General features: G+C 63.1%; 57 protein-coding genes (2 of these 57 running past the window's edge). 21 read left to right on the plus strand and 36 right to left on the minus strand.

Translation table 11 applies throughout. The features are described from left to right. Positions 1–466, plus strand: partial view of an NAD-dependent glucose-6-phosphate dehydrogenase Azf gene (gene azf / locus DM826_RS12435; protein WP_120103740.1) — the 3' portion only. 329 nt of this gene lie to the left of the window's left edge; the window shows 466 of its 795 coding nt (coding positions 330–795); its start codon lies off the left edge, out of view; it ends in the stop codon at positions 464–466. A 649-nt stretch (positions 467–1115) separates the two neighbouring features. Here azf and DM826_RS12440 read toward each other — a convergent pair. The 3 genes from DM826_RS12440 to DM826_RS12450 form a co-directional block, all read right to left on the minus strand. Further along, a complete protein-coding gene (locus DM826_RS12440; RefSeq protein WP_120103741.1) occupies positions 1116–1823 on the minus strand; it encodes a V-type ATP synthase subunit D in 708 nt (235 codons plus the stop codon). An 86-nt stretch (positions 1824–1909) separates the two neighbouring features. Beyond that, positions 1910–2650 carry a bacteriorhodopsin gene (locus tag DM826_RS12445; protein ID WP_120103742.1) on the minus strand — a complete coding sequence of 247 codons (741 nt, stop codon included), beginning with the start codon at positions 2648–2650 and terminating at the stop codon, positions 1910–1912. 101 nt (positions 2651–2751) lie between these two features. After that, the gene (locus tag DM826_RS12450; RefSeq protein ID WP_120103743.1) at positions 2752–3558 is read right to left on the minus strand and encodes a glycerophosphodiester phosphodiesterase; all 807 of its coding nucleotides are present in this window, start codon (positions 3556–3558) and stop codon (positions 2752–2754) included. Positions 3559–3692: 134 nt separating this feature from the next. Here DM826_RS12450 and leuS point away from each other — a divergent pair, with 134 nt between their 5' ends. Beyond that, the gene (gene leuS, locus DM826_RS12455; protein WP_120103744.1) at positions 3693–6608 is read left to right on the plus strand and encodes a leucine--tRNA ligase; all 2916 of its coding nucleotides are present in this window, start codon (positions 3693–3695) and stop codon (positions 6606–6608) included. 12 nt (positions 6609–6620) lie between these two features. Here leuS and DM826_RS12460 read toward each other — a convergent pair whose 3' ends face one another. The 3 genes from DM826_RS12460 to thsB form a co-directional block, all read right to left on the minus strand. Beyond that, positions 6621–7646 carry an ornithine cyclodeaminase family protein gene (locus DM826_RS12460; protein WP_120103745.1) on the minus strand — a complete coding sequence of 342 codons (1026 nt, stop codon included), beginning with the start codon at positions 7644–7646 and terminating at the stop codon, positions 6621–6623. A gap of 177 nt (positions 7647–7823) precedes the next feature. Continuing rightward, on the minus strand, positions 7824–8426 hold the full coding sequence (locus DM826_RS12465; RefSeq protein ID WP_120103746.1) for a hypothetical protein: 603 nt from the start codon (positions 8424–8426) through the stop codon (positions 7824–7826). 259 nt (positions 8427–8685) lie between these two features. After that, complete coding sequence (gene thsB, locus DM826_RS12470; RefSeq protein WP_120103747.1) at positions 8686–10332, minus strand: thermosome subunit beta; 1647 nt, start codon at positions 10330–10332, stop codon at positions 8686–8688. A gap of 341 nt (positions 10333–10673) precedes the next feature. Between thsB and DM826_RS12475 the strand changes: the two genes are divergently transcribed. Continuing rightward, positions 10674–11024, plus strand: coding sequence for a hypothetical protein (locus DM826_RS12475; RefSeq protein WP_120103748.1), 351 nt, complete (start codon positions 10674–10676; stop codon positions 11022–11024). Between the two features lie 23 nt (positions 11025–11047). Here the strand turns inward: DM826_RS12475 and dhaM are convergent, their stop codons facing one another. The 6 genes from dhaM to DM826_RS12505 form a co-directional block, all read right to left on the minus strand. Beyond that, complete coding sequence (dhaM, locus tag DM826_RS12480; RefSeq protein ID WP_120103749.1) at positions 11048–11428, minus strand: dihydroxyacetone kinase phosphoryl donor subunit DhaM; 381 nt, start codon at positions 11426–11428, stop codon at positions 11048–11050. Then, on the minus strand, positions 11428–12129 hold the full coding sequence (gene dhaL, locus DM826_RS12485) for a dihydroxyacetone kinase subunit DhaL (RefSeq protein WP_120103750.1): 702 nt from the start codon (positions 12127–12129) through the stop codon (positions 11428–11430). The genes dhaM and dhaL overlap by 1 nt, the downstream gene beginning before the upstream one ends. Then, positions 12126–13121, minus strand: coding sequence for a dihydroxyacetone kinase subunit DhaK (dhaK, locus tag DM826_RS12490; protein ID WP_120103819.1), 996 nt, complete (start codon positions 13119–13121; stop codon positions 12126–12128). Before dhaK ends, dhaL begins: the two co-directional genes overlap by 4 nt. Positions 13122–13266: 145 nt before the next feature. After that, positions 13267–14454, minus strand: a complete 1188-nt coding sequence (locus DM826_RS12495; protein WP_120103751.1) for a DUF7118 family protein — start codon at positions 14452–14454, stop codon at positions 13267–13269. Between the two features lies 1 nt (position 14455). Further along, a complete protein-coding gene (hisI, locus tag DM826_RS12500; protein WP_120103752.1) occupies positions 14456–14824 on the minus strand; it encodes a phosphoribosyl-AMP cyclohydrolase in 369 nt (122 codons plus the stop codon). Between the two features lie 66 nt (positions 14825–14890). Next, positions 14891–15877, minus strand: a complete 987-nt coding sequence (locus DM826_RS12505; RefSeq protein WP_120103753.1) for a DMT family transporter — start codon at positions 15875–15877, stop codon at positions 14891–14893. A 233-nt stretch (positions 15878–16110) separates the two neighbouring features. Between DM826_RS12505 and DM826_RS12510 the strand changes: the two genes are divergently transcribed. After that, positions 16111–16908 (plus strand): helix-turn-helix transcriptional regulator, encoded by a 798-nt coding sequence (locus tag DM826_RS12510; protein ID WP_120103754.1) that lies wholly within the window; start codon positions 16111–16113, stop codon positions 16906–16908. Between the two features lie 49 nt (positions 16909–16957). Here DM826_RS12510 and DM826_RS12515 read toward each other — a convergent pair whose 3' ends face one another. Next, complete coding sequence (locus DM826_RS12515; protein ID WP_120103755.1) at positions 16958–17719, minus strand: topoisomerase DNA-binding C4 zinc finger domain-containing protein; 762 nt, start codon at positions 17717–17719, stop codon at positions 16958–16960. Positions 17720–17793: 74 nt separating this feature from the next. Between DM826_RS12515 and DM826_RS12520 the strand changes: the two genes are divergently transcribed. Further along, positions 17794–18468, plus strand: a complete 675-nt coding sequence (locus DM826_RS12520; protein ID WP_120103756.1) for an HAD family hydrolase — start codon at positions 17794–17796, stop codon at positions 18466–18468. Positions 18469–18487: 19 nt separating this feature from the next. Here DM826_RS12520 and DM826_RS12525 read toward each other — a convergent pair whose 3' ends face one another. Next, on the minus strand, positions 18488–20824 hold the full coding sequence (locus DM826_RS12525; protein ID WP_120103757.1) for a DEAD/DEAH box helicase: 2337 nt from the start codon (positions 20822–20824) through the stop codon (positions 18488–18490). A 125-nt stretch (positions 20825–20949) separates the two neighbouring features. After that, complete coding sequence (locus tag DM826_RS12530) at positions 20950–21543, minus strand: DUF7474 family protein (RefSeq protein WP_120103758.1); 594 nt, start codon at positions 21541–21543, stop codon at positions 20950–20952. A gap of 121 nt (positions 21544–21664) precedes the next feature. On the opposite strand from DM826_RS12530, the gene DM826_RS12535 reads away from it, so the two are divergent. Continuing rightward, positions 21665–22774 (plus strand): DNA primase large subunit PriL, encoded by a 1110-nt coding sequence (locus DM826_RS12535; protein ID WP_120103820.1) that lies wholly within the window; start codon positions 21665–21667, stop codon positions 22772–22774. Positions 22775–22787: 13 nt separating this feature from the next. Here DM826_RS12535 and DM826_RS12540 read toward each other — a convergent pair whose 3' ends face one another. From DM826_RS12540 to DM826_RS12565, 6 genes are all read right to left on the minus strand, one after another. Further along, a complete protein-coding gene (locus DM826_RS12540; protein ID WP_120103759.1) occupies positions 22788–22997 on the minus strand; it encodes a DUF7472 family protein in 210 nt (69 codons plus the stop codon). Between the two features lie 83 nt (positions 22998–23080). Further along, the gene (hjc, locus tag DM826_RS12545) at positions 23081–23503 is read right to left on the minus strand and encodes a Holliday junction resolvase Hjc (protein ID WP_120103760.1); all 423 of its coding nucleotides are present in this window, start codon (positions 23501–23503) and stop codon (positions 23081–23083) included. A gap of 109 nt (positions 23504–23612) precedes the next feature. Then, positions 23613–23840 (minus strand): hypothetical protein, encoded by a 228-nt coding sequence (locus DM826_RS12550; protein ID WP_120103761.1) that lies wholly within the window; start codon positions 23838–23840, stop codon positions 23613–23615. 74 nt (positions 23841–23914) lie between these two features. Continuing rightward, positions 23915–25204: an adenosylhomocysteinase gene (locus DM826_RS12555; RefSeq protein WP_120103762.1), complete on the minus strand. Its 1290-nt coding sequence runs from the start codon at positions 25202–25204 to the stop codon at positions 23915–23917. 61 nt (positions 25205–25265) lie between these two features. Further along, positions 25266–26573 carry an amidohydrolase gene (locus DM826_RS12560; RefSeq protein ID WP_120103763.1) on the minus strand — a complete coding sequence of 436 codons (1308 nt, stop codon included), beginning with the start codon at positions 26571–26573 and terminating at the stop codon, positions 25266–25268. 69 nt (positions 26574–26642) lie between these two features. After that, complete coding sequence (locus DM826_RS12565; RefSeq protein ID WP_120103764.1) at positions 26643–27320, minus strand: M48 family metalloprotease; 678 nt, start codon at positions 27318–27320, stop codon at positions 26643–26645. A 376-nt stretch (positions 27321–27696) separates the two neighbouring features. On the opposite strand from DM826_RS12565, the gene hisG reads away from it, so the two are divergent. Next, positions 27697–28542 (plus strand): ATP phosphoribosyltransferase, encoded by an 846-nt coding sequence (gene hisG, locus DM826_RS12570; RefSeq protein ID WP_120103765.1) that lies wholly within the window; start codon positions 27697–27699, stop codon positions 28540–28542. A 26-nt stretch (positions 28543–28568) separates the two neighbouring features. On the opposite strand, the gene DM826_RS12575 is transcribed toward hisG, so the two are convergent. Together DM826_RS12575 and DM826_RS12580 are read right to left on the minus strand one after the other, a co-directional pair. Then, positions 28569–28964 (minus strand): DUF7473 family protein, encoded by a 396-nt coding sequence (locus tag DM826_RS12575; RefSeq protein ID WP_120103766.1) that lies wholly within the window; start codon positions 28962–28964, stop codon positions 28569–28571. A 92-nt stretch (positions 28965–29056) separates the two neighbouring features. Beyond that, positions 29057–29395: a DUF5658 family protein gene (locus DM826_RS12580; RefSeq protein ID WP_120103767.1), complete on the minus strand. Its 339-nt coding sequence runs from the start codon at positions 29393–29395 to the stop codon at positions 29057–29059. Positions 29396–29495: 100 nt separating this feature from the next. On the opposite strand from DM826_RS12580, the gene DM826_RS12585 reads away from it, so the two are divergent. Beyond that, entirely contained in the window at positions 29496–30524 is a 1029-nt protein-coding gene (locus DM826_RS12585; RefSeq protein ID WP_120103768.1) for a methyltransferase domain-containing protein, read from the plus strand. Positions 30525–30538: 14 nt separating this feature from the next. On the opposite strand, the gene DM826_RS12590 is transcribed toward DM826_RS12585, so the two are convergent. Beyond that, entirely contained in the window at positions 30539–31543 is a 1005-nt protein-coding gene (locus tag DM826_RS12590; RefSeq protein WP_120103769.1) for an arsenic resistance protein, read from the minus strand. A 278-nt stretch (positions 31544–31821) separates the two neighbouring features. Between DM826_RS12590 and pyrE the strand changes: the two genes are divergently transcribed. Then, positions 31822–32343 (plus strand): orotate phosphoribosyltransferase, encoded by a 522-nt coding sequence (pyrE, locus tag DM826_RS12595; protein WP_120103770.1) that lies wholly within the window; start codon positions 31822–31824, stop codon positions 32341–32343. A gap of 44 nt (positions 32344–32387) precedes the next feature. Here the strand turns inward: pyrE and DM826_RS12600 are convergent, their stop codons facing one another. Then, a complete protein-coding gene (locus DM826_RS12600; protein WP_120103771.1) occupies positions 32388–33503 on the minus strand; it encodes a DUF373 family protein in 1116 nt (371 codons plus the stop codon). A 72-nt stretch (positions 33504–33575) separates the two neighbouring features. Beyond that, on the minus strand, positions 33576–34235 hold the full coding sequence (locus DM826_RS12605; RefSeq protein ID WP_120103772.1) for a DUF6517 family protein: 660 nt from the start codon (positions 34233–34235) through the stop codon (positions 33576–33578). Between the two features lie 144 nt (positions 34236–34379). On the opposite strand from DM826_RS12605, the gene DM826_RS12610 reads away from it, so the two are divergent. Further along, a complete protein-coding gene (locus DM826_RS12610) occupies positions 34380–35375 on the plus strand; it encodes a radical SAM protein (RefSeq protein ID WP_120103773.1) in 996 nt (331 codons plus the stop codon). Between the two features lie 23 nt (positions 35376–35398). Here DM826_RS12610 and DM826_RS12615 read toward each other — a convergent pair whose 3' ends face one another. Genes DM826_RS12615 through DM826_RS12625 form a run of 3 tightly spaced genes read right to left on the minus strand, consistent with a single transcriptional unit; the run spans position 35399 to position 37183 of the window. Then, positions 35399–36136, minus strand: coding sequence for an OapC/ArvC family zinc-ribbon domain-containing protein (locus tag DM826_RS12615; protein WP_120103774.1), 738 nt, complete (start codon positions 36134–36136; stop codon positions 35399–35401). 4 nt (positions 36137–36140) lie between these two features. Beyond that, positions 36141–36542, minus strand: coding sequence for a DUF2073 domain-containing protein (locus tag DM826_RS12620; RefSeq protein WP_120103775.1), 402 nt, complete (start codon positions 36540–36542; stop codon positions 36141–36143). Continuing rightward, on the minus strand, positions 36542–37183 hold the full coding sequence (locus DM826_RS12625) for an Era-like GTP-binding protein (protein ID WP_120103776.1): 642 nt from the start codon (positions 37181–37183) through the stop codon (positions 36542–36544). The genes DM826_RS12620 and DM826_RS12625 overlap by 1 nt, the downstream gene beginning before the upstream one ends. Before the next feature lie 909 nt (positions 37184–38092). Here DM826_RS12625 and DM826_RS12630 point away from each other — a divergent pair. From DM826_RS12630 to DM826_RS12640, 3 genes are all read left to right on the plus strand, one after another. Then, the gene (locus tag DM826_RS12630) at positions 38093–40006 is read left to right on the plus strand and encodes a Cdc6/Cdc18 family protein (protein ID WP_165853314.1); all 1914 of its coding nucleotides are present in this window, start codon (positions 38093–38095) and stop codon (positions 40004–40006) included. A gap of 177 nt (positions 40007–40183) precedes the next feature. Next, positions 40184–40471 carry a hypothetical protein gene (locus tag DM826_RS12635; protein WP_120103777.1) on the plus strand — a complete coding sequence of 96 codons (288 nt, stop codon included), beginning with the start codon at positions 40184–40186 and terminating at the stop codon, positions 40469–40471. A gap of 3 nt (positions 40472–40474) precedes the next feature. After that, on the plus strand, positions 40475–40996 hold the full coding sequence (locus DM826_RS12640; protein ID WP_120103778.1) for a winged helix-turn-helix transcriptional regulator: 522 nt from the start codon (positions 40475–40477) through the stop codon (positions 40994–40996). 46 nt (positions 40997–41042) lie between these two features. Here DM826_RS12640 and DM826_RS12645 read toward each other — a convergent pair whose 3' ends face one another. The 5 genes from DM826_RS12645 to DM826_RS12665 form a co-directional block, all read right to left on the minus strand. Then, entirely contained in the window at positions 41043–41585 is a 543-nt protein-coding gene (locus DM826_RS12645; protein WP_120103779.1) for a hypothetical protein, read from the minus strand. Then, the gene (locus DM826_RS12650) at positions 41585–41866 is read right to left on the minus strand and encodes a hypothetical protein (protein WP_120103822.1); all 282 of its coding nucleotides are present in this window, start codon (positions 41864–41866) and stop codon (positions 41585–41587) included. The genes DM826_RS12645 and DM826_RS12650 overlap by 1 nt, the downstream gene beginning before the upstream one ends. A 4-nt stretch (positions 41867–41870) precedes the next feature. Then, complete coding sequence (locus tag DM826_RS12655) at positions 41871–42788, minus strand: FAD:protein FMN transferase (protein ID WP_120103780.1); 918 nt, start codon at positions 42786–42788, stop codon at positions 41871–41873. Positions 42789–42790: 2 nt separating this feature from the next. Next, entirely contained in the window at positions 42791–43204 is a 414-nt protein-coding gene (locus DM826_RS12660; protein ID WP_205738836.1) for a hypothetical protein, read from the minus strand. A gap of 148 nt (positions 43205–43352) precedes the next feature. Then, positions 43353–44114: a S24/S26 family peptidase gene (locus DM826_RS12665; RefSeq protein WP_120103781.1), complete on the minus strand. Its 762-nt coding sequence runs from the start codon at positions 44112–44114 to the stop codon at positions 43353–43355. A 136-nt stretch (positions 44115–44250) separates the two neighbouring features. On the opposite strand from DM826_RS12665, the gene DM826_RS12670 reads away from it, so the two are divergent. Beyond that, complete coding sequence (locus DM826_RS12670; protein WP_394338552.1) at positions 44251–45945, plus strand: DNA-directed DNA polymerase II small subunit; 1695 nt, start codon at positions 44251–44253, stop codon at positions 45943–45945. Between the two features lie 24 nt (positions 45946–45969). Here the strand turns inward: DM826_RS12670 and DM826_RS12675 are convergent, their stop codons facing one another. After that, on the minus strand, positions 45970–46395 hold the full coding sequence (locus DM826_RS12675) for a hypothetical protein (RefSeq protein WP_120103782.1): 426 nt from the start codon (positions 46393–46395) through the stop codon (positions 45970–45972). 124 nt (positions 46396–46519) lie between these two features. Here DM826_RS12675 and DM826_RS12680 point away from each other — a divergent pair, with 124 nt between their 5' ends. The 7 genes from DM826_RS12680 (at position 46520) to DM826_RS12710 (ending at position 55860) form a co-directional block, all read left to right on the plus strand. Further along, positions 46520–47536: an A24 family peptidase gene (locus DM826_RS12680; protein WP_120103783.1), complete on the plus strand. Its 1017-nt coding sequence runs from the start codon at positions 46520–46522 to the stop codon at positions 47534–47536. 92 nt (positions 47537–47628) lie between these two features. Continuing rightward, positions 47629–48777, plus strand: a complete 1149-nt coding sequence (endA, locus tag DM826_RS12685) for a tRNA-intron lyase (protein WP_120103784.1) — start codon at positions 47629–47631, stop codon at positions 48775–48777. Continuing rightward, on the plus strand, positions 48774–50381 hold the full coding sequence (locus DM826_RS12690) for a tryptophan--tRNA ligase (protein WP_120103785.1): 1608 nt from the start codon (positions 48774–48776) through the stop codon (positions 50379–50381). Before endA ends, DM826_RS12690 begins: the two co-directional genes overlap by 4 nt. Before the next feature lie 79 nt (positions 50382–50460). Then, positions 50461–51981 (plus strand): phenylalanine--tRNA ligase subunit alpha, encoded by a 1521-nt coding sequence (gene pheS, locus DM826_RS12695; RefSeq protein WP_120103786.1) that lies wholly within the window; start codon positions 50461–50463, stop codon positions 51979–51981. After that, entirely contained in the window at positions 51981–53795 is a 1815-nt protein-coding gene (pheT, locus tag DM826_RS12700; protein ID WP_120103787.1) for a phenylalanine--tRNA ligase subunit beta, read from the plus strand. The genes pheS and pheT overlap by 1 nt, the downstream gene beginning before the upstream one ends. A gap of 1 nt (position 53796) precedes the next feature. Then, the gene (locus tag DM826_RS12705) at positions 53797–54873 is read left to right on the plus strand and encodes an AIR synthase family protein (RefSeq protein WP_120103788.1); all 1077 of its coding nucleotides are present in this window, start codon (positions 53797–53799) and stop codon (positions 54871–54873) included. A gap of 39 nt (positions 54874–54912) precedes the next feature. Next, on the plus strand, positions 54913–55860 hold the full coding sequence (locus tag DM826_RS12710) for an ABC transporter substrate-binding protein (RefSeq protein ID WP_120103789.1): 948 nt from the start codon (positions 54913–54915) through the stop codon (positions 55858–55860). A gap of 18 nt (positions 55861–55878) precedes the next feature. On the opposite strand, the gene DM826_RS12715 is transcribed toward DM826_RS12710, so the two are convergent. Next, on the minus strand, positions 55879–56163 hold the 3' portion of the coding sequence (locus DM826_RS12715) for a sensor histidine kinase (protein ID WP_120103790.1). It continues 1386 nt past the right edge of the window; 285 of the gene's 1671 nt are visible here — the last part of the coding sequence; the start codon falls outside the window, past its right edge; its stop codon occupies positions 55879–55881.

Here is a 56163-nt window from a genome sequence, read left to right on the forward strand (position 1 = left end):
CGCCTTCGCCTCCTCGAATCACGCGGTCGGCAACTACGAAACCGAAGCAAAGAAACCCGATCTCTACCGCACCCACGACGATTTCACGCTTGACGGAACCGAACTCCAGCGACCCAGCAACCTCTATGGCGTCTCAAAGGCTGCCGGCGAAACCCTGGGACAGTACTACCACGACGAACACGATCTTTCGGTGGTCTGTGTTCGGATCGGCAACCTCACCGAGGGCCATCCGCCGCGCAACTACGAGCGCGGCCAGGCGATGTGGCTGTCCTACCGAGATTGTGCCCACCTCTTCGAACGCAGTATCATCGCCGACTACGGCTTCGAGATCGTGTACGGCATCTCCGATAACGACCGCAAATACTATTCTATCGAGAACACCCGACGCGTGCTCGACTATGAGCCGACAGACAACTCCGCGGAGTACCACCTCGACGGCACGCCGAAAGAAGAATCCGAAGCCTAACCTACCACGTCGAGGGCAGACAGGCACAGGCGAACCCGCCACACCGAAGCAGGAGTGATGATGTAATCTAAAATCGGTAGCCAGCCGGCTGGAAACCAGCAGTACACCGACTAGCCACGCGAACTGTTCGTTGCCACACCTGTCGCTGGCACGTGCTGTGTCAGCGTTCGAATAATGGGTAGGGGGGTTAGGGGGGTCAGCGAATCAAGGCTGAGTGGTGCCTCGATTCTCAGTGTTGAACATGGTACCCGTCTGCAGTGATACCACCATTCACAGACGGTATCTGTACATAATCGGGAGATAGCTAATAAAAATACTGGCCTTAGAATCAACTCTGATAATTCAATCAGCCGATCCGGTCATCTCATCGAGGGTGAACGGCGCTTGCGGTTCGACACACGCCCACCTGTCCAAGCAGTCGGTCAGTATCGACACGGAACACCCAGAAGTGACTACTAGGGCGGTGACTGCCAGCGCAAATCAAAAAGCCCGGAAAGAAATCGGTCAGGTAGGGTGTGCAGGCAAGAGTAGCCGTCTGGTGTCAACAGTCAGGCGTACCATGTTCAACACTGAGAACCGAGACACCAGACGGTACCAGATAGTTGTGGGTTGGATGTAATAAAGATATCGGCTGAGGAGGTCGATCGCCCTACTCGTCGACGGCGACAGCGTCGGCGTCGGCGTCGGCTGCTTCTGCGGCGGCTTCCGCGGCCGCTGCTTCCTCGGCTTCGGCTTCTTCCTTCTTTTCTTTGATTTTCTTCATCCGGAAGATCTCCTCGCGCTCCTGTTCTTCGAGCTTCTGTTCGATGTACTCCTGGTTGGTGTAGAGATCCGGGAGGAGTTTGAACTCAAGGGCGTTGACGCGGCGTTTTGTCGTTTCGATCTCCGTCAGCATCTTTTTCATCGCCGTTTCGACCTCCGCGGCGAGGATAATCGTCTCCAGCAGTTCCTCGTAGGCGTCGGCGGCCTCGTCGATACGGGCCGAGGAGCCGAGCAGCCCGTAGCCGCGCTCATCGAGGGATTTCTTCACCTTCGAGGATTCGATCTGTGGAACGACGACCCCCATGATATTCTTCGATTGGATCGTGATCTCAGGGTGTTCCTTGAGTGCGGCCGCCGCGCCGCGAACCGCCACGTCGCCTTCCATCGCCCGCGCCATGTTGAGCTTCCGCTGGGCGGTCTCGTAATCCTCGTTGAGGTCGTTGCGTACGTCTTGGGCCTGATCGAGGATATCCATGAACTCCATGATCAGCCCGTCGCGCTTCTGTTCGAGCGTATCGTGGCCACGCTCGGAGAGCTCGATGCGATCTTCGATCGCCATCAGGTTCTTCCGTGTCGGTTTAACGTCCTCAGCCATCGCTTACCGGACTGTTGGCGGCCACGGTCTTAATCTTTTCAGTTCGGTCGAAAAAATGAGCCGCGGGTGGGTGTCGACAGTCCCGATCAGTCGGCAGGCTGAGCGCTTGCGCCGCCACCGACGGATTTCAGGATGTCGTGGTTCTGCAGGAGGTACGCGCCGTAGCCGACCTTCGCGGTGAGGTCAAGCACCATGAAGGCGGCCGTCTCGGTGTACAGCGGGATGAAGCCGAGCGTCCCTTCGGTGCCGAGGATCCAGACAACCGGGTAGGCCAACCACAGCACGATCAGGAGGTTCTTCAACGTGTTCGTCAGGCTGCGGGCCGCATCGGACTGGTTTGCCGCGGCGGCGCTGAGTGTGCCGACGAGCACGTACAGGAGGACGAGCAGGGCACCGGTGCTGATACCCCACCAGACGATCCGCCAGATCGCTTCCTGTGCGAAGGCGCCAATGAGACCGGTGGCGATCATGAACACGTCAAGGCCGATCAACGTGTAGATCGTCTCTCGGTCAGCATTGGCGAGCAACGCAAGGTCTAACAAGAGCAACGGTGTGGTAAACAGCCAGTCAGCGTACCGTGCCCAGTAGATGTCAAGCACGGTGCCGTCTACCAGTTCGACCTCGGTCAACCCGAAGCCGGTTGCCATCGCGAAGTACATGCTGAATGCGATGGTCGTAACGAAGATGTTGATCGCATAGAACTGTTTGAGCTTCGTGTCTTTCACGCCCCACCCCCGGCCAAGGAAGTACAGGAGTCCGAGGGCCATCCCTATTGTGCCGATCCACAGCCAAATCTGCTCGCTGCCTGGTGTTACTGGTGCTGCCATAATCCATACGTGGTTAGGGGCGGAAATGGTAAAAACTGCTTACCAGACTAGTTAGGGAACCTCGGATCACCGACCTCGAAACCGCCACCAGCAACCGGTGATCAGCTATCTCCCGAAACAACATGTGGTGACTCAGCGATGAGGCCGTCGACACCGGCCTGAGCGAGCGCGTGGGCCTCCTGTTGGGTCGTCACCGTCCAAGCGTTGATTCGACGGTCGGCAGTGTGCGCACGGTCGAGCAACTGGTCGCCAGCGGCGGTCGTCGTACCCGATTCGTCGAGGAGCGCATCCAGCGGCGGGTGGATCGCTGCGGCATCGTAGCGGTCAGCGAGATCGATCCCGCTCTCTACGTCGTCGGCGACGAGCGGCGCGACGGGAACCGCAGGATCGACTGCACGGGTCGCCGCCAGCGCGCCCTCGTAGAACGACGAGACGAGCAGGTCGTGGTCGGTGTCGGTCGCAACAGCAAGAGCGCGTGTAACGAACGGTCGCCAGCGGTCGCCAGCGGCACTGCGAGCGTCGTCGTCATCGACTTCGCCAAACTGGAGTCCCCCGCATCCGGGGTGTTTGAGTTCGAGGTTGACTCCCACCGAGTCGGGGATCGCTGCCAATATCTCGGTCAGTAAGGGGATCGGCTCGTCGCTGTCGCCGATGGTGTACCCGCTGATCTCGTCGTAGGAGAGCTCCCAAACCGGCGTGTCGCTGACGGCCGGCGGCGCGTCGGTCAACCGCGAAAGGTCGTCGTCATGGAAGACGATCACGCGGTCGTCGCTGGTCGCCCGGGCGTCGATCTCGATGGCGTCAGTGCGGTCATCACTGGCGGCTGCACGCATCGCGGCGACCGTGTTTTCGGCGTTGTCGGCGGCGTAGCCGCGGTGGGCGATGACGTGTGGGTGTGTGCGACCCATTGGGAGCAAGTTGGTGCGGGCCGTCCTAAGTTGGTGGGTGTCAGTCCGCGTGGGGGCTGGGGGTCGGCGGCGACAGCGGCGTCGCGTGCGCCCGGATAGATGCTATTTTACGCCACACCCACAGAGAGGGCCGTATGGACTACGACCCGCAGGAACTCGAAGCCGAGTGGCGGGATCGGTGGGCCGACGAGGCCCGATACGAGCCCGACCCCGGCGACGCGGCAGCCCCCGAAGACGAGGAGACGACGTTTATCACGGTTCCCTATCCCTACCCCAGCGGCGGCATGCACATCGGGCACGCCCGAACCTACACCGTCCCCGATGTCTACGCCCGGTATCGACGCCAACAGGGCGACAACGTACTGTTCCCGATGGCCTGGCACGTCACCGGCACCCCGATCATCGGTGCGGTTGAACGCCTGCAGAAACGCGAGGAATCACAGATGTCGGTGCTGCAGGATACCTACAACGTCTCTGACGACGTGCTCGAAGACCTCGAAACCCCGATGGGCTACGCGCATCACTTCATCGAAGAGCACTACAAGAAGGGGATGCGCTCGCTCGGCCTCTCGATCGACTGGCGGCGCGAGTTTACCACCAACGACGACCGCTACTCCAAATTCATCACGTGGCAGTACGAGACGCTGAAGGAGCGCGGGCGACTTGAAAAGGGTCTCCACCCGGTCAAATACTGCACCGAGCAAGAAAACCCGGTGACGACTCACGACCTGCTTGAAGGCGAGGACGTGGAGTATCAGGAGTACACCCTGATCAAGTTCACCCACGCCGGCGACAGCGGAAGCGACGACGCCAGCGACGAAACGGTCGTCCCGATGGCAACGCTGCGCCCCGAAACCGTCCGTGGCGTCACCAACGCCTACATCAACACCGAGGCGACCTACGTGGAGGCCAGCGTCGACGGCGAAACGTGGCTCGTCTCCGTCGAAGCCGCAGAGAAACTGGAACTCCAGGATCACGACGTCGAAATCCACCGTGAGTTCCCCGGCAGCGAGGTCGTTGGCGAGACCGTCACCAACCCCGTTACCGGCGACGAGATCATCATCCTCCCCGCGGAGTTCGTCGATCCCGACAACGCCACCGGCGTCGTCATGTCGGTGCCGGCACACAGCCCAGACGACTACCTCGCCCTGCAGGAGGCGAAAGCCGATACGGAGCAACTCGAATCCTACGGGATCAACCCCGACGAAGTCGAGGCTATCGAGCCAACCGCGATCCTCGATGTCGAGGGCTACGGCGAGATTCCCGCCAAGGACGCCGTCGAATCCGCCGGCATCACCGACAGTACTGATCCCGAGCTGGAGGAAGTCACCCAGGACGTATACAACGCGGAGTTCCACACCGGTACACTCCACGACGAGTACGGCGAGTACGCGGGTGAAGTGATCGAAGACGTCCGCGACGAGTTGGCCGCCCACTACCGCGAGCAGGGTGCCTTCGGCGCGATGTACGACTTCCCCGAACCCGTCATCTCACGGGCCGGCGGGAAAGTCGTCGTCGCCTATCAGGATACGTGGTTCCTCACGTACAACGACGAGGACTGGGAGGAGGCCGCCAAGCGCGCCGTCGAGCGGCTGGACGCCACCCCCGAGAACACCCGCGGGGAGTACACCCATACCATCGACTGGCTCAACGAGTGGCCCTGTATCCGCAACTACGGGCTCGGCACCCGACTGCCGTGGGACGACGAGTTCGTCATCGAACCGCTGTCGGACTCGACGATCTACATGGCCTACTACACGATTGCCCACCGCCTCGAAGAGATCCCGGTCGACGACCTCGATCGAGAGTTCTTCGACGCGCTGTTTTACGGAGCCGACGCCGTCGAGGGCGCAGCCGACGAGCGCGCCCTTGACCTCCGGGCGGAGTGGCAGTACTGGTACCCCGTCACTCAGCGATTTTCGGCCAACGACCTCATCTCGAATCACCTCACGTTCTTCCTGTACCACCACGCCGAACTGTTCGACGAGGCCCAATGGCCCGAGGGGATCACGATCATGGGGATGGGGCTGCTCGAAGGCGAGAAGATGTCGTCCTCGAAAGGCCACGTCGTCCTGCCAGGCAAAGCCATCGAGGACTACGGCGCGGACACCGTCCGTTTCTTCCTGCTCAACTCCGCCGAACCGTGGCAGGATTACGACTGGCGGGCCGACCAGGTCGAAGGCGTCGAGGATCAGCTCCGACGGTTCTGGAACCGCGCCCAAGAGTTGATCGACGACGAGACAGCGGCTGCGGCCGACGGCGTCGACCCCGACAGCGATCTCGAACACATCGATCGCTGGCTGCTGTCGAAACTGCAGACGACGATTGCTGATGTGACGGCTGCCCTCGACAACGCCGAAACCCGAACCGCCTCACAGGCTGCCTTCTACGGCTTCGAAGAACACCTGAAGTGGTACCGCCGGCGGGCCGATCTTGATCGGGACGGCGCACAGTGGACACTCCGGCACGTCCTCGAAACGCGGCTCCGGTTGCTCGCGCCGTTCATCCCGTTCATGACGAACGAACTCCACGAACAGTTGACCGGCACGCCCGCTGAGGACGCGCCGTGGCCTGAGGTCGACGAAAGCTGGGAGTCGCCACGCACCGAAACCGAGGAGCGTCAGATCGAACGCCTCGCCGACGATATTCAGGACATCCTCACCGTCACCGAGCAGGATCCCGCAACGATCCGGGTCTACGTCGCCGCCGACTGGAAACGCAAGGTCTTCGAGACGGTTCGGGAGGTCGGCACCGACGTAGGGCAGATCATGGGCGAGGTCATGCAGGATCCCGACCTCCGCGAGCGCGGCGACGCCGTCAACGATCTCGCACAGGATCTGGTCGAACTCGTTCGCGGTGTCGACGACGAGACGCTTGCTGCGATGGCCGAGATCGATGAGGTCTCGACGTACGAAACGGCGGTCGACTTCCTGGAACGCGAGTACGACGCCGACGTGGCGGTCTACGCCGAGGACGGCGACGACATCGACGATCCCGAGGGGCGGGCCTCGAAAGCAGTGCCGTTCCGGCCGGCGATCCACATCGAATAATCGATCTGGCAGTCAGGCGTCGGCGAGGCCGAGCAGGTCGAAGACGGTGCCGTTGTTGGCCTCGTTGGCCTCAGTGTAGACGACGTGAGCAGCGGCCACATCTTGAATCGCCAATCCCGTCGAGTCGAAAACGGTGATGCCGTCGGTGGGGGTGCGACCCTCTTTTTCACCGATAACGATCTCACCTAACGCGCCGTAGATGTCGTCGTCGGTGAGCGTGCCCGCGCTGTAGGGGACGTTGATCTCGCCGGAGTGAGTCGTCTGTTCGTAATCGTCGATAACGAGTTTTGCATCCAGCAGAATCCGGTCGCTTAGTTCGTGTTTTCCCGCGGCATCGGCCCCGATGGCGTTGATGTGGGTGTGGTCACCCACGTCGTCGCGGTCGACGATTGGTGATTCGACCGGTGTAACGGTGGACAGCACGTCACAGGCGGCGGCCTCGGTAATCTCGCCACCGCGCACGTCGAAGCGATCCGCAAAATGGTCGATAAAGTCGGCGACGCGCTCGGGATTTTGGTCGGCGACGACGACCTCCTCGATAGGGCGCACCGTCGCAATCGCTTCGAGTTGGGTGTAGGATTGGACACCCGCGCCGACGATGCCCAGCGAGGTTGCGTCCGCGACTGCGAGATGGTCGGTGGCGACGGCGGCAGCCGCGCCGGTGCGCAGCCGTGTCAGCTCGCGGCCGTCCATGATCGCCAACGGGAACGCGGTTTCAGGGTCGGAGTAGATCATCGTCCCCAGCACGGTCGGCAGCCCGCGGTCGGCGTTGTCGGTGTGGACGTTGACCCATTTGACGCCCGCGGCGTCCCAATCGGCGGCCCCCTCAGCGGTTTCGACCGCGTCGCCGTCGACCGAGAGGTACGCCGGCATCGACCGGAAATCGCCGTTGTACTGCGGGAGGTCGATGTAGGATTTCGCCGGCATCTGGGCGTCGCCGCGTTCGTAGGCCCCGAAGGCGGCTTCGATCGCCGGCACCACCGCGGCCATCGGCGCGTTGGCCCCGACATCGTCGCTGTCGAGCAGCAGAGTATGCATAGCTAGTGCTTCGAGCCCGAGATAGTAACGATTGGGTTGGGATCAGCGGGCAGCGATCCCGGCGGTCGTGTCGCTATGGCTGACACCGTCCTGACGAGAACTGAGTAGGTAAAAACGTGGCCGCCGCCTGGAGAACGAGGACGGTGCGTGGTGGCGGTCTACGTCACTGTCGACAGCTTACTCGTCATCGTCCTCATCATCATCGTCGTCATCGTCTTCTTCCTCATCGTCTTCCTCCTCATCGTCTTCCTCCTCATCGGCCTCATCTTCAGCATCCTCGTCATCATCGTCTGCGTCGTCATCCGCTGCTTCTTCGCGCTCCTCGGCTTCCTCACGGTCGTCGTCAGCGGCTTCGTCGTCAGCGTCGTCAGCGATTTCGTACTCGTATGTCTCCTCGACGAGCGTCAACGAGCCATCCTGAACGACGTACTCCAGTTCGCCCTCCGCGTTGGCAGCTTCGTACTCGATTTCGAGTTCGTCGAGTGATTCGTCGCCGTCGGTAAGGGCCGAACGGTTGACCGTCGCCGTGCCGTCAACGTCGGTGGTGAGCGTGACCGCTTCCTCACCCTCAACGGTGAGCGAGGCGTTCTCGACTGGGTCGCCAGCGTCGGTCATCGTTACCGTGACTGTATCAGCATCGAGCGTCGCGTCCATCTCCAGATCTGAGATTGATGCTGCCGACGCGGCAGTATCTGTCTGTGCGACACCCGCTGCGGCGGCACCCGAGCCCGCAACGAGGACGACCGCTAGCATTGCCAAGAGGGTTTTTGAGATTGTCATTGCGGGTGAAACAACGGGTGGACAGGATATAAGCCAGGAACACCGTCACCCAGAATTGCGCCGATTTGTACCGGATTAACGCGGCAGAAGTGGCTCTGAAAACGCGATTGAACGAGCAGCCGGGGAGTGGTCGTCGCGCAGAGAGACTGGAACATCCTCACCGACGAACGAAAAGAAACCGGGCGTGGAGCGCGTGATCGAACGTAGTTGACAGCCGCGGCGTGGGTCGGAACGTATTTTGCGTGGCTGTTGGCCGAGCTTACATCGCGCCGCCCATGCCACCCATACCGCCCATGCCGCCCATACCGCCAGCACCGCCGGGGCCGCCCTGGTCGTCCTCTTTGTCCGTCGAGAGGTCGCCGGCGGAGATGATGTCGTCGATCTTCAGGACGAGATTCGCGGCCTCAGCAGCAGACGCAACGGCCTGCTCTTTGGCGTGGGCTGGCTCGACGACGCCGGCGTCGAAGGTGTCGGTCACCGCGCCGGTTGTGGCATCGAGGCCGGCGTGGGTGTCGCCACTTTCGTGTTCGGCTCGGAGATCGACCAGCGAGTCGATGGAGTCCAGCCCGGCGTTCTCGGCGAGCACGCGGGGGACGAGTTCCAGCGAGTCGGCGAAGGCCTCGACGGCGAGCTGTTCGCGGCCTTCGATACTGTCGGCGTAATCGCGGAGCCGCGAAGCAAGTTCGACCTCGGGCGCGCCGCCACCGGCGAGCACGCGGCCGTCGGAGACGGTCGTCGAGACAACGTCGATGGCGTCGCTGATACCGCGTTCGAGCTCGTCGACGACGTGGTCGGTCGAGCCACGCAGCAGGAGCGTGACGCCGTGTACTTCGTCGCCGCTGCCTTCGACGTAGAACAGCTCGTCTTCCTCGTCGCGGCTGATCGAGCCGTTGCCGAGATCAGCGGCCGTCAGCGAGTCGATATCGGAGACAACGGAGCCACCGAGGACGTTCTTCAAGAATTTGATGTCGGACTTCTTGGTACGTCGGATCGCAAGCACGCCCTCCTTGGCGAGGTAATGTTGGGCGAGGTCGTCGATGCCCTTCTGACAGAAGACCACGTCAGCACCGGAGTCGACGATTTTGTCGACCTTTGCTTTGAGCTGTTCTTCCTCTTGGTCGAGGAAGTTCTGGAGCTGGTCAGGGGATTCGATCGAGACCTGCGTGTCAACGTCGGTTTCTTCGACCTCGATGGCCTCGTTGAGCAGCAGCGTGTCAGCGTTCTCGAAGCTGGTTGGCATGTCGTCGACGACGGGGTCTTTGTCGATGACCGCGCCAACGAGGAGTTCGCTGTCGCCCGCCGAGCGGCCGGTCTGGGTTTCGATGTTGAGGTTCTGGAGGTCGACAACGTGGGAACCGTCGTCGGCTGCGACCGTGATCTGCTGGACGGCGCGGACGACGAGGTCGGCCAGCACGTCCTTTTCGAGCTCCGCGCCCTTGCCGGTCATCGAGGTCTCGGCGACCTTCTTGAGGAGGGCTTCGTCGTCGGGGTCGACGGGTTCGGCGATGTTGTCGACTTCCTCGCGGGCCTGCTCGCTGGCGAGGTGGAAGCCTTTGATGATCGCCGTCGGGTGGATCTCCTGGTCGAGCAGATCCTGGGCGTTCTTCAAGAGCTCACCCGCGATGGCGACCGCGGTGGTCGTCCCGTCGCCGGCCTCGTCCTCTTGGGTTTCGGCGACCTCGACGATCATCTCGGCGGTCGGATTGTCGATATCCATCTCGGTCAGGATGGTGACACCGTCGTTGGTGACGGTGACATCGCCCGTCGAGCTGACGAGCATCTTGTCCATCCCTTTCGGTCCGAGTGTCGATCGGACGGAATCGGCGACCGCCCGAGCGGCCGAGATGTTGTACTGCTGGGCGTCCTTGTCCTGGACGCGCTGAGAGTCCTCTCCGAGAATGATCATCGGTTGACCCTGCTGCATGCGCTGACTCATAGTTCACTGCGTGATTGTTTGTGATTCTATATAACCCTGTTGGTCATGGTCGACAGCGACGAACGAAGCCACGATTTCCGAATGGAAAAAACACACAGCAAGCATCGGGGTTCGATCGTTTCATGTCGCATGTTACCACGCATCTTTCCGTGGGAAACACCCCGAGTTCGACTCGGTTTATATACGCACCACCGGGCAGTCCAGAACACACCGAGAGCGTTCGACACCCGCGTCCAGCACGCAACTGGACAGATAAACACCACTGTCCACCAGTGCGCACGTACATACGCACGCAGGGATACATCTCACGTATGGTACCGATTATCGGCGGCCTCGTCTCATTTGTCATCGCCCTCCTCATCGGCGGCGTGGCGATCTCACTCAGCGCCCGAGTCATCGTCGATGTCGACGACTACGGTCACGCGATCATGACGGCGTTTCTCGGCGCGGTCGGCTGGGCGCTCACCTCGTGGGTGCCGCTGATCGGCCCCCTCATCGCCCTCGTCGTCTGGATTGGCGTCATCAACTGGCGATACCCCGGCGGCTGGATGAACGCCGGAGCCATCGGCTTCATCGCCTGGCTCGCGGCGTCGGTCATCCTGTTTATCACAAACAGCCTCTTCAGTCTCGGGATCGGCGCGTTCGGCATCCCCGGCGTCTAAAAAAGCGACAGCGGCGGCCGCGCTCAGGTTTTGTCGATATCGGCGGCGGCCTCAGCCTGTTCGACCACCGACTCCAGCGTCGCCTTTGGATCGGTCGCGGCGACAGCGGCGTTGACCGCGCCTTCAAGCACGGGGCCGTCTGCGATGACGGCCTCGCCGTCGTGCATCTCGATGGCGACCTCGGCGTTCATGACCGCGCTGCCGAGATCGACGAGGACGACAACACCATTCCCATCGTCGGCGGCGGCAAGCGCGTCGCTGATGCGGTCGACGTTGGTGCCGATCACCCCGTCACCGTCGCCACCGGCGGCCTCGATGGCGGTGTCACCACCCATCTCGGCGGCGACCTCGACGATCCCCTCGGCGGCTTTCGCGCTGTGGGAGACAACGACGAGTCCGACCATCACTCCCCCGCGGCCTCCGCATCCGGGATCGTCGGCGACGACGCGTCGACATCCGGCACCTCGCTGTCGAGGTGGTCAGCCGCCGTTTCGAGCAGTTCCTCCATGATGTAGAGCGTACTCGTTGCGCCGGGATCTTGATGGCCGACTGATCGCCAGCCGAGATAGGACGCCCGACCCTTGCTCGCCCGGATCGGCACGGTGAACTGAACACCGGCCTCGGCGGCGGCGACCGCCTTGGCGAGGGCCTCAAGCGGCGGGAGATCGTCAGTCTCGATGGATTTCTTGAACGTGTGGACGGCCGGCGTCAGCGCGTCGACCATCGTCTGGTCGCCGACGCTGGCGTCGCCGCGGTCTTGCACCTTTTCGAGGTAGGTCTCCGCGAAGGCGACGGCGGTTTCCGGGGTAACCCCGTCTTCTAGTTCTTGGCTAGCAAAGACGAGCGAGCCGCCGTACAGCGGCCCCGACGCGCCGCCGACCTCCGAGAGTACCGTTTTGCCCGCGGTTTTGACGACGGTCTGGGCATCAGGATCTTCAAGATCAGCGACGGCATCAGCGGCTTCGGCCCAGCCGCGGGCCATGTTGCCGCCGTGGTCAGCGTCGCCGATCGCGGAGTCGAGGTCGGTCAAATGCGAGCGTTCGGCTTGGATGCGCTCAGCAACGGCTTCGACGGCGGCGACGACGGCGGCAGCGTCCCCGCTCATTGCACTGTCAGACCCGGGGTGTCGGCCGGCGCGTCGAGCAGCTCCTTGAGTTCCTCATCGACCGCACAGACCGTGATCGACGCCCCCTCCATGTCCAGGGAGGTCATGTAGTCGCCAACCCACGCGTCCCACGTTTCGAGGCCGTGGTCGCCGATGAGCTCCTGGAGCTTTCGGTTGACGACGAACAACTCCATCAGCGGCGTCCCACCCATCCCGTTGACGATGGTGACGACCTCCTGGCCCTCGTCGAGATCAAGGTCGTCGAGGACGCTTTCGGTGAGTTCCTCGGTGATCTCGTCGGCCGACATCACGTCGGTGCGCTCGGTGCCCGGCTCGCCGTGGATGCCGATACCGAGTTCGATCTCGTCGTCGGGGAGGTCGAAGGTTGCTTCGCCTTTTTCCGGCGTTACACAGGACGTGAGCGCCATTCCCATCGTGCCGACGTTGTCGACAACCTTCTGGGCGACCCGCTGGACTTCGTCGAGGTCGGCTCCTTCGGCGGCTTTCGCGCCGGCGGCCTTGTGGACGAGGATTGTCCCACAGACCCCACGGCGGCCCGAGGTATACAGCGAGTCCTCGACAGCGACGTCGTCGTTGACGACGACGGTGGCGACATCGGTGCCTTCCATCTCGACCATCTCGATGGCGGTCTCGAAGTTCATCACGTCGCCCTCGTAGTTTTTGATGACGGCGAGTACCCCTTCGCCGCTGTCAGTGGCATCGAGCAGGGCCTCGAACTCGTCGGCGGTCGGCGAGGAGAAGACGTCGCCGGCGGCCGCGCCGTCAAGCATGCCGTCACCGATATAGCCCCCGTGGGTCGGCTCGTGGCCGCTGCCACCGCCGGAAACGACGCCGACTTTGCCGTCGACAGGCGCGTCATCACGAACAAGCACCTGCGTGTCAGGCAGCCGCCGCATGTCGGGGTAGGCCGCAGTCATCCCATCGAGCATTTCATCGACGACATCGTCCGAATCGTTGATCAGTTTCTTCATAACCATGTTCACAATTGTCTGTGATAGACTAAAGGTTAATTGCGCCAGGATGTCAGGTAATACAAAGACCGACCGGTGATTACTCCGTCGCATATCGGTGCGCGGGGCGCTGTCGGGCGGGAGCACCGAGCGCGCGAGCAGCTAGCTACGCAAGTGCCGTCTCATCGAGGGCGGCTTCGATCTCGCTGATCGCGTCGGTGACGGCGGCGAGATCGTCGTCGACGGCCCCGCTCACAACGCGGTCGTACTCGTCGTCAGTCAACTCAGTTTCCGCGACGGCGACCTCGCGGAGCCGCTCGTAGTTGTCGCGGCGCGTAAACCGGGCCAGGCGGCGGCGAGCGGCTTCGATAGCGGTGGCGTCAGCAGCATCGCCGGCATCGTCAGTGGCGGCGTCGCCGGCGAAGGCCGACTCAAGACGGCGAACAAACGGGGCCACCTCATCGAGGCGCGCCCGGAGCGTCGCGGCCTCGGCAGGCGGCCACGTGACACAGAAGGCCGCAGCATCGAGGCGGTCGAGATAGGTCTGGTGTACCGCAACCGAGGTGCGGAGCGCGCCGGGGTCGTCGACGTAGTGTTCCAGTTTTGACGGCGAGTAGTCGGCGTACTCGACGAGTTCGGCCAACGGCTCGGTTCCAGCGGGCGTGGAGTCGATGTACTCAACCAAATCCCGCGGCGGGCGGTCGACGCCGACCAGCGGGCGGTCGGCTGCATCGCCGAGGAGATCGAATAGCTCACGCGCCGGGCGGGTTTCACGGAATCGCTCGAATGCGGCGCGAACCGCCGTGTTGTAGGCATCGACGCGCTCTCGCAGCGGCTCGGTCGAGACATCGAGATCAACGTCGGCGAGTCGTTGGAGATCGCGGAGACGGTCGGCTTCCTCACGGAGTTCGGCCAACCGCTCGTCGGCGTCGCCACGGGCCGCTCGATAGGCGTCGATCGCGGCCTCGCGTTCCTCCAACATGTCGACAGCCTTACCGGCAGTATCGATCTCTTCGCGGGCGAACTCGAAATCCGCCTCGTTCAGTCGGCGTTTGTCCAGCCGGTCGCTGACGCGCTGGAAGGCGTCGGCGGCGAAAGTATCGTCGGGCAGGGCGTCGACGAGTTCGAGGATCTCAGTTTGGAACTGGAGATACGCGGTGAAATCACCGGTGCCGGTCGCGCTGTCCTCATATCTGTCGAGCAGGCGTGTCGCGTTCCGGTAGGCGTCCGCGGCGGCTTCGACGCTGGCCTCGCCGTGCTCGTCGATGGCGGCCTCAGCGGCCGCAACGCGGTCGGCAGCAGCGCGAAGGTCGTCGACGACGTCGGGCGATGACCCCGCGGCGGAATCAACCATGTTACTCGTAGACCGCGTCGGGATCGAAAACCTTTGTGCCGACGGTCTCGCCGTCGATGGTGCGGTAGAAACAGCTCTCATGGCCGGTGTGACAGGCCCCGCCCTCCTGCTCAACGAGATACAGCAGGGTGTCAGCGTCGCAGTCAACCCGTACCTCTTTGACTGACTGAGTGTTGCCGCTGGTCGCGCCTTTCTCCCAGAGTTCCTCGCGGCTGCGGGAGTAGTAGTGGGCCCGACCGGTCTCGACAGTTTTTTCGAGTGCTTTTGGGGAGACGTACGCGAGCATGAGTACGTCCTTCGAGTCGGCGTCTTGGGCGACCGCCGGGACAAGCCCGTTGTCGCCGAAATCAACGTCTACCTGATCGGTCATTGGTAGGGCCCAGCGCGGCGAGGCGAATAGGCCTTTCCCGTCGGTTCGTGGGCTGCCGGTGCGTCTCTACTCGCCGCTGTAGCGAACACCCTCAGCGCGACCGTAGCCGTGGGCGCGGCCCCACTCGGCGAGGCGGTGGCGACTCCGGCGGGCCAGCGGGGCCAACTCCGGGGAACCGATGATCCCGAAGCCGACGACGATCACACCGAAGCCGGCGACGGTCATCGCCGACAGCGACTCCCCAAGGAGGAGCCAGCCGCCGAGGGTAGCGACGACCGGGCTGACGTAGAAGACAAGACTCGACCGGGTCGCGCCGACGGCATCGAGCAGATTGAAGTGCAGGATGTAGGCGAGCGCACCAGCAAAGACACCGAGGTAGCCCACCGAGAGGAGCGCCGAGGGCGTCCACGTCGCCGCGGCGACCGACTCGCCGGCAGCCAGGCTGAGCGCGTGGAGCAACGCCGCGCTGATCGGGAGGGCCCACGCGGTGCGAACCGTACTCGACAGCCGCGGCGCGGAGCGGCGGATCAACACGGTGCCGAGGGCGAGGCTCACCGCGCCGGCAAGGACGATCGCCGCGCCGCCGGTAAGGGTCGCCCGCAGCGTTGCCGGCGTGAGCTCGATAACCATGCCGACGCCGACGAGGCCGACGAGCGTGCCGGCCGCACCGGTCGCTGAGAGACGTTCGTCGCTGAGGAGGCCACCCGCAAACAGCGGGGTGAAGATCGGGACGAGCGCAAAGAGAATCGCGCCGACGCCGCTGGTGACCGACCCCTGGCCGAGGAACAACAGCCCGTTGGCGAGGCCGATGGCGAAGATGCCGGCAGCGAGAATCCCAGCGATATCACCGCGGGTTCGCGGGATGAGATCGCCCACGTCGTGGGTGAGGAGAACGTAGCCACCAAGCACGAGGGCTGCCAGATCAAACCGCACGGCGACAAGCAGCAGCGGCGGGATATCCGTGAGGCCGGCTTTCGCTGCGACGAACGTCCCGCCGAACAGGACGCTCACCGCGAGAAACGCGGCCGACCAGCGGTGGGTGCGCAGAGTCATCGGGCCTCCGATCCGTCGAACCCGCGGGGAGAGACAGGGCGAAAGACAGTATCGATCATACTCAACGAAAGGGGCCGAACGGGCATAAACCAATCCAGAAATCGCTGCACGGCGAGACAATCAGCCCGTCTGTGAAGGGTGGTCTCGGCGTGGAAACACACTGCGTCTCGAAGTGATTTCACGGTGTGAAAAACGGCCGAAACCGACTTGCGGGCGCGGCCGGAAGACAGGGTATGGATCGGGTCTTAGCAGAGATGGAGTTTCTCGCGCGGTCGGCCAACCGCGGCGACGTGTTGACGCTGGTGGCCGAGGCCCCACACGATCGGCAAGCGTTGGCACGAGAAACCGGGGCCTCCCAACCGACACTTGGGCGAATTCTTCGAGATTTCGAGGAGCGCAACTGGGTGCGAGCAACCGAGGGCGGCTACACGGCGACAGCGACCGGGCGGCTCGTCGCCGCAGGGCTAACCGAACTCTCCGAGAGCCTTGCTGCCGAACTACATCTCCGGGAGGTGAGCGAGTGGCTGCCGACCGACGGCCTCGGTTTCGATCTGGGGCGACTGGGTGAGGCGACGATTACGACCCCAACCCAGACCCGGCCGAGCGCGCCGATCAGTCGGGTGATCGAGTTGATCGAGGCGGCACACCGGGTGCGGATCTTCTCGCATGCGTTTAATGAGCAGACGCTGGCCGCGGTCGTCGAGTGGGTCGCCGACGGCGGGCAGTTCGAGGGCGTGTTCTCCGCGGCGGCGATCGATGCGGTGGCCCACGAGACAGGGCTGCGCGGGCAACTCCAGCAGTTGCAGGCGGCCGATAGGGCGAGGATTCGTGTCATCGATGACGCGATTCCGCTGGCGGTGACCGTCGCCGGCGACACGGTGAGCCTGTTGTTGCGGGACGACGACGGACGGCTGCAAGCGGCTGTCGACACTGACGACCCGGAGGTGGAGGTGTGGGCGACGGATCGGCACGGTCGGTACTGGGAGTCGGCGCGACCGCTGGCTGAGAGTGATCTTGCGATCGACGACTGAGGGCGACGGCGACAACAACGGCAAAAGCCGAGATAACAGCCGCTGACGATCAGACAGAGGGCGTCTCGGAGGCTGGCCGATCATGCTCACAGGTGCCGTCAAGACACCGCTCGCCGGAGGCTGTGCGAAACCGCGGGAGCCCACACTCACAGGTATCGGTGACGACGCCAGCCGGGAACGAAAACGAGGTTTCACAGTCCGGGTAGTCATCACAGCCGAAGAAGAGCCGACCGTCGGGGCTGCGAACACGGAGGGGCGCGCCACAGTCCGGACAGTCGTAGGCCTCATCGAACCGCTCGCGGACGGCCGCCGACAGTGACTCACAGGCGTAATCGACACAGAGATCGAAGGCTTCACCGCGTTCGACGCGCATCTGCGGGAGCCCGCAGTCCGGACAGGCGGAATCAAGCACGGTCGCTCCCGACGGCAAACCGTACTGTTCGGCGCAATCGAGACACCGAACCTCCCCGCGCGTGCGGACGAGTTGACCGGTGCAGAGCGGGCAGTCACCGACGGGGACGCCGGCCTCCGAGACTGGGTAGGAATCAACGCCACCGCCGTCGTGAGAGCTGACCGAGAGCTGTTGGCCGTCGGCCGCGGCGGTGAGGCTGAATCCCTCACCGTCGTGTTCGACGGTGACCTCGTCGGGGCGGGTGAGCCACGCGACGGGCTGGTAGCCGTCGGCGTCGTGGACAAGGACAGTGCGATCAGGCTTGACCAGGATCACGACGTGGCCGCGTTGGGTACGGTCGCGGGTGCCTTCAAACTCAACGGTGCAGTCGCCGGTGAGGATGCGGGTACGGTCGGCCATGGGCCGGCGTGGCCGCGGCTTCTGCCCTAAAGCTACGGGCGAGAGTCTTTAGGCGAAGGCGATGAGGGGCCGGTATGGACGAATCCGACGCCACGAGCCAAGCGGTGTTGTTCGATATGGACGGCGTGATCGTCGACTCCGAGCGATACTGGCACGACGCCCAACCGGAACACATCTTTCCGGCGACGCTCGCGGGCGCATACCCCGATCTCGACGAGACGACCGGGATGAACTACAAAGAAATCTACGACTATCTCGATGCGAATTACGAGACCAAGGTCAGCAAGAAGGAGTTCATCGACATCTTCGATGAGACGGCCCGCGAGATATATCGGGAGCGGGTCTCGCTGCTGGATGGCTTTCACGACCTCCACGATGAACTCGTTGCCAACGAGGTTATCGTCAGCATCGTCACCTCCGCGCCGCCGGCGTGGCACGAGATCGTCACCGAGCGGTTCGACATCGCGGTCGACGCGACGATCAGCGCGGAGGATATCGACGGCGAAGGAAAGCCCGCACCCGATGTCTACGAGCACGCGGCCGACGTACTCGGTATCGACTCGGGGGACTGCCTCGTCGTTGAGGACTCGAAAAACGGCGTCGAGGCTGGCAAGCGAGCCGGGATGGTCGTCATCGCCTACCGGAGCGGGCCGAACGATGACACCGACCTCTCGGCGGCTGATGTCGTTGTCAACGGCTCCGAGGAGCTCCGTACCGAGATCCGACGACGGACGGGAGTCGCGGGATAGACCAGACGCGGCCGAGTGACTACTCCACCGTCACCGACCGACTCGCCCGCACCGGCGGCAACGGCAACTCGGGGAACGTCACCTCGACGGTAAACTCCAGATCCTCGTCGGCCCCGAACACGCCGACCGGAACCGCCGTCTCGTCGCTCAGATAACACCGCTTTTCATTCATTTCGACGCCGTTGACCGTCACGCGAACCCCGACGGCCGCGCTCCCGGCGGTCGTTCGCACCGTAATTTCGCACATTTCGTTGTCGCCGCGGGCGATGGTAGTCGGAAACTCACCCCACTCAACGGCGATCCGTGGCAACTCGGCGGCCGCGTCGGCGACGCGCTCAGCGACGCCAGCCGTGAGACCAGCCCGCGTGAGTTCGTCGACGCCCGCGGCGACGAGATCGCCGGGCGTCGTCAGCCCGCCAGTAGCGAGGGTTTCGGCCCGGGCCGCGCCGACGCCGTCGATGGCGGTGAGACCGACCGCCTCCCGTGAGACGCCGTGTTCGACGCGGGCTTCGATCCGGCGGACGAGATTAGCGGCTCGCGGGCCGGCAAACCGGTCGGCGAAGGCATGCAGTGCTGCGAGCAGGCGCAGGGCGTTCTGTTTGATAACCCACGCGTCGCTGCGGAGCCCCGAAGGAACTCGGTCGTCCATGCTTGCCTGCAGAATGGCGAGGACTTTCCGGTGGCCGTTTTCGAGGTCTGTATCGGTGTCGCCGAGTACCTCGTCGATGGCGTCGGTTTCGGCCTGTCGGGCGGAGACGCTGTCGAACTCCTCGGCGCGGGCGACGGCGTCGAGGACGGCATCGACCGAGAGGCGGTCGCGCTCGACGAGGTCGGCAAAGCGGACGGCCGTCGGCAAGCGGAGATAGAAATTCGACGCGAGGCGGCCGAGTTGCGTGCCCTCGACGCCGAGATCGCTGTCGGTGTCGACAAAGCCACGGTCGACGAGCGTTTCCAGCGTCGAGCGGACGCGCTCGCGGAGCCCCTCGGGATCGTAGGCCTCTGGGTTGGCGTTGGCGCGCTGGTAGTAGAAGGTGGTTTCGAGCCAGTCCATCACGTCGTCGAGATCACGGATGGTGCCAAGGGCGATCTCGGCGTTGAGATGGGCGTCGAGATCGTCGGCGAGTCGGGATTCGATCTCTTTGCCCTCCCGGAGCAACCGCCGATATTTGTCGGCATCGTCGCGGTCGCAGATCACCCAGCCGTAGCCCACGTCGTCGTAGTCGGGCCGGCCGGCGCGACCGAGCATCTGGAGGATATCGAGCGGGCTGATATCGACCTCGCCCTCAAGCGGGTCGTGGTACTTGGTATCACGGATCACGACACAGCGGGCCGGGAGGTTGACGCCCCACGCCAGCGTCGAGGTCGAAAACAGGAGTTGGATCTTGCCATCTTTGAACCACTCTTCGATCTTGTTGCGGTCGTCCTTGGCGAGCCCGGCGTGGTGGAAGGCGACGCCGTCGGGAGCCCCCTTCCGGAGGCTGTCGTTGTTGAGTTCTGTCGCGTCGTTGTGGAAGTCGTAGTCGCCGCGAGCGCCCATCGGAATATCGCGGTCGGCGACCTCATCGCGGGCTTTGGCGGCCGCTCGCACCGCGTCCTGCCGGGAGGAAACGAAGACGATGGCCTGGCCGTCTTCGCGGAGATGCGGCTCGACCTTATCGAGGGCAGCGTAGAGCCGGCGGTATTTGTCGGCGAAGGCGTTGTCACCGTGGCTGTAGGTCTGCACATCGGTGTGGAGTTCGACCGGGCGATACTCCTCGCCGAACTCGAAGGTCGCCTCGGGTGGGGCGTCGAGCCAGCCGGCCACGTCCTCGATGTTCGGCATCGTCGCCGACAGCGCGACGATCCGGGGGTCACAGAGCCGCCGAAGTCGAGAAATCGTCACTTCGAGGACGCCGCCGCGGCCCTCCGAATCCAGCAGGTGGACTTCGTCGATGACAACGCAGTCAACGTCGGTGATAAAGGAGTAGCGCGGCGAGTCGTGTTTTCGCGTTGCCGAATCCGTTTTTTCCGGCGTCATCACGAGGATGTCTGCGCGTTCGGCGCGGCGGGGGTTGAGATCCCGCTCGCCGGTGACGACGTAGACGGAGTAACCGAGTTCCTCAAACCGATCCCACTCGGCCTCTTTTTCGTTGGTCAGCGCGCGCATCGGAGCCATGAACAGCGCGGTTCCGCCATCGCGCAGGCAGCGACAGATCGCCAACTCCGCGAGGGCGGTTTTGCCGGCGGCGGTCGGCGCGCTGGCGACGACGTTGTCATCAGTTTCGAGAATGACCGGCAGGGCCTCCCGTTGCATCCGGTTGAACTCCTCGAAGCCGAAGGCGTCGGCGAACTCCGGGATCGCCTCGGCGACCTTCACGGCGACTCACCGGCGGGGTGCCTCATTGCATGGTGTCGGGGGTTGGGCGATGAAAGGCGTTTCCTTCGGCCCTGCTTCGACTGGAGATTTGGCGGCGGGCCGCAGCACAGCGTAGCGAGACAGCGCTAGCCGAGATGGCGGTCGATGACGGCTTTGGCCTCTTGGCCGGCCTGTTTCCAGCCGTAGCCCGATTCGTAGACGTGGCGTTTGCTCTCAACGAGTTCCTCCGGGGATGATTCCTCGAAGCCGCCGCGATCCCACGCGCCGGACTCCCGGAGCCACGTGACGACGTTGTCCTTCGTTTCGGGCCACGAGAGGTCGACCATCTCGTACCACGCGATCATCGCAAACACCGCGTTGTCGTGACAGCCCGGCACCGAGCCGTGTTCGTAGATCGTTGCCATCGGCTCGATGGAGGGTTCCGACACTTGTTCGGCGTACTCGGCGGCCGTCAGCAGTCGGAGGGTGCCATCGTCGGCCTGCTCGATCCGGTTGAGCGATTTGAGCGTCGCCAACGCGGCGGTATGGCGGTCGCTCCACTCGCTGTCGACCGACGATCGAAGCTCCGCCTCGGTGAGCTCCTCGGCGGTCAGAACGGCAAGACAATCGATGTAAGCCTTCTCGATGGTTGGCCACGGGGTACCCTCAAACCGGCAGTCGGGATCATGGAGGCTGTTGGTCGTCCGACAGCCGGGACAGGGGTAGCTGAAACGCGGCACGACCGATAGTTCGGCGCGCGGTGATTATACTTTACGTCACTGATGACGGTGCCGCGGACAAGGCGACGCCGCTGACCGTCGGGCTTATTCACCCCGCTTGTGAAGACGGCGTACGATGGCGATCACCCCCCGAGACGCCCGGTATCCGTTTCTCGCTGCGGCCCGAGAGACTGTCACCGAGACGGGTGTCGATCTGGGAACGCTTGTCGCCAACGACGAGCCGGCCGTCGACCGCGGCCGCGAGCGGGTTGAACGCGCGCTGTTGGCCGGCCGTGTCGACGCCGAAACGCCCGATGAGTGGCGGCTTGAAGACGAGCTGTTGTCGTATCCGATCGCCCGCATTCTCGTATCGTTGCTCGACTCACCGGCAGCCGTCGAGAAGTACGCCGCCGCGGAGGCCAAAACCGCGATCGAGCGGCTCAAAGATGATCTTGACACCGCCGGCAGCGAGCTCCGGAGTACGCCAGACGCCAGCCTCGATCGCGCAACGCTGATCGCCGAACTCGGACTCGATGGGGCGATCACGCCCGAGGCCGACACGCCACAGCCGGCGGCCGCCCCGGAGTGGTTTTGGATCGAGGTGGGAACGTATCTCGATCTGGCGACCGGGCTCGGCGACGACTGGCGGTTGGTCAACCGCGAACTCAGCGACGGGCAGGTGCGGGTCGACCGCGAGGAGCTGTTTCGGCTGCTGCGGGCGGCGATCCGCCGGCGGGTCGCCGAGGGGCTGCCCTTCGAGGGCCTCGACAAGGACGAGGGGATCGCCGCCGAGTTGGAGGCCGAACTCACCGAGCTACGGCGGCTGCTGTCAGAGCGCACCACGGTCGGCGAGATCGATTTTGTCGCCCGCGAGCTGTTCCCGCCGTGTATCGAGAACCTGTTGCAGAAGGCCGAAGACGGGATCGAACTCGAAGCTATCGAGCAGTTCACGCTGATGGCGTTTCTCACCGGGATCGGGATGGATGCCGACGAGATCGTCGCCTTCTGTGGGGAATCCTCGCTTGATCCCGAGGGGATCCGCTACCAGATCGAGTATCTGCAGGCCGACCGTGGAACGCAGTACCCGCCGCCGTCGTGTGAAACGCTGAGCACCTACGGGATCTGCCACAACGAGGACGACCACTGGAAGGTCGCCGGCCATCCGCTGGCGTACTACCAACACCAACTGGAGGCGACCGACGACGACCTCGTCGACTGGCGGGAGCAAGCAGCAGTGGACGACAGCGAGTGAGAAATCAAACGGATCAGTCGCCGGCGCGGGCAAGGCCGAAGCCGACGGCAGCCATCAACAGAATAAACCCGGCGAGTGCGCCGACGAGTGCGAAGCCACCGGTCGGATCGAAGCCGTCGGTGCCGTTGAACACGACGCCGATAGCGACAAGACTCACGAGGAACAGCCCGACGGCAAACAGCGACGCAACGATCTGCCGGCGGAGTTCCGCGTCGATTTCCATACCTCGGATTCTGGAGGCCGGCGCAAAAGGGCTTCGAAACCGCCGACGGCAGCGGCCGCAGCGATCGGGTCGGCGTCGGGCGATCAGAGGTCGTCGAGCGTCGTTCGCTCGCTGTGGCCGACGAGTTCGTCGAAATCGGTACCATCGGCGAGAGCGGTCTCCTTTTTGACGCGGTAGTTGCCGCCGTCGGTCGTATAGAGGTCGCCCGGATGGAAGAAATACCAGTCCTCACGGTCGAAGCGGACGGCGATCCGGGCTTTCGCGCCGAAGTTCTGGGCGAAGTAGATCAGGGCTTCGACCTCCTCGCCGGAGAGATAGATCGGGTCGCCGCTGGAGGATTTGGCTTCGATGGCGTAAAATCGGCCGTCGTCGCCGGCCAACACATCTGGAAGGTCGCGGTCGGTCGCACTCCCGCTGGCCGGTGCGCGCATGACCGCGAAGCCGGCCGCATCAAGCTGGTTGACCAACTCGCGTTCGCGGCGGTCGCCCTTGCGGTTGGCACTCATCGGTGGCTGGGGGCAGTCGGTGCAAGCAGTCGGTGCGGTCGGCGGAGTCGTCGCGTGCGGTGCATACGGGGAGATGGGCGGGTGCGCTCAAAAGGATACGGCCGCCGGCTCACGGCTCGTCAGAGTCCTTGCTCGACTCTGTGCTGCTCCCGATGGCGTTTTCGCTTAGTTTCTCGGCGACGTCGCCGGCGGCGAGACTCGTCGATCCAACGTAGATCAGCGGGAGGGAGATGAGCATCACGAAATCGCCAAGCAGTCGCTCCTGGATCATCCCCATATACGCGCCGACGATCACGCAGATGGCGGCCAGCCCGAGGTATGCCCAACCGACGTTCATACCCGTAGTGCTTCAAGCGAGGGCAAAAGTGCGACGGTTCCAGCGGCGAGCCGCGGGCGATGGCGTCCCGCCGACTACGTTCCGTGATCCCAGCTATCGAGGTATTCTCTCTGTTCGTCGCTCAGCGAGTCGTGGGCGACGCCCTCGGCGTCGAGTTTGATCTCGGCGATTTCCCGATCGAGGTCGTCCGGCACGTCGTGGACACCCGCATCGTAGGCGTCGCCGTTGGCGGCGAGTTCGCGGACACAGACCGCCTGCACGCCGAAGCTCTGATCCATCACCTCGACCGGATGGCCGAGCGCGATGGGCGCGGCGAGGTTGACCAGTCGGCCCTCCGCGAGCACGTTGAGCCGGCGGCCGTCAGGCAGCTCGTAGGCCTCGACACCATCGCGGGCCTCGTAGACGTCGACGGCTTTCTCTTCGAGTGCAACGAGGTCGATCTCGATATCGAAGTGGCCCGCGTTCGCCAGCAGAACGCCGTCGGGCATCACGTCGAAGTGCTCCTCAACGACGACATCGCGGTTGCCAGTGGTCGTCAAGATAAGGTCGGCTTCGGCGGCCGCCTCTTTCATCGGTTGCACGTCGTAGCCCTCCATGTGGGCTTCGAGGGCTTTCCGGGGATCGACCTCGGTGACGGTGACGTTCGCGTTCTGGCCTGAGGCTTTCTTGGCGACGCCCTTGCCGCAGTAGCCGTAGCCGGCGACGACGACGTTCTTGCCGGCAAACGAGAGGTTCGTCGTCATCGCAATCGTCGCCAGCGAGGACTCGCCGGTACCGTGGACGTTGTCAAACAGCGTCTTCATCGGCGTGTCGTTGACCGCGAAAACCGGATATTCGAGCGCACCGTCGTCGTCCATGGCGCGGAGTCGGTGGACGCCGGTGGTCGTCTCCTCGCAGCCGCCGACGATGGTGTCAATGAGGTCGGGGTGATCCTCGTGGATCGCCGCGATCATGTCCATTCCGTCGTCGACGGTGATCGTCGGCTCGTGGTCGATGACGGCGTCGATGGCGTCGTAATACTCGTCGTCGTCGACACCGCGGACGGCATAGGAGGTGATGTTCTCGTGGGCGTCGAGGGCCGCGCTCACGTCGTCGTGGGTCGACAGCGGATTACAGCCGGTGATGGCGACTTCCGCGCCGCCAAGCGCCAGGAGTTCGACCAGATTGGCCGTCTTGGCTTCGACGTGCATCGCCATGCCGACCGTCTTGCCGGCGAGTGGTTGCTCGGCTTCGAACTCCTCGCGGAGTGATTGGAGGATAGGCATATGCTGGAGTGCCCACTCCATCTTGCGGCGGCCCTCGCTGCGGGCCGATTCGGGGTCATCGAGATGCGCGTCGACCGGCGGATACGCGGATTCGCTCATACGGAACCATCGGGCGAGGCGGTGAAAACGGTACCGAAGACGGCGACACGGGACTAGCGGGTTACTCGGCGCGAGCGACCAGGTCGGCGGCGTGCTCGCTCGCCTGCTCGCGGATCGTCGCTTCGTCCAGCGTCTTGACCTCACGGTCTTCCATCAGGATCTCGCCGTCACAGATCGTGTGGCGAACGTCCGAGCCACGTACCGCGTAGGCGAGGTGGCTCACGTAGTCGTGGACTGGTGTGAGGTGCGGCGCGTTGAAGTCGACGACTGCGATGTCGGCGACGCCGCCGGCTTCGAGTTCGCCGACAGGCAAGCCGATGGCCGACGCGCTGCCCTCCGTCGCCATCCGTACCGCAGACTCGGCGGCGACATCGCGGGCGTCGCCGCGGGCCAGTTTGCCGAGCATGGCTGCGTCCCGAATTTCGTCGAACAGATCGAGATCGTTGTTCGAGGCCGCGCCGTCGGTGCCGAGTCCGACGTTGACGCCGGCGTCGAGCATCTCCTGAATCGGGGCGATCCCGCTTGCGAGTTTCATGTTCGAGGCCGGGCAGTGGATCACGCTCGCACCCGTCTCGGCCAGTAGGTCGATTTCGGTCTCGTCGACGTGGACGCAGTGGGCGAGGAAGTCATCCTCGGTCAGCATTCCGAGGTCGTCGGCGTATTCGAGCGGGCGGACGCCGTGGTCGTCGACGATGGGGCCGACCTCGTTTTCGGTCTCGTTGGCGTGGAAGTGCAGCGGGACGCCGGCCTCGCGGGCCTGGGGGACGAACTCCTCCAAATACTCGGTTTCGACAGTCGTCAGCGAATGCGGCATCAACGCCGTGGTGATCCGGCCGTCGGCCGCGCCGTCGAACTCGCGAGCGATGTCGAGGCCCTCCTGTGCGTCGGCACGGGCTCCCTCGTCGTCCTTGCCGACGCTGATAAAGGCGTGACAGAGGTTAGCGCGGAGCCCAGATTCCTCGGTCGCGGCGGCGATTTCGGGGACTTCGAAGTAGCTGTCGGCGAAGCCGGTGATTCCGTTTGTGATGAATTCGACGAGTCCGAGTTCGGTGCCGACGCGGATGTCCTCGGGCGTCAACTCGGCTTCGACCGGCCAGATGTCCTCCTGGAGCCAGGAATCTAAGGGCTTGTCGTCGGCGTAGCCGCGGAGCAGCGTCATGGCGACGTGGGTGTGGGCGTTGACGAGCCCCGGCATCACCAGCGAGTCGGTTGCGTCGAGCGTCTCGTCGCCGTCGAGGTCGTCGTCAACGTCAAGCACCACGCCGGCCGCGCGGTCGATCAGTACATCGGCCTCGCGCACCTCGAAGTCGGGCGTGAGGACGTGCCCGCCCTCGATGACGACGGTGTCGTCGAATGCCGTCTCGGTCATACCGGCGATTGCACCGCGGGTCTCTTAATCAGGCCGGGTTGGCAGCGTGAGTCCGGGCAGCCGAAACAGCTACTCGTCCGCGCGCAGCCGGTCGATCCGCTGGCCGAGCGGCGGCTGCACCTCGAAGTACGTGCGCCACGTCGCTCCCTCGGGATCGACGCCGCGGTGGTCGGCGACCGCCTCGAAGGCGTCGGCCAGCGCGTCGGCACCGACGCGATCGGCGGCCGCTCGATCCGCGCGGAACTGGAGTTGGCGGCCGATCCAGAAGAGGACGAGCGCGGTGAGCGCGATGACGAACAGCCCGTTTGAAAACGCGATCAAGCCGCCGAACATCGCGGTGGCGACGCCGATGACAATTGCGGAGGCGAACGCGCGGTATTCGAGATAGAAGAGACGACCGCGCTGGGCTTCGGCCGTCAGCAGCGCGGTCGCCGTCGCGTCATCGAGAGAATCGAGAAAACCCTCGGTGAGCAATAACTGGCGGCGACCCGGGAGGCCGTGAAGCGAGATTTTGATCGACGACGGATCGGCCGTCTCGGAGATGTGGATCGCCGGCGGGTCGAGGTCGGCTGCCGCAAGCAACGCGTCGAGAGCATCCTGCTCGTCGGTCATCGGCGAGCGTGTCTCTCGAAGCGATAGCGACACTCGCGGGCCAAGGGCGGCCATCACCAGAAACAGGACGACAGCGGCGACGACGAACCACCACGGATCGATGGTTGCCTGTAATGGAGCAGCGACCGCAGTCATACACCCGACTGCGGCCGACGGCCCCATAGCGGTTCCGCTCCGCGTTCCCACCAGCAGCGGGGGAGTTCGTAAGGAGCAATCAAGCAGGTAGGTCGGCCAGCCAAGCAACCGACTTCCTGGCGGACTGAAAGGGCGAGGCTCTCTCGACGAACCCCGGCGTTGACGAGAGCGAAGCTCTCGTCCGCACACCAGAAATCGGAGATTTCTGGGGACGACGCAAGCACCGCAACGAGCGAAGCGAGTGAGGAGCGCAGCGAGCCGCGGGAGTCGAGAGAGCCGAGGGCTTTCTACATCTACGGCCTTGAGACAACTGCGTAGCCGAAGACTGTCACGTATAGAGGGAAAGACAGTTGCCCCGTCACCGAGAGAAGCGAGTATGCGCATCGCCGTGCCCAACAAGGGGCGCCTCCACGAGCCGACGGTGAAGCTACTCGAACGCGCCGGGCTGCGGATCGAAAACGGGGCCGACCGGAAGCTCTACGCCGAGACAGTCGATCCCGACGTGACCGTGCTGTTCGCCCGCGCCGCGGACATCCCCGAGTACGTCGCCGACGGCGCGGCCGCCGTCGGGATCACCGGCCTCGATCAGGAACGCGAATCCGGCACCGATCTCGACGAACTGGTCGACCTGGAGTTCGGCCAGTGCCGACTCGTCCTCGCAGCTCCCGAAGACGGCGAGATCAGCGAACCCGAGCAGTTGGAAGACAAAACAGTTGCCACCGAGTTCCCGCGGATCACCCGCGAGTACTTCGAGGAGCAGGGGATCGACACCGACATCATCGAAGTCACGGGCGCGACCGAGTTGACGCCACACGTCGAGATGGCCGACGCTATCGTCGACATCACCTCGACGGGAACGACGCTCGCGGTCAATCGCCTGGCGATCATCGACGAGGTGTTACAGAGTTCGGTGCGGCTGTTCGCCCGTCCCGAAACGGCCGACGACGACAAAGTCCAGCAGCTTACGACTGCCTTCGAGTCGGTGCTGGCAGCCGACGACAAGCGGTACCTGATGATGAACGTCGCCAGCGAGGATCTGGAAGCCGTCAAGGACGTAATCCCCGGGCTCGGCGGGCCGACGGTGATGGATGTCGCCGGCAGCGACGATCTGGCGGTCCACGTCGTCGTCGATGAACGCGAAGTCTTCGAGGTCATCAACGACCTGAAAGCCGCGGGCGCGACCGGGATTCTCGTCACCGAGATCGAACGGCTCGTCGAATAGCTGCCGGAGCAGCTTACCGACGGTGATCAGGCCGGCGCGCTCAGATAGAGGATCACCGCTCCGCCAACGACCGCACCAAGGATGACGGTCACGATCGCGTGGATCGCGGTGATCAACGCGGTCGTCCGCCGCGGTTGGCGATAGAGCAGGTAGATCGCCCCAGCGTCGACTGCGAGGGCGAGCCCCACACCGAGGACGCTCGGCAGCGATAGAAGCGTCGTCACCGTCGAGATGATTGCGGGGCCGATGCCGACACCGAGTGCTTTGACGACGGCGACATCGCCAAGGACGTTCCGGGCCGCGAGATGGGCTGTCACCGACAAAAACAGTGCTAACAGCCCAACTGTGCCGAGGACAGCCGTCGGGCTCGGGGATGTTTGCAGGGCGAGCGGGGCCGACACCGACGATCCAGCCACCGACATAGCTGTACACAGAGCCCGGGGGGTGTCGAATCTGTCGTTTGGCGACGCGATATGTGGCAACACTGGCACCCAGTGTTTCAACTGGAACAGATTCAGTGTGAGTTCGCAGTGAGTCGGCGACTGCGGATGATCGCCCGCAGGTTCGACAGTGTCACGAGGATACCGATAGCCGCGACAACGATCGGAATCCCGACCGCGATCGAACGGTCGGCGATGACGAGATAGCCCGCGAACGTGACCGCCAGCGTAGCGAGTTTGAGGACGGCAAAGCCGAGCGGCCCAGGCTGCCGCGAGAGGAGACGGCTGACGACAGGGTTTGCCTCAACAACCGCGTACCGCCGGACAGCGACGACCGTTGTCACGTAGTCGCCGACGCCGTAGCAGAACACCGCAAGCAACCACCACCCGAGGTCGACAGCGGGGAGTGCCATACACCGAGTGGCGGGCGAACCGACAAGAGCACACCGGGTTGGCAATGGCTGGGCCCCCGGAATCGACACGCTGAAAGCCGATCTACGAGTGGATCGATGCGTGTACTGTCTGGAACTCGCCGGAGACGAGGACGCCTTCGCGGCCTGCGAGGCCGGGTCGGCTGGGAGTGCCGTCGCGGTCGTCGCCGGCGGGGTAGCGACGGCCCGCGGGATCGACCCCGCGGGCGTCCGGCGGCTCGCCTACACGCATGCGGCCAGCGAACTTATTGGAAAAACCGACGCCGATATCGAGGCCGCGGTGGCCGCGCTCCGCGCAGCGAAGATCGACCGCGAGGGCTCGGTCGCGGTTCGGGCCCGCGACGTGCGAAGCCAAACAGGCGTCAGCACGCAGGCGGCCGAACGGCAGCTCGGCGGCGTTCTCGTCGATCGCGGGTTTGAGGTGGATCTCGACGATCCCGACCACGAACTGCGGGTGTTGTTCGCCGGCAGCAACGATACGAACGACGCGGACGAGACGAACGGCGACGCCTGCTGTCTCCTCGGCTGGCTCGCCGTCGAGAGCCGGCGGGACTACGGCGAGCGCCAACCCACGGATCGACCCTTTGTCCAGCCTGGGAGTATGGCTCCCTTAGACGCCCGCGCGCTCGTGAACATCGCGGGTGCCGGCTCGGGAACCACGGTCGTCGATCCGATGTGCGGCACCGGCGGGCTGCTGTTAGAGGCCGGCCTCGTCGGCAGCGACGTAGTCGGTATCGACGCCCAATGGAAGATGGCCCGTGGGAGCCGGGAGAATCTGGCCGCACTGCGCGAGACGGCTGGCGAGGAGTTCGACGGCGACATCAGCGTGCTCCGTGGCGACGCGACCGCGCTTCCGCTTGTCGACGACATGGCCGACGCAGTCGTCTTCGACGCCCCCTACGGCCGCCAATCAAAGATCGCCCGCCACGAGTTGGGCGACCTCGTTGGCGGCGCGCTACGGGAAGCGCGCCGGATCGCCCCGCAGGCGGTCGTCGTCGCCGACAGATCGTGGGACGATGCCGCACAGGAAGCGGGGTGGACAGTCGAACGGCGGTTCGAACGCCGGGTTCATGGCTCGTTGGTGCGGCACGTCCACGTACTGTCCGGTTAGCCGATCTTCTCCGGTTAGATCATCCCGGCGACGGCCTGCCTGATTGATAATCCCTCCTCGACGACATCCCGGCGGTAGTGCATGTACACGGCCCCCAGCGGCGGCTGGATAATATAGGCCAAGGCGATCGGGAGCACAGCCTCGGTCGGAAGGCTGTCGCTGGCGACAACGATCGCCACAGCGATCGAGAGGTTCCGCATGCTCGTCACGTACACCAGCGAGATGCCAAGCTCATCGGACAACAGCAGGCGGCCAAGTCCCGCACCCACAGCCAAGATCACGGCGTAGAACGCGAGCAACGGGATGATCGTGGTCGCGGAGGTCACAGGATCCGAAAGGATTGAGGCCGACCGCATTGTCATCGCGATAAAGACGATCAACATCACACCCAGCGAGCTCAGCCCACCAAACACGGGTTTGAGTCGCTTGAGCCCGTCCGACTTGTATCGACGGAGTAGCCACCACCGGGTGGCCGTCCCGGCGATCATCGGCCCGACGATCACGGTTGCAAGCTGCCGGTAGAGGGCTGCTGGTTCGAATCCGACACTGCCGGGCACCAGCAGCGACAGATACGCCGGGAGGATGGCGATCGCCGCCAGCAGATTCACCGACATAGCGACTAAGGCGGATTCCAGATCACCGCCGGCCAGTCCGGTCCAGGCGGCGGTCATCCCCGAAGACGGGATCAGCGCGATGAAGTATAAACCGATCGTATAGCCGACCGAGCCGGCAAAAAACAGCCGGCCGAGGCCGACCGCCACCAGCGGCGCGAACACGAAGTTGAGCAGCAGGCTGAGGCTGACAACCTTTGCGTGCGTTCGCACATAGAGGATCTCTCGGAGATCGATGTTGATCATCATCGGGTAGATCATCAGGAATAAGACGGGCACCACCGCTGATCGCAGCAGGCTCTTGATATCGCCCCCGACGATCTGACCGAACGCGAGACCGCCGACCAGCGAGGCGATGACAACGTAGATCAGATTCTGTTTCAGGGTGATGAGGAAGGAGCGGATCATGGCTGCCTCCGACCGATGATCGGCTGAGAGTCGTTCATACCCATTAGTTGTGCCTGTATTATACAAAACTATCGATCGGGGAGAGAAACAATAACTAATTAACGGCTTTCAATACTGGTTTCATCGGCTAAAACCGACTGTGTCGAGATATAGAATAGTGTTTTTAGGACACTAATATCGCCCGGTGTCGTTCGCTCATAAGCGGTTGGTGGTGTTCTGTAACCGCCGGAGCAGTCGGGATCCACCCCGTTTAAGCCGACGGCTGGCCGAGTGCGCGTATGACCAATCAGGCACTCATCGATGCCTTACGCGACGCCGACGCCGTGCAGTACGGCGAGTTCGAACTCTCCCATGGTGGCACCAGCGACTACTACGTCGACAAATACCTCTTCGAGACCAACCCGCAGTGTTTGGAGCTGATTTCGGCGGCCTTCGCTGCCGAAATTGACGAACCAAAGCTCGCCGGTGTCGCCCTCGGTGCGGTTCCCCTGGTCGCGGTGACGGCCGTCGAAACCGGTCGCCCCTACGTGATCGCCCGCAAACAGGCCAAGGAGTACGGCACCGGTAACCGAATTGAGGGACGGCTGGACGAGGGCGAGGAGGTCGTCGTACTGGAAGATATTGCAACAACTGGTACCTCGGCAGTCGAAGCCGCCGAAGCACTGCGCGAGGCCGGCGCGGTGGTAAATCGGGTGCTCGTCGTCGTTGATCGCGAGGAAGGTGCGGCCGAGACGCTGGCGGAGCATGATCTCGAACTTGACGCGCTCGTGACCGCGAGCGAGTTACTGGCCGATCAGTAGTCGGCAGCGGTCAACAGTAGCCGGCAGCGGTCAACAGTAGCTAATCAGGCTGGCTCCGGTGTCGCCGGATACCGGGATTCGACGACCGCGAAGGTGAGCGTGCTGAGGACGCCCAACAGCGTCCCGACGGTGAGCGCGATCGCCAGATCCGGGAGCGTGAAGGCGGCGATCCCGGCGATATCCGGGAGGAAGAACCCCGACAGTCCGTAGAGGACGATGGCGATGGCGACGACGTAGAACGGCGCGTTGAGATACCGCCACCGGAAGCGGTCGGCGAGATACTCGTCGGTGACCTGGCCGAGGCTGCTGGTGATCCCGGCGGCCGCAAACCACTGGACTGAGCCGTGAACGAAAGCTGCCGCTGTGGTCACAATCGTGGGCGTGTCGCTGCCGGTCGGGGTGACTGTTTCGACCAAGGAGACACCCTGGACGCCGCCGACGATGACGAGCGCGAGGGCGACGACGTAGGTGATCAGCGTCGCCCGACCGGCGTACAGCCCGTTGCGGATCCGGTCGGCCGTCGCATCGATGCTATCCTCCAACCCGAGCCCGCGAAACAGGGTGTAGAGCCCCAAGAGTGCCGACAAGAGGCCGAGGAGAACCGCGCCAGCGACATCGAACGCGCCGGCGATGACGACCATCGGGTAAATGAGGAGGAGAATCCCGAGCGGGACGAGGATCGTCCCGCGGGTCTCGGGGTCGGCCAACACCTGCTTGATCGTGTAGTACATCGATTCGAGGTTTTGGGCCTGCCGGACGACGACACGCTGGACGCCGTCGATCGGCATCCGCGAGCGAATGATCGGGATCACCGACTCGTCTTGGGCCCCGTCGGTGATGACGATCGCGCTGACCTCTTCGCCGGTCTGGAGGCCCGCCAGCACCGTATCGATCTCGTCGCCGATAGTTCGGTTAGCGGTGACATCGTTGCCCTCGACGCCGGTGACGACGGCGACCTCGACGGCCTCGTCGTCCTCGGCCTGCAGGGAGTCGTATGTCGAGAGCCCCTGGAACATGACGTTGAGATCGGAGTCCTCCGGATCGACCGTCGCCAAGGCGATGGCGGCCTCCCGAACCGCATCGCTGCCGACGACCGGGGTGTCGATGTCGGTCTTCCGGCCGACATCATCGTCGAGGTCGATACAGAGGACGAGCAGCATGCATACGAAGGTACGCGAGCGACCGGTTAAGACTTTTCTGGGGGGAAGCGAGCGCCGCGGGTTGTCACCGAGTTAGGCGGTGTGTTCGACGCCGCCGAGAAGCGCGTTGATCGCGTCGGTGTCGTCGATCCGGCGGGGGTGAACGCCGAAGCAGACGACGAAATCCTCGCCGACGGGGACAGCGTTGGTGATATGAAGCGTGAGTTCGAGTTCGATGTCGGCCTCGGTGAACCGCCCCTCGGCACGGTAACGAACAACCTCGACAGAGTCGCCGAGATGATCGACCGAGCGGGTACTGTCGCGTTCAACGTTACCGAGTTGATCGTACCGATCCTGGATCATGGCGACGAGATCGTCGGTCGACATGTCGGCAACGGGGTTGAACGCCTCGCCGAGGAGTTCGACCTTCGGCGTCGAGAGAACCGTAAACGTCGCCCAGCGGTACTCCTGGCCGAGAATCGAGAATCCGCGGTCGTACTCAGTGATCTTGTTGGTGACATCGACATCGCGGCGCTGGCCTGCAGCCTCGAATGTCCGGGTGATCGTATCTTCGGTGCGGCTCGATTCGGTGTAGCGACTTTCCGCAAGCGTTGCTTCGCCGACGATAGCGCGGTCAGCCTCGAAACTGAGCGACTCGTTGCCGAGGGCGAAATCGAGGGCGGAACAGCCGGCCAGCGAGGCGAGACCGAGAGTACCGGAGCCCGCAAGCAGCCGACGACGTGTGGAATCCATGGTCGAGAGTGGGCGTGACGGCGGATAAACGGCAGGGCAACCCAGCAAGACGAAGAGCGGAAATCCCAGCGTGACACCGGTTTTCATTACGCGCTCGGCGTTTCGGACGGTTTTTGTGGTGGGGAACGATATACTGGGTAACTGATGATCTCCAAAGGCTGCGAACAGTGTGCCAAAGGCGGGAAGATGGTGCTTTTCGTCTACGGCTACTGTGACCAGCGGGATTGTTTCTACTGTCCGCTTGGGGAAAACCGCAAGAACGTCACCGACGTCTACGCCAACGAACGCCTCGTCGAAAACGACGAGGACATCATCGAGGAGGCCCACCGGATGGACGCGCTGGGCACCTCCATTACCGGTGGTGAACCGCAGGAAGCGATGGAGAAAACCTGTCGCTATCTTCGCATGCTGAAAGACGAATTTGGGGAAGACCACCACACCCACCTCTACACCGGGATTACGGGCGGCCGCGAGAACATGCGGCGACTCTCGGAGGCCGGCCTCGACGAGATTCGGTTCCACCCACCGTACGAGCAGTGGGGCGAGTTGCATGGTACTGAGTGGGAAGAGATTCTGCATATCGCTCGCGAGGAGGGGATGACACCGGCCTTTGAGATTCCCGGTATCCGTGCCGAAGAAGAGTTCCTCGAGTTTCTCGACGAGGGCGCGGCCGAGTTCTGCAACATCAACGAGTTCGAGATGAGCGACGGGAACTACCGTCGAATGCAGGAGAAAGGATACGAACTCCAGGACGGCCACATGTCCGCCGTCGACGGCTCGAAAGAAGAGATCCTGGAGACGATGGGCGACCACGAACGCGTCTACTTCTGTACGAGCGTCTTCAAGGACGCCGCCCAACACCGCAACCGACTGAAGCGGATGGCCCGCGTCATCGGCCGTGAGTTCGACGAGATCACCGACGATGGCACCCTCGTCTACGGGAAAACATGGGAGCCCGAGGCTCGACTGGAAGAACTCGGGGTTCCCGAGGAGTTCTACACCGTCAAATCGGATCACGTCGAGTTGGCGTGGTGGCTACTCGAAGAGATGGTCGAAGACGGTGATGTGAGCGACGGCGAGATCGTCGAGCAGTATCCGACCGTCGACGGAACGGTCGTCGAGCGGACACCGCTGGCGTAGCAACCGACTGTTTCTGTTAGCGATTAGTTCGGCTCGTCAGCACCCCAACCGTCGGGGACTTCGATGACATAGCGGCCGTCCTCGCGCAGAGAGATGATGTACTCGTTGCGATCGTAGAGCTCCATCAGATTTAGTTCGTACTGGCCCGGGCTGACGATACGGATACTTTCGAACTGGTCGTTGAGCTCTTGCCGGAGTTGATCGAGGCCCGCGGAAGCAGTCTCGTCGGCTGGTGTGTCGGGATCGGTCGACGAATCGCGAGACTCGTCGGGAGTGGGGGACTGTGACTCAGATGGCGGGGCATCCGGGAGTTCGTCGTCGGAAACAACATCCGATCGAGCCGTCGATTGGGCCGGTGATTCACCGTCTTGAGTACGGTTTGAATCCATCAGTTCGGCATCGCTGGCGTCAGCGGTAGATGAATCAGTAGGCTCTCCGGTTGAGCCTGGGTCGGCGGTTGTCGGGGGTGAGTCAGCGGTTTGTGGGTCGGGCGAAGAAGTCGAGTCGGCAGCAGGGGAGGATGACTCACCAGTTGCTGTCTCACCAGTGGACTCGGGCGCAGCCGAGGTGGTGTCGGGACTGTCGGCTGGGCGGTCGGCTGCGGGCTGGCTGTCGCTGGGATCGTCCGCGGCGTCGGTGACGTCGTCGACAGAGCCCTGTTTGAACTGGAACTTGTTGCCGCCGCAGTCGGGACACCCCGAGAGCATCTCCTTGGAGCCGTCGGGGAAGACATGGCCGCAGTTGGTACACTGGTGGGGCATGACGCTACTTCCGGGAAACCAGCGCGCTGATGAGTTGGTCGTCCTTATGCAGGGTTTCGATCTGGTTTGCGGGGCCGATGACGGTCAGTTTCTTTGTCGACTCCCGACCCATGAGGCGGTCGAGGAAGCTCTGGTCGGCCGCCTCCTCGTGGGGGTAGCTCTCGATCTCGATGCCGGTGAAGTCGTCGGGGCTGATCTCGGTCATCGTCACCTCGATGAGTTTCGACTCCTCGTCGGGCGAGAGGCCCTCTTCGAGGATGACGATGTTGCCATCGCGGACGCCATCGAGGATGAGCCGGATCTTCTCCATGCTCCGAAGCCCCTCCATCCGTGACCCGCTAATCAGGTCGATCTGGACACCGTTTTGCGATTCCGTCGTGGAATCCGAGGGTGTTGCTTCAGGCATTATCCGAAATACTCCGCGATTTTGTCGTACACTTCGTCCATGTTGTCGCCCTCAAGGGCCGACAGTGGGACGGTCTCGTGCTGGGGGAAGGCGTCGGCGACGCGTTTGATATCGGCCTCATCAAGATCGATCTTGTTGGCGAAGATGAGGACGGGGAGATCACGGCTCTCGATGATGCCGATAAGCATCGTGTTGACCTGTGTGAACGGGTCGGTCGTCGAATCGAGGACGTAGATGACGCCGTCAACATCCTCTCGGAGCCAGTGCATGGCTTCGGCGACCCCTTCGGTCGCTTCCCGGGAGCGACGGATCGCGTCGTCTTTCTCGATGTCGTGATCGAGGAACTCCTTGTAGTCGACCTTGGTTGCGACACCAGGGGTGTCGACGATGTCGATGGTGACCGAGCGGCCGTTGCGTTCGATATCGACGCCTTCCTTGCGTCGTGCACGGCGTGTTTCGTGTGGAACGTGGCTTTCAGGCCCGATAGCGTCGCCAGTCCAATCACGTGCGATACGGTTTGCGAGGGTCGTCTTTCCGGCGTTCGGCGGTCCGTAGATACCGATCCGTTTCGGATCGTCCGAGGCGAACAGCCGGTCGGTGACCCGCGAGACGCTGTCCTTGAGATTTGTGAGTAAACCCATCCTGACACTCCCGCACCTCCCCTGTTTCGCGTGGAAGGGCGTATGACGCACCTTGCATTCCGTGAACACTTAAACACTGCGTCAGACAGGGCTGAGCGGCCGGATTCAGCGAAAACTGGCCGGAAGCGGCGAAGTGAGCCTACTTCCGATGTGGAAACACTGGTACCAGTGGCAAAAATGGTGGTAGCGGTGGAAGTGGTGACAGCGTTATCGACGTTGAGCATGCTCGCTGTGGAGCCGATGGAGTCTCGGTGTATCGGGTCAGGGATATCGACTAGCCCCCCACCCCTTTGTTTCGAGTGGAAACACGTAGAGAAGGGGTACCTCGACACGGCTACTTAATCCCAAAACATTCATATGTTATACTGTTAAACCAAACCCGTATTGCAGGAAATATAGATTATTTTATTTTGGTGGTTGGTTGTATTAGACACTAGACTAGCTTCAAGAAACAAACAGTAGCCACTGCCACCACACAACGACACTGTTCCACTCGAAACAAAGGGGTGGGGGTGTCAGAGATCCCATCCAGATATCACTTCGTCACGAGTTGTGTTCAAGCTCCTCAGTAGGAATCACCACGTCCGACTCATCGTCCATCTCTCGTGCGGCTCACGGAATTCCCACCGTTCGACGTCTCTACTCGGTGGTGAGCCCAATCGGTTCTTGGCTGATCGCCAGTACCGGGCTTCCTGTCCGGGAGCTATCGGCAAATAGTATCCAAAGTGAGAACGTTTTTGTACCATGTCTCCCTCTGTTTCGCCTGCATCATTTGAGCACGTCAACAGTCCCCGATCCGGCAAAACCGACACGCTCTCCGGTCTTGTGACCGATTTCGGGTGTTCGTGTTGACGACTCCATGTGAAACAGAGGGTGGAACGCGGAACACAGGACGATGGGATGGGATCAATGACCGACGATCACGACCGACAGCACGACGAGTCAACCGACGCCGAGTCGACACCGCCGTCCGATCGGCCGGCGACCGGTGACGGCGAGGCCGACGACACGAGCGCTGACGCCACCCACAGCGACGCAATCGACGCTGACACCGCGAGTGCGGACGATACAGCGGAATCAGACGGCTCCAAGCCGAATCTGTCCGGGGAATCAGACGGCTCTGAGCTGAATCTGTCCGACGGAGATGGAGATACTACTGTCCCGGAGCGGGACGATCCCACTACCGATCCCTCCTCGGTGTTGGCGTCGGATCCGATCCCCTCAGCGGATCGGTCACTTGACGATCTCGATCTCGCTGACGCCGACTGGAGCCGCGATCGCTCGACTGCCTCCTCGGATCTCGATTTTGATCTTGATCCCGATCCGGACGCGGCCGACGACAGCGAGGGGTTGTTCGACGACCTCCTCTCCGGTGAACCCATCTTCGAGAACAAGGAAGTCCTGCGGCCGTCCTATACTCCGCGTGAACTCCCCCATCGCAACGACCAGATCAACCAGATGGCGACGATCCTCGTCTCCGCGCTTCGCGGCGACACGCCTTCTAATATCCTGATCTACGGCAAAACCGGAACCGGCAAAACTGCGAGTGCGAAGTACGTCAGCCAGGAGCTGGAGTCGACCTCCGAAAAGTACGACGTTCCCTGTGAGGTTGAGTATATCAACTGCGAGGTCACCGATACCCAGTATCGCGTCCTCGCGCAACTCGCCAACAAATTCATCGAAAAGAACGTCGCCCTCATCGAGTCTCGGATCGACGCACTCGAAACCGTCCGCGAGGAGCTCGCCGCGGGCGGCCCTGACATAACAGCCACCGTCAGCGACACCGACGCCGACGAGACAACGGTCTCAATCCCGGATGCCGAAACCAACGCCGAGGCCGACCCTGAGGGGAGTCTCCCGATCGTCACCGAGCAGTACACCTCGGTCGACGCCGTCGACGAGCGCATCGAAGCCCTAGAGGCTGACGCCGAGGAGATGGAGCCCGTCCCGATGACCGGATGGCCGACCGACCGCGTCTACAGCACCTTCTTCGAGGCCGTCGACTATAACGAGCGCGTGGTCGTCATCATGCTCGACGAGATCGACAAGCTCGTCGAGAAAAGCGGCGACGACACCCTGTATAACCTCTCGCGGATGAACAACGAGCTGACAAACTCCCGGATCTCGATTATGGGGATCTCGAACGATCTCAAATTCACCGATTTCCTCGATCCACGCGTCAAATCCTCACTTGGCGAAGAGGAGATCGTCTTCCCGCCGTATGACGCCACCCAACTCGGCGATATCCTCCAACACCGCGCCGAGGTCGCGTTCAAACCCGACGCGCTCACCGGTGACGTGATCCCGCTGTGTTCAGCGTTTGCGGCCCAGGAACACGGGGATGCCCGCCGCGCACTCGACCTCCTCCGAACGGCCGGCGAACTCGCCGAGCGGAGTCAGGCCGATATCGTCGAGGAAGAACACGTCCGACAGGCGCAGGATAAGATCGAACTTGATCGTGTTGTTGAGGTCGTCCGCACCCTCCCGACGCAAAGCAAGATCGTCCTCTTTTCGATCATCCTGTTGGAACAAAACGGCGTCCACAACATCAACACCGGCGAGGTGTTCAACATCTACAAACGCCTCTGTGAGGAGATCGACGCCGACGTGCTGACCCAACGCCGGGTCACCGATCTCATCAGCGAACTCGACATGCTCGGCATCGTCAACGCTGTCGTCGTCTCGAAGGGTCGCTACGGGCGTACGAAGGAGATGAGTCTCTCGGTACCGCTTGAAGAAACTGAGGCCGTCCTGCTGTCGGACTCCCGACTTGGCAACATCGACGACGTCCAACCGTTCGTCCAAGCTCGCTTCGACAACTGATTTCCGCTTACATCCCCTGCCAACTACAGCCGCTCGCTGGCGGTCGCCGTTTCGATTCGATAGCCGTACGACAATGGTTTTGATGGAGTCGTGACTGGCTCACGGTATGACCTGCGTTCGTCAGCTGATCGCTCTCTCCGCTGTTCACTCCCGATTCCCGCGCTCGGCTGTTGATATATGATTCCCGCAGAACTCATCGAACAGTACGTCAGCTTTGGGATCTTTCTCGTTGCCGCGACCCTGGCCGCGGTCAGCTATCTGGCGTGGCGTCGAGAGCGTGATCGCCGGATGGCGACCGTTACCGTCGGCTACGGGTTGTTTGCAACTTACGGCCTCATCGTCGCCGTTGAACACGTCGTCGTGCCAACGATCCCGTATGCTACGGTTGAGCTCATCGAACACGGGGCCGCGGTACTCATTCTTTTTGGGCTGCTGACGTTTTTCGCCGCTGTGACACGGGACTGAGCCATGTCTGAGCCAGCATTCGAGGTGGATTCTCGGCGCGCTATCTACCAGCATATCGCTGCTAATCCCGGTGTCCACTTTCGGGAGCTATGTGAGGCGTTTTCGTATGCGCAGGGCACGATCCAGTACCACCTCAAGTGGCTCGCCGATGCGGAGCTGATCGACGTTGCTGACGATGGGAAATACACCCGCTACTACGCTGCCGCCGAGTTTGACGACGCCGATCAGGCGGTGATGAACGCCCTCCGGCGGGAATACAGCCGCCGCGTGCTGGCACATCTCCTCGCCGACGGCCCGCTGTCGACACAGGAACTCAGCGACCGACTCGACAAAGCCGAGTCAACAGTGTCGTGGCATCTCTCAAATCTCGCCGATGCCGATCTTGTCACGAAACAGCGGGAAGGCCGTCGGGTCAGCTATGCGGTCACCGATCCTGACCGGGTCAGATATCTCTACACCATCCATCGACGCTCGTTTACCGACCGCGTCGTCGACCGATTACTGGGTCTTTGGGACGGCTACTGACTTTGCCATCGCTCTGGTTCTCGTTAGTACTCTACTCGAACTCTCACTAATTCACTCCGACACCAGGCAGCATCCCCCGCTGGACGAGCACTCGAAGACAGAGCACATAGCTGATGAACACGGCTGTCGGCCCTAACAGCGGGATAATAAGTCCCTGAATATCGGTTCCAATCGCGGCAGCGTGGATCGTTCCGAACATAAACCCACCGTAGGCGAACGTATGGACGACCCGTGGCCCCCACGGCCGTGAAAACCGCGCTGGGTCGGTAAACCCAAGGACGGCAACGACGAGCAACAACAGCGCGCCGCCACCGACGATAACACCAGCCGAAAAGTACGAAAGCGAATACGCCGGCGGTGGCACCTGTCCACTGAGCACGTTCCACGTGTCGACAACACCAATGAGCGCGTGCAGCAGTGTCACGATCATCGCAAACACTGACACCTCAATGTGGACGCGTTGGGCCGCCGTATGCAGGACGCCAAACGATGGACTGTTGTAGCCGATCCCGGTGAGCACCGCGAGCGTGAGACTCGGATACGCGAGGAGGCCGGCTGCCCGGTCGAGATACCAGATAACAACCGACATCAGGAGGCCCCCGTGGTTTCGACGACATCCGGACAGCCGTCGTCATCCTGAAATCCGTTTTCGGTCTCCGGGCGTTGGGGACACTGATCGGTCGCGTCGGGGATGCCGTCGCCGTCATAGTCATCGGGGGCTTGTTGGGTCGATACGGTCTCCATCGTCTCCGCTGGCTCAGTTGTTGCTTGTGCGGCCCGCACGCTGCTGATCTGCCAGAGCACCGGCACAGTGATGAGAAACAACACGACGACAACGAGCGTGATCTGTTGGTTTCGTGTCCAGCCCATCATCTCACCCCTCGACGACGTGCTCGTCGAACCCGTCGGTCGTGTGGAACACGCCACCGTGGACGATGAGTGCTTCAGCCCCGTTCCAGTCGGTGGCCAGCTGTTTTGCCTCCGCCAGCGGGAGTGCGGCGAGTGTCGTCGCCAGCGCGTCGGCCTCCATACAGTCGCGTGCCGCGAGAACGGTCACCGATTCATGTCGTGAGCCGATCCGCTCGGCTGTTGGATCGTAGATATGGTCGACTCCCTCGCGCTCTCGACGATAGCCACCGGTCGTGGCGATATACCAATCGGTTGCCAGCGTCTTGAGGTGGCTGTCATCCCCGTAGGGGCTTTCGATCCCAACAGGCCCCGTTGGCGGCGACATATCCCCGCCGCCGCTGACGAACCCGCGTCGACCAACCCCATCGAGACATCTCGCGGCCTGGTCGACGATGTATCCCTTTGCGAGCCCATTCAGATCGAGTGCGGTGTCGGTTTCGACCCGCTCACCATCGACGCTGATTGTCCCACCCGCAAACGCCGTCGATACCGACCACGTCGCTCCCGACGAGCTCGATGTGTCACCACCGCGATGCACGGCGTTGTCGTCGCCGCGAAGATAGCGGTGTAGCTCGTCTTTGCACTCCCCGTGTCGGATATCGAATACGCCGTCGGTTCGATCGATGTACTCACGCCCGCGCTGGACGATCTTGGCGATGTGTTCATTGTGGATCTGGCCTGTCTCGTTGAGTTCGGCGGCGGCACTCGCTTCGTTGAACCGGTCTAACTGGCCTTCTAGCCTTCTGATCTGCTGTTTTGCCGCGCTGGCTGCCGGCTCAGCTCGAATCCCCCTGATCTTGATTACAAAGTCTGTATCACAGGCTCGAAAGCGACGACTGGCTGTCCCCAACCGATCGTAGAGTGTCTGCTGTGTGCTTCCCATTGTTATTCGTACTCATCCTCCTCCTCGTCCTCGTTTTCCTCCTCATCCTCTCCTTCCTCATTTTCTTCCTCCTCGTACTCCTCCTCCTCATCTTCTTCATCTTCATACTCGTCGTCTTCTTCATCCCCATACTCTCCGTCTTCTTCGTCCTCATACTCTCCGTCTTCTTCGTCCTCATACTCACCGTCACCGCTCTTGCCATCGCCGCCTGTCTGCACAGCCGGTGTGAAGTTCTCATTTGGTTGCGGGGCATCGCCAGCCGTCTGCTGATCACTGGCCGTGATGCCGGTGTCGCCATCGCTCAGACTGGTGAGTCCAAGCCCCGGAAATACCAATCCGCCGGCCACAACCATCGTTAGCAACGCGCCGGCGAGTGTCATCGCAACGAGTCTGTTTGTTGGGAGTTGAATCCGCATCGTACGTTCGACGACTGCCACGCTCTTCTAATGCGTTCGCGTCCGGCTATCGAATCGTCGTCCAACCATCGAATCGTCGCCTTCGACCGATTTATCATCGACTGAGCGATTCGCTGTCACGACAAAACGTATCGTTCCGACAACTGGTTCAGCCTGCAACCGATCCGACACCCACACCGCCACCACCGCCTGCACCTGTGGTGAGACCCTCGCTACCACCGGTGTCTGCGGTGATCGTCTTATCAATGGTTTCACTGTATCCAGTTCCGAGCAACGCCAATCGGAGCCGGCCAAGATACGGGATCCGGAACCGCGCCACCCCGTTGACCCACTCCGATTTCACCACGGGTGCAACCCCGTTTGCCTGATCGTACCGCCGGTTGTTGTCGCCTTTCGTGATATACCCCGCGTGCGGGGCCGGACAGTTTGTTAACTCCGCACAGCTTTCGGCGTCGACCGCATCGGGCGACGTTCGATCATACCAGTTTTCGCCCGCCTCGACACGAAACCGTACCCGGTGGATGATCGGCGAGCCGACACGGCCGGGGTAGTCGTAGACGATCACACTCCCTGGCTGGTTGAACGATTCGTAACTGGTGTCGCTTGTGTCGGCCATCACGAGCCCCTGTTCGTTGGCCGCCGCCGGCGCAAACCGACCCGGTTCGCTGACGACGACGAGATCGTATTTGTTGATGTTGGGATCCATGCTGTTGCTCTCGACGGCGACCATCGGCGGCCAGACGCCGGTCGCCGCAAAGAGCACGAGTCCGATGGCAGCCACGATCGAGAGGCTGAGCAGCAGTTCCCGAAGGAACAACAGCGGCCCGTCGTCCGCCCCGCGGAGTCGCTGGAACCACGACTCCTCATCGGGCGTCACGTCGCCAGGCGGTTCCCGCTCTCCATCACTCATTGGCAGTCTCTTCACCCGCACCGCGTTTGAAACTTCTGTCCCGGGTCGCCGACCCACCAGCCTCTCTCCTCGCGGTGGCTCCCGCATCTCTCTGTCCGATCCGACTCCCGGCATGTTTTTGCCCGGCGCTCCCGAGATGCCGACAGTGCCATCCGAGACGCCCTCCCGGATCGTTCAGACGCTGGCCCGCCACGGCTACAACGCCGACCGCGAGGCGGTCACCCTGCTCGCCCGCGTGAGCGATCCGGCCGCCGCAATCGAGGCTGTCGTCTCGGCAACCGACGACAACACGCTTCGCATCACCAGCAGCGATGTCCGAGCGTGTCTCGACAGCGCTGCCGTTGTCACCGGTGCGGCTGTCTCTCCTTCGACAACTGCACCTGAATCGACCCCAGCGGCTGCTCCGACCGAGTCGACATCTCCAGATTCGCCTAAATCGACTGATTCACAACCTGAAACACCCCAACAGCCCAGCTCAAACACCACCTCTTCGACTGCAACCAAAACACACCCAAATCAACAGACTACGTCAGAATCTCCAAACGAAACAGAGGGGTCGAACTCGACCGGGCGTAAAGAAGTGGTTGCCGAACCAACAGGAACCGCCCGCTCCCCGGATCGGAACCCGACACCCGCCGAGATCACCGGCGACATCACCGGCCGCAGCACCGGCACCGGTGAGTACAGCCAGTTCGTAACGACGTTTCGGGATCGCTACGAACAGCTCTCGAAGCTCCTCAAAGGCCGCGTTAATCACCGCCCAGCCACGGCCATCGCCGACATGCCGGGCGGCAGCGACGCCGAGATGATCGGACTCGTCAACGACATCCGCTCGACGGCCAGCGGCCACTGGCTGATCGAACTCGAAGACACGACCGGCACCTTCCCCGCGCTCGTAATGAAAGATAGGCCGATCGCCGAGCTGGTCGACGAACTTCTCCTCGACGAATGCATCGCCGTCCAGGGCACCCTTGCCGATGATTCGGGCATCCTGTTTACCGACTCGATCCACTTCCCTGACGTGCCCCGGACGTTCCGTCCGAGCACCGCCGACCGCCACGTTCAGGCCGCGCTCATCTCGGATGTCCACGTCGGCAGCCAGGAGTTCATGGCCGACGCCTGGGGGCGGTTCGCCGACTGGCTCCACACCGAGGAAGCCGAGGCCGTCGAATATCTCCTGATCGCCGGCGATATGGTCGAAGGTGTCGGCGTCTATCCCGACCAGGACGAGGAACTCGACATCGTCGACATCTTCGACCAGTACGAAGCCTTCTCGGAGTATCTCAAGGCTGTTCCCGGGGATATCGAGATCGTCATGATCCCCGGCAACCACGACGCCGTCCGCCTTGCCGAACCCCAACCCGGCTTCGACGAGGAACTTCGGGATATCATGTCGGTTCACGACGCCCGGATCACGGGCAACCCTTCGCTTGTCACTATCGAGGGCGTCTCGATCCTGATGTACCACGGTGTCTCGCTCGACGAGGTCATCGCCGAACTCCCCGAAGAGAAGGCCAGCTACGACAACCCACACAAGGCGATGTACCAACTCCTGAAGAAACGCCACGTCGCCCCCCAATACGGCGGCAAGATGCGACTTGCACCCGAAACGAAGGACTATCTCACCATCGACACAGTGCCCGACATCTTCCACACCGGCCACGTCCACAAGCTGGGCTGGGGGAAATACCACAACGTCCTGGCGGTCAACAGCGGCTGCTGGCAGGCCCAAACCGCCTTCCAAAAGAAGGTCAACATCGACCCCGACGTGGCCCACGCCCCGATCGTCGATCTCGATACCTTGGAGATGACTGTCCGAAAGTTCGCGTAAGCAATCGGTCTACTTCTGTCACGATCAGGGTTGCTGGTAATACCGGATCGTCTGCGCGCCGCGAAACATCGGCCCGTCGCCGGCCTCCTGAAACCCTGCGGCCTGGGCGGCCGTCTGCAGATCAGTTGCGTTCTGTTCGACCAGCAGTTCCACGTCCAACCCTTCGCTGGCGCCAAACCGAACCGGCTCGCTCAGCAGCCGCTCACAGGCCTCCTTTGTCCCGCCGACCTGTGTCACGTGGACAGTGTTGTCGTGGACATCAAAGCTGACGAAGCCCAACAACTCGGATTCGAGTGCGTCGGTATCGGCGTTGGGATCGTTGCCGGCCTGTTTCCGTTCGGCGACCCGGACGCTGCGATCGTGCACAAGGTTCCGGACGACATCCGCCGGTACGTCGGCCAGTGCCGCGATCGACTCGGCGTCCTCCTCGACGGCGTCCCGGACATCCATGTGAGCGTATATCACATCTACCCGCATAAAATTCAGGGCGACTGGGAGCGTTGTCTGTGAACTACATCCAAGCCGCCATCTGACACCTAAACACCTATGGGCGATGGGGTTCCGAACTGTGGTAATGGTTGCAACGTTGCCGGATCTGCTTCGACTCCTCGTGATTCCGGTTCTCGGGTGGGCTGCGTGGCGCGACATCCATACCCGTCGGATCCCGAACCGGGTGTGGCCACCGCTGGTCATCCTTGGCGGCCTCCTGCTCGTCTGGGAAGCGATCCAACTCTTCGTGTTTGGTGACCCTGGCGGCCAAGCCTTCCTGATCCGTGCCGGGATCAGCCTCCTGTTTGTCGCTCCGCTTGGCTACGCATTCTGGTGGTTCGGCGCGTTTGGTGCGGCCGACGCAAAGGCGATGATCGCCCTTGCGTTCCTCCTGCCGACGTTTCCGACCTACGCCCTCGGCGGGCTGGAACTCCCGCTTGTCGATACGACGATCGGCGTGTTCTCGTTGACGGTGCTCACAAACGCGGTGCTCCTCGCGGTGGTTGCACCGGTCGGCTTGGGGGTTGGGAACCTGCTCCGCCGCCGGATCGAACCCGCGGTGATGTTTCTGGCCCGACCGGTTCGGATCGACTCGCTGCCGGGTCGCCACGGCCGACTGTTCGAAGCACCCGATGGGCTCACCCACAACGGGCTGGATCTTGACGCCCTCCGGATGTATCTTCGCTGGCGCGGCCTTCCCTTAGCCGCGCTCCGGGCGGCCCCCGATATCGCCCGCGATCCGGCCAGCATTGAGGCGACCGGTGAGCCGACCGACGGCCGCAGCGACGTCGACGACGACCTCGATTGGCATGACTCCGACGCCGTCCCGACAGTCGACGGCGACGTTGCCGCCGAGAATCTCGATGATCCGTGGGGTGTCGACCAGTTTTTCGAGTCGATCGATCGGTCGACCTACGGAACCGACCCGGAACAACTCCGTGAGGGGCTTGAACTGCTGGCGACAACTGACGAGGAGACGGTTTGGGTCTCGCCGGGGCTTCCGTTCGTCGTTCCGATGTTTGCCGGCCTTCTCGTCGCCTTCATCTACGGTGACCTGCTCTTTGGCTTCCTTCGCTGGCTCGGCGTGTTCCCGCTTGTGTAACGGCTCCGCTCGTGTAGCGACTCCGTCGCTGCCGGCGGCACCAACCGTTCTGGGATCGGTGTGCCTTTGGCCTCGCCGCCGCCCCCTTCGGTATGGACGGACACCTTCGCAACGGCGTCGTCGAGGTCGGCGGCAACGCCCGCCAGCAGTTCCACGACGCCCGCGGCTACGGCCGGCCGGCCGACGGCAACGAGATCCGCCTGGCCCGCGTTGAGGCCGCCCACCTCCTGCTCCGTGGCGATCTCACGGCTGTTGTCGATCACGACGGCTCCGCTGATCGCCTCTCGTTTGAAGAGTTCTTTGTCGCCTCCGCCGCGGCCGCCGAGCGGTTCGCTCTCCGATTTCTGGTGTACGCTGACCTCCGTGATCGTGGATTCTATCTTGCGCCCGCCCGCGCGGGCTGGCCCGGTGCAGCGGAAGCTGACAACGACCTGATCGACCTGATTGTTCCACCCCGTGGCACGAAACCCGGTGACAGCGAACCCGCCTATCGAATCGCTGTCGTCGGCGAACGCGAGTCGCTCCCGGCCGACGAGCTTGCGAACCTCACCCTCGCGGTCGTCGACGAGGAAAGCGAGATCAGCTATCTCGAAACTGCGACGCCCGAGTTCGACGGCGGGACGACCTACAGCCTACCGGCAGGGATCACGGGCTCGCTCATCGGCGACCGCGTCGTCGTCTGGGACGCTCCCGATGGCTTCTACGATCACGGGTTCTACGGCCAACCGCTTGAGGTGCGGGAGGCGATCATCGACACCGCCGTCCAGCTTTCGCTTGTCGAGGCCGCCGCTCTCGCCGCCGAGGGACAACTGGTGCTTGATGACGCTGACGACGATCAATCCGAGGCGACGACGTTCACCGCAACCGAGATCGCCGGCGACACATCCCCCGACTCGCCGGCCAGCTACACCGCGATCCGCAAACAGGGCAGGCGGGTCGAAGGCGAGCGATTCGACCGCCGGCTTGCGGTGTATCGCATGCTTCGAGACCGACAGGTCGTCCCGAAAACAGGCTACAAGTTCGGCGCGGATTTCCGCACCTACAACACGGTTGAATCGGTCGAGGACTTACCCCACTCCGAACGGCTTGTTCGCGTCGTCGAGACCGATCACGCGTTCGATCCCCGCGAGCTCTCACTTGACGTGCGGCTGGCCGGCGGGGTACGGAAACGAATGGTTTTTGCGCTGACCGGCGCGAACGGCGAGATAGACTGGCTCTCTGTGAGCCGCCTGACACCATGACCGACGATACCTCTCACGACGACGATGGCACGTCCGAAGCCGGCGCGACCGACGACGCGGTCGCCACAACCGACGGCGGCGTCGACGAGACGACCATCGATCCGTGGGGATCGTCAACGATCGCCGACTACCGCAAGCTCTTCGAGGAGTTCGGCATCGAGGAGTTCGAGTCGATTCTCGGCGATGTGCCCGATCCGCACTACCTCATGCGCCGGGGAGTCATCTTCGGCCACCGCGACTACGAGCCCGTCGCCGACGCCCTTGCCAACGACGAACCCGCCGCCGCGCTCTCAGGCTTTATGCCGACCGGCGACCCGCATATCGGCCACAAACTTGTCTTCGACGAGATTATCTGGCATCAACAGCAGGGTGCCGACGCCTACGCCCTGATCGCCGACCTGGAGGCCCATTCCGCCCGCGGGATGACGTGGGACGAGATCGACGACCACACAGAAAGCTATCTGCTAAGCCTGTTGGCGCTCGGCTTCGACGCCGAGGAGGGAACGCTCTACCGCCAATCGCAGAACCGCGAGCTCCAGGATCTCGCCTTCGAACTCGGCTCGAACGCCCGATTCGCCGAGTTCGGCTCGATCTACGGGTTCGACGGCGAGACCAGCGTCTCCCACATGCAGAGCGTCGTCACCCAGATGGCCGATATGCTCTACCCGCAGTTGGTCGACGGCCCCAAGCCGACGGTGATCCCGGTCGGGCCCGATCAAGATCCCCACGTCCGCCTCGCGCGGGATCTGGCGGTGCGGATGCGGTATTTCAAAGTCACCGAAGCCTACGCGAGTTTCGAGGCCGACGCTGCCCAACGGAAGTTGATCGCTCGCGCCTATGACGCACTCAGCGAGGAGATCGACAGCGACGAGATGGTTCGCTGTGCGGCCGCCGCTGACTGGCTGGCCGACTACGACGCTGCCACCGAGTTTGCCGACGCCAAGGATGCCGCTGTCGACAAACTCAGCGAGGCCGGCAAGGAGCCGCTTCGTCCGCGCGTCCGGTTCTTCCACCGCCACGGCCCCGAAGATGCCTTCGAGGCGATGATCGACGCCATCGAAGGCGAAAAACGCGTCTACGAGGGCCATATCGACTCGTTCGAACTCGATATCGACGATGCCGAAGCCCTTGCCCGCGAGGTCGAAGTCGACAACGGCGGCTACGGCTTCATCCAGCCGTCTTCGATCTATCACCGCTTCATGACCGGCCTGACCGGCGGGAAAATGTCGTCGTCGATCCCGGCCAGCCACATCAGCCTACTCGACGATCCCGAAGACGGCTACGACAAGGTGAAGTCGGCGACGACGGGCGGCCGCGAGACGGCTGAAAAACAGCGCGAACTCGGTGGCGAGGCCGACGACTGCCCGGTCTATGAGCTGTATGCCTATCTCCTCGCCAACGATGACGATGGGCTGGTCGAGGAGGTCTACGAGGAGTGTGTCGGCGGCGAGCGACTCTGTGGGGACTGCAAGGAGCAGGCGGCAACGCTGATGAAAGAGTTCCTGAAGAACCATCAGGAGAAACGCGAGGAAGCGCGGGAACTGCTCGACGACCTCGATATCGTGCTCGATTCCGACCGGAAAGGGCCGGGCAGCTCACACTGACGCTATTTTTGTTGCGGCTTGCTGCTGTCGTCTTCGCAACTGCTAACTGACGACCCCACCGACACCCGATAACAACTGTATGCGACTCCCGGACTCACAACTCGCGGTGTTGGAAGCCGCCTCGGCGACCGAACCGACGCCAGTCGATCGGCTGGCCGACGCGACCGACCTAAAACCCGAAACCGTCACCCGTGCGGCCTTCGATCTCCGCGACGACGGCTTGGTCACCATCGAGGAACGCACCGAAACCACGGCCGACCTCACCGACGAGGCCCACGACTATCTCGAATCGGGCCTCCCGGAAGTCCGGCTTTACCGCGCCGCCGTTGAGGCTGGTGCCGACGACGAGGCCGTCGAGTTGGGCCAACTCATCGGCGCGGCCGGCTTGGAGGGCCCCGAGGTCGACATCGCGCTGGCCAACTTCGCGCGCAAAGGATACGGCACGATCGACTCCGGCAGCGTCACCGCCGATCCCGACGCCGATCCCGACGCCGACCCCGAAGCCGACGCACTCGCAACGCTGGCCGACGGTGGGAGCGTCGCCGACGGCGACGCCATCGACACCGATCTCCTCGACCAACTCGAGCGCCGCGACCTCATTATTCAGCGCGAGCACACGCTCCGGGAGATCACGCTCACCGACGACGCCGTCACCGCGCTGATGGAGGGCATCGAGACCGCCGAGACGGTTGACCGCCTGACACCCGAGATGCTGACCAGCGGCGAGTGGCAAGATGTAGAATTCACCGAGTACAACGTCGAGGCCGACGCACCCAGCGTCGAGGGCGGCCGCAAGCACATCCTCAGACAGACGGCCGACCGCGCGAAGGACGTACTCGTCGGGATGGGCTTTCAGGAGATGGACGGCCCGCATGCTGACGCCGACTTCTGGATCAACGACTGCCTGTTCATGCCGCAGGATCACCCTGCGCGTACCCACTGGGATCGCTTCGCGCTTGACGTGCCGCCGATCCAAGACCTTCCCGACCAACTCGTCGACCGCGTCGAGTCAGCCCACCGCGAGGGCGTCGGCGAGGACGGCGACGGCTACCACTCGCCGTGGGATCGGGATTTCGCCGAGGCAGTCGCCCTTCGGGGGCACACCACGTCGCTGTCGATGCGCTACCTTTCCGGGTTCGCTGGGGCCGACATCGAGCCGCCGCAGCGGTACTTCTCGGTTGAAAAGGTCTACCGTAACGACACGCTCGATCCGACTCACCTGCTGGAATTCTTCCAGATCGAGGGGTGGGTGCTCGCCGAGGATCTCTCGGTGCGTGATCTGATGGGCACCTTTGAGGAGTTCTACGCCCAGTTCGGGATCACCGATATCAAATTCAAACCCCACTACAATCCCTACACTGAGCCCTCCTTCGAGCTGTTCGGCGAGCATCCGACGACCGGCGAGATCGTCGAGATCGGGAACTCCGGGTTGTTCCGACCCGAAGTACTCGAACCGCTCGGCATCGAAGCCGACGTGATGGCGTGGGGCCTCGCCCTCGAACGCCTGCTCATGCTGATGTACGGTTTCGAGGATATCCGCGATGTCCACGGGACGCTGTGTGATCTTGAACTGCTGCGGGAAACGGAGGTGCTCCAATAATGCCTGTTGTCGATGTCGACCCCGACGAACTCCGCGAGTTGACCGGTCACGACGAGAAATCCGACGACGAACTCAAAGACGACCTGTTCAACCTCGGTCTCGAATTTGAGGGCGAAACCGACGACGGCGAACTCCAACTCGAATTCGCGCCTGACCGGCTTGATCGCCTCTCTGTCGAGGGTGTCGCCCGCTCGCTGCGCTACCAGTACGGCGACGACACCGGCGTCTACGTCCCCGACACGAACGATCCCGACTGGACGTACGAAGTCGAAGACACCGTCCCCGAGGGTCGCCCCTACGTCACGGGTGCCATCGTCCGCGACGTGAACATGACCGAGGACGTGCTGGAATCGCTGATCCAACTCCAGGAGAAACTGCACGCGACGATGGGCCGCAAGCGCGCGAAGGCGGCCATCGGTATCCACGACCTGACGATGCTGAAAGGCGCGGGCCTCGGCGACGACGACAGCGGCCACTCGATCACCTACCGCGGGATCGACCCCGACGGCGACCGATTCGTCCCCCTCGATGCCGACAGCGAGATGACGCCTGCCGAGGTACTTACCGATCACCCGATCGGCGACAAGTTCGGCGATCTCCTCGACGGCTTCGACCGCTATCCCGCGATCTACGACGATCTCGGGCTGTTTTCGTTCCCGCCGGTGATCAACGGCCGCCGCACCGAGGTCGAAGCCGAGTCTCGGGATCTCCTCATTGAGCTCACCGGAACCGACCAGTGGACGATCGACCACATCTGTAACATCATCTGCTATGCACTCTCGGCCCGCGGCGGCACTATCGAGGAGGTCGAAATCGACTACCCGACCGCGACTGGCCCCTACGAGGACGTCGGTGGCGAACTCGTCCGCCCGGATTTCGAGACCGACACCAAACACGTCGCTCACGACCGCATCGAGACGATCCTCGGCGTCGATTTCGACCAGCGCGAAGTTCTCGATCTCTTCGCCCGCGCCGGACTGTCGGCGTCGGTCGTTGACGATGCTGCTGATGGTGACAACGCTGGCGACGACGACCTGCCCGCCAGCGTCGCCGACGCCGATGTCGTCTACGCTGTCGAGATTCCACCATACCGGGTCGACGTGTTGCATCCGATGGATCTTATCGACGATCTGGGGCGGGCCTACGGCTTCAACGAGTTGGAGCCACGCTACCCAGATATCGGGACTGTCGGCGGTCGCCACGACCGCACGCGACTCGAAGACGCCACCCGCGCGAGCCTCATCGGCCTCGGGTTCGAGGATCTGCTGAACTTCCATATGATCTCCGCCGAGGCGAACTACGACCGGCTCAACATCGAGCCGGGCGCGACCGTCGACGACGCCGACCGCCGGCTCGTCGGCGCGGGCGAGGCCGTCGAGATCACCGGCCCCTACAGCGAGGATTACACCCAACTCCGTACGTGGGTACTCCCGTCGCTGCTCATGGTCTTGGAGAACAACACCCACCGCGCCTACCCGCAGGATCTCGCCGAGATCGGCCTCGCTGCTGAAGTCGACGAAAGCGAGAACACGAACGTCGCCGAATGGCGATCGATCGGGGCCGTCCTCGCGCGTAACGACGCGACCTACGAGGACGCCAAAGCGCGACTCACCGCGCTCTGCGATGATTTCGGTGTCGACCTCGAAACGCCGGCGACCGATCACCCGACGTTCATCGACGGCCGGGTTGCCGACGTGGTGATCGACGGCGAGCCGGTCGGCGTCATCGGCGAGATCCATCCCGCGGTGTTGGTCGAGCACGATCTGGAACTGCCGGTCGCCGCATTCGAGTTCCGGCTTGACGCCCTGCAGTGAGATGCCCCGAACCGGCAAGATCTCGCGGGCGTTCTTTCGGGAGCATATCGCCCCACAGCTCGGGGCTGACCGCCAAGAAACGACTCTCGGCCCACAGCACGGCGTCGACTTCGGCGTCCTCGATATCGGCGGGCAGGCTCTCGCTGTCGCCACCGATCCGGTCTCGATCCTGCCTGGGCTCGGATTCGAGCGCGCCGGCCGGTTTGCCGTCCGGATCGTCCTCGCTGACGTGGCCGTTTCGGGGCTCGATCCCTCACATCTCGCAGTCGGCTTCACGCTCCCACCTGATCTCACTGGCGACGACTTCGCTGCGGTCTGGGGGGCGATCCACGACGAATGCGCGGCCCTCGGTGTCGACATCATCACCGGTCACACCGCCCGGTATGCCGGCTGTTCGTTCCCGTGGGTCGGCGCGGCGACCGCGATGGCCGTCGGCGACCACGACGCGATCGTCCGCCCGGATGGGGCTCGCGTCGGCGACGACCTCATTATCACGACCGGCCCGGCTGTTGAAGCCACCGCGCTGTTTGCCTCGCTGTTCCCCGACGTGATCGACTGTGAGGACGACCGCCTCGCTCGCGTCGCGGCGATGCTCGACGAACTCGGTGTCGTCCGCGATACCCGCGCTATCGCCGGAATCAACGGTGTGTCGGCGATGCACGATATCACCGAAGGCGGGCTGCTCGGCGCGTGCCACGAGATGGCCGCTGGTGCCGGCGTTCGGTTTCGGGTCGACACCGACCGGGTTCCGATCGACGACGATGTGGCCGCGGTGTGTTCGACCCTCGATATGGATCCCTGGCGAGCGACCAGCTCCGGATCGCTGCTGCTTTCGGTCGACCCCAACGTGACCGATGACGTACTCGCGGCCCTCCGCGACCGCGGGACGACCGCGGCTGTGATCGGGAGCGTCGATTCGGGGAACGGTGTTGTCCGCGATGGCGAACCGACAGAGCCGCCAGCCGGTGATTCCTCGTGGCCGGTCTACGAGCGGCTGCTGGCGGCGGCTGAGGACGCTGATGATACCGACGCCGATGCCGCCGATGCCGCCGACGCCGGTGCCAACGACACTGCCTGACCACCGATCTTTTTCATCGCCCGGTCGTACCACCGACAAATGACCACAATCGACCTTGCACTCGACTGGACACCGAACACGAACCACACCGGCTTCTACGTCGCGCTCGCGGAGGGCTACTACGCCGACCGCGATCTCGACGTGTCGATCCACTCGCCGGCCAACGACGACTACGAGACGACGCCAGCAAAGCAGGTCGCCACCGGCGAGGCAACGCTGGCGATTGCGCCCTCCGAGAGCGTCATCAGCTACCAGACCCACCCCGACTACCCGTCGCTAACTGCTGTCGCGGCGGTCTGCCAGGAAGACAAAAGCGCGATCGTCACGCTCGGCGACAGCGGCCTCGACCGCCCGGCCGAGCTCGACGGCCACCGCTATGCCTCCTACGACGCCCGTTTCGAGGATCACATCGTCCGCCAACTCATCCGCAACGACGGCGGCGACGGCGACATCGACATCGTCACCCCGCCGAAACTCGGGATCTGGAACACCCTCCTCGATGGCGAGGCTGATGCGACGTGGGTGTTCATGCCGTGGGAGGGCGTCCTCGCGGCCCGCGACGGGATCGATCTCAACGCCTTCTATCTCGACGAGTACGACGTGCCGTACGGCTACACACCCCTGTTGTTGGCCCGTCCGGAGACGATCGTCGACGGCGACGCCCTCAGCGACTTCCTCACGGCGAGTGCCCGCGGCTACCAGTTCGCGGTCGACAACCCCGATCGGGCCGCCGAGGTTCTCGGCGAGACGGCCGAGGGAATGGATAACGACGATCCCGATTTCCTCCGTGAGAGTCAACACGAACTCACAGATGCGTATCTCACCGCTGATGGGGAGTGGGGAACGATGGCCCACGACCGCTGGGACGCGTTTGTCGAGTGGCTCGCCGCCAACGATATTCTCACCACGGTTGACGACGAGCCGATTCCTGCCGATGAGTTACCCACGAGCGAGCTCTACACGAACGACCTCCTCTCTGACGCGTAACTGCGCCCGACACCCGAGTTACTCGCTGTCGACAACGTCCGGGAGTTTGACGGTCGCTGTCGTTCCCGCCGCCCCGGTCTCATATGTGACACGCCCACCGAGGGCGGTTGTTCCCCACTCGACGAGCCACAGCCCGATCCCGCTGCCGTGTTCGAGATCCGTCTCTGTGCCCTCCTCGATCACGCCCAGTTCGTGTTCCGGGATGCCGTCGCCGCTATCGCTGACCTTGATACGGACGGTCGACCCGGTGGTGGTCGCCCCGACGGTGACATTCCCACCGCCGTGTTTGAGGCCGTTTTCGAT

Source organism: Halonotius aquaticus (genome assembly GCF_003605575.1).
Classification (GTDB): Archaea; Halobacteriota; Halobacteria; order Halobacteriales; family Haloferacaceae; genus Halonotius; species Halonotius aquaticus.

Excerpts from the sequence above, each read along its gene's own strand:
- thsB (WP_120103747.1), bottom strand. The coding sequence starts at position 10,332 with ATGATCATTCTCGGAGAGGACTCTCAGCGCGTCCAGGACAAGGACGCC.
- pheS (WP_120103786.1), top strand. The coding sequence starts at position 50,461 with ATGCGACTCCCGGACTCACAACTCGCGGTGTTGGAAGCCGCCTCGGCG.
- leuS (WP_120103744.1), top strand. The coding sequence starts at position 3,693 with ATGGACTACGACCCGCAGGAACTCGAAGCCGAGTGGCGGGATCGGTGG.
- DM826_RS12620 (WP_120103775.1), bottom strand. The coding sequence starts at position 36,542 with ATGCCTGAAGCAACACCCTCGGATTCCACGACGGAATCGCAAAACGGT.
- DM826_RS12690 (WP_120103785.1), top strand. The coding sequence starts at position 48,774 with ATGACCGACGATACCTCTCACGACGACGATGGCACGTCCGAAGCCGGC.
- DM826_RS12610 (WP_120103773.1), top strand. The coding sequence starts at position 34,380 with ATGATCTCCAAAGGCTGCGAACAGTGTGCCAAAGGCGGGAAGATGGTG.
- DM826_RS12475 (WP_120103748.1), top strand. The coding sequence starts at position 10,674 with ATGGTACCGATTATCGGCGGCCTCGTCTCATTTGTCATCGCCCTCCTC.
- DM826_RS12575 (WP_120103766.1), bottom strand. The coding sequence starts at position 28,964 with ATGTCGGTGGCTGGATCGTCGGTGTCGGCCCCGCTCGCCCTGCAAACA.
- DM826_RS12590 (WP_120103769.1), bottom strand. The coding sequence starts at position 31,543 with ATGATCCGCTCCTTCCTCATCACCCTGAAACAGAATCTGATCTACGTT.
- DM826_RS12670 (WP_394338552.1), top strand. The coding sequence starts at position 44,251 with ATGCCGACAGTGCCATCCGAGACGCCCTCCCGGATCGTTCAGACGCTG.
- DM826_RS12625 (WP_120103776.1), bottom strand. The coding sequence starts at position 37,183 with ATGGGTTTACTCACAAATCTCAAGGACAGCGTCTCGCGGGTCACCGAC.
- DM826_RS12645 (WP_120103779.1), bottom strand. The coding sequence starts at position 41,585 with ATGTCGGTTGTTATCTGGTATCTCGACCGGGCAGCCGGCCTCCTCGCG.
- DM826_RS12650 (WP_120103822.1), bottom strand. The coding sequence starts at position 41,866 with ATGGGCTGGACACGAAACCAACAGATCACGCTCGTTGTCGTCGTGTTG.
- DM826_RS12605 (WP_120103772.1), bottom strand. The coding sequence starts at position 34,235 with ATGGATTCCACACGTCGTCGGCTGCTTGCGGGCTCCGGTACTCTCGGT.
- DM826_RS12450 (WP_120103743.1), bottom strand. The coding sequence starts at position 3,558 with ATGGGTCGCACACACCCACACGTCATCGCCCACCGCGGCTACGCCGCC.
- DM826_RS12655 (WP_120103780.1), bottom strand. The coding sequence starts at position 42,788 with ATGGGAAGCACACAGCAGACACTCTACGATCGGTTGGGGACAGCCAGT.
- DM826_RS12445 (WP_120103742.1), bottom strand. The coding sequence starts at position 2,650 with ATGGCAGCACCAGTAACACCAGGCAGCGAGCAGATTTGGCTGTGGATC.
- DM826_RS12630 (WP_165853314.1), top strand. The coding sequence starts at position 38,093 with ATGACCGACGATCACGACCGACAGCACGACGAGTCAACCGACGCCGAG.
- hjc (WP_120103760.1), bottom strand. The coding sequence starts at position 23,503 with ATGAGTGCCAACCGCAAGGGCGACCGCCGCGAACGCGAGTTGGTCAAC.
- pheT (WP_120103787.1), top strand. The coding sequence starts at position 51,981 with ATGCCTGTTGTCGATGTCGACCCCGACGAACTCCGCGAGTTGACCGGT.
- DM826_RS12660 (WP_205738836.1), bottom strand. The coding sequence starts at position 43,204 with ATGCGGATTCAACTCCCAACAAACAGACTCGTTGCGATGACACTCGCC.
- DM826_RS12515 (WP_120103755.1), bottom strand. The coding sequence starts at position 17,719 with ATGGCCGACCGTACCCGCATCCTCACCGGCGACTGCACCGTTGAGTTT.
- DM826_RS12540 (WP_120103759.1), bottom strand. The coding sequence starts at position 22,997 with ATGGAAATCGACGCGGAACTCCGCCGGCAGATCGTTGCGTCGCTGTTT.
- DM826_RS12705 (WP_120103788.1), top strand. The coding sequence starts at position 53,797 with ATGCCCCGAACCGGCAAGATCTCGCGGGCGTTCTTTCGGGAGCATATC.
- DM826_RS12560 (WP_120103763.1), bottom strand. The coding sequence starts at position 26,573 with ATGACCGAGACGGCATTCGACGACACCGTCGTCATCGAGGGCGGGCAC.
- DM826_RS12520 (WP_120103756.1), top strand. The coding sequence starts at position 17,794 with ATGGACGAATCCGACGCCACGAGCCAAGCGGTGTTGTTCGATATGGAC.
- DM826_RS12465 (WP_120103746.1), bottom strand. The coding sequence starts at position 8,426 with ATGACAATCTCAAAAACCCTCTTGGCAATGCTAGCGGTCGTCCTCGTT.
- DM826_RS12510 (WP_120103754.1), top strand. The coding sequence starts at position 16,111 with ATGGATCGGGTCTTAGCAGAGATGGAGTTTCTCGCGCGGTCGGCCAAC.
- DM826_RS12495 (WP_120103751.1), bottom strand. The coding sequence starts at position 14,454 with ATGGTTGATTCCGCCGCGGGGTCATCGCCCGACGTCGTCGACGACCTT.
- DM826_RS12665 (WP_120103781.1), bottom strand. The coding sequence starts at position 44,114 with ATGAGTGATGGAGAGCGGGAACCGCCTGGCGACGTGACGCCCGATGAG.
- DM826_RS12640 (WP_120103778.1), top strand. The coding sequence starts at position 40,475 with ATGTCTGAGCCAGCATTCGAGGTGGATTCTCGGCGCGCTATCTACCAG.
- pyrE (WP_120103770.1), top strand. The coding sequence starts at position 31,822 with ATGACCAATCAGGCACTCATCGATGCCTTACGCGACGCCGACGCCGTG.
- DM826_RS12440 (WP_120103741.1), bottom strand. The coding sequence starts at position 1,823 with ATGGCTGAGGACGTTAAACCGACACGGAAGAACCTGATGGCGATCGAA.
- dhaL (WP_120103750.1), bottom strand. The coding sequence starts at position 12,129 with ATGAGCGGGGACGCTGCCGCCGTCGTCGCCGCCGTCGAAGCCGTTGCT.
- DM826_RS12505 (WP_120103753.1), bottom strand. The coding sequence starts at position 15,877 with ATGACTCTGCGCACCCACCGCTGGTCGGCCGCGTTTCTCGCGGTGAGC.
- endA (WP_120103784.1), top strand. The coding sequence starts at position 47,629 with ATGGACGGACACCTTCGCAACGGCGTCGTCGAGGTCGGCGGCAACGCC.
- DM826_RS12675 (WP_120103782.1), bottom strand. The coding sequence starts at position 46,395 with ATGGATGTCCGGGACGCCGTCGAGGAGGACGCCGAGTCGATCGCGGCA.
- DM826_RS12600 (WP_120103771.1), bottom strand. The coding sequence starts at position 33,503 with ATGCTGCTCGTCCTCTGTATCGACCTCGACGATGATGTCGGCCGGAAG.
- DM826_RS12550 (WP_120103761.1), bottom strand. The coding sequence starts at position 23,840 with ATGAACGTCGGTTGGGCATACCTCGGGCTGGCCGCCATCTGCGTGATC.
- DM826_RS12635 (WP_120103777.1), top strand. The coding sequence starts at position 40,184 with ATGATTCCCGCAGAACTCATCGAACAGTACGTCAGCTTTGGGATCTTT.
- DM826_RS12680 (WP_120103783.1), top strand. The coding sequence starts at position 46,520 with ATGGTTGCAACGTTGCCGGATCTGCTTCGACTCCTCGTGATTCCGGTT.
- dhaM (WP_120103749.1), bottom strand. The coding sequence starts at position 11,428 with ATGGTCGGACTCGTCGTTGTCTCCCACAGCGCGAAAGCCGCCGAGGGG.
- DM826_RS12460 (WP_120103745.1), bottom strand. The coding sequence starts at position 7,646 with ATGCATACTCTGCTGCTCGACAGCGACGATGTCGGGGCCAACGCGCCG.
- DM826_RS12615 (WP_120103774.1), bottom strand. The coding sequence starts at position 36,136 with ATGCCCCACCAGTGTACCAACTGCGGCCATGTCTTCCCCGACGGCTCC.
- dhaK (WP_120103819.1), bottom strand. The coding sequence starts at position 13,121 with ATGAAGAAACTGATCAACGATTCGGACGATGTCGTCGATGAAATGCTC.
- DM826_RS12710 (WP_120103789.1), top strand. The coding sequence starts at position 54,913 with ATGACCACAATCGACCTTGCACTCGACTGGACACCGAACACGAACCAC.
- DM826_RS12580 (WP_120103767.1), bottom strand. The coding sequence starts at position 29,395 with ATGGCACTCCCCGCTGTCGACCTCGGGTGGTGGTTGCTTGCGGTGTTC.
- DM826_RS12565 (WP_120103764.1), bottom strand. The coding sequence starts at position 27,320 with ATGACTGCGGTCGCTGCTCCATTACAGGCAACCATCGATCCGTGGTGG.
- hisG (WP_120103765.1), top strand. The coding sequence starts at position 27,697 with ATGCGCATCGCCGTGCCCAACAAGGGGCGCCTCCACGAGCCGACGGTG.
- hisI (WP_120103752.1), bottom strand. The coding sequence starts at position 14,824 with ATGACCGATCAGGTAGACGTTGATTTCGGCGACAACGGGCTTGTCCCG.
- DM826_RS12555 (WP_120103762.1), bottom strand. The coding sequence starts at position 25,204 with ATGAGCGAATCCGCGTATCCGCCGGTCGACGCGCATCTCGATGACCCC.